This is a genomic window from Mycobacterium parascrofulaceum ATCC BAA-614 (assembly GCF_000164135.1).
Taxonomy (GTDB): domain Bacteria; phylum Actinomycetota; class Actinomycetes; order Mycobacteriales; family Mycobacteriaceae; genus Mycobacterium; species Mycobacterium parascrofulaceum.
The window spans coordinates 246200-303870 of record NZ_GG770555.1 but is presented as its reverse complement, the minus strand read 5'-3'; the positions used below and the strand labels follow the sequence as shown (position 1 = coordinate 303870).

General features: G+C 71.1%; 38 protein-coding genes, 1 tRNA gene and 3 pseudogenes (1 of these 42 cut by a window edge). 15 read left to right on the top strand and 27 right to left on the bottom strand.

From position 1 onward, the window contains the following. The 3 genes and pseudogenes from HMPREF0591_RS16940 to HMPREF0591_RS33955 form a co-directional block, all read right to left on the bottom strand. A protein-coding gene (locus tag HMPREF0591_RS16940; RefSeq protein WP_040622994.1) for an N-acetylglutaminylglutamine amidotransferase crosses the window boundary here: on the bottom strand, positions 1-1210 show its 5' portion. The gene continues 596 nt to the left of window position 1, outside the view; 1210 of the gene's 1806 nt are visible here — the first part of the coding sequence; the start codon lies at positions 1208-1210; the stop codon falls past the left edge of the window. An 86-nt stretch (positions 1211-1296) separates the two neighbouring features. Next, positions 1297-23661, bottom strand: a complete 22365-nt coding sequence (locus tag HMPREF0591_RS16935) for a non-ribosomal peptide synthase/polyketide synthase (RefSeq protein ID WP_007169839.1) — start codon at positions 23659-23661, stop codon at positions 1297-1299. Between the two features lie 101 nt (positions 23662-23762). Then, positions 23763-23861 (bottom strand): annotated as a pseudogene (locus tag HMPREF0591_RS33955) (phosphopantetheine-binding protein); the annotation flags it as partial. A 110-nt stretch (positions 23862-23971) separates the two neighbouring features. Here HMPREF0591_RS33955 and HMPREF0591_RS16930 point away from each other — a divergent pair. The 7 genes and pseudogenes from HMPREF0591_RS16930 to HMPREF0591_RS16900 all read left to right on the top strand — a co-directional run. After that, positions 23972-25162: pseudogene (locus HMPREF0591_RS16930) on the top strand (PucR family transcriptional regulator); the annotation flags it as partial. 129 nt (positions 25163-25291) lie between these two features. Beyond that, positions 25292-25921, top strand: a complete 630-nt coding sequence (locus tag HMPREF0591_RS16925; RefSeq protein ID WP_040623268.1) for an Rv1733c family protein — start codon at positions 25292-25294, stop codon at positions 25919-25921. Positions 25922-26153: 232 nt separating this feature from the next. Then, on the top strand, positions 26154-26687 hold the full coding sequence (locus HMPREF0591_RS16920; protein WP_007169836.1) for a GreA/GreB family elongation factor: 534 nt from the start codon (positions 26154-26156) through the stop codon (positions 26685-26687). A 17-nt stretch (positions 26688-26704) separates the two neighbouring features. Then, positions 26705-27154, top strand: a pseudogene (locus HMPREF0591_RS31040) (GreA/GreB family elongation factor); the annotation flags it as partial. A 31-nt stretch (positions 27155-27185) separates the two neighbouring features. After that, entirely contained in the window at positions 27186-27932 is a 747-nt protein-coding gene (locus HMPREF0591_RS16910) for an ANTAR domain-containing protein (RefSeq protein WP_007169834.1), read from the top strand. 74 nt (positions 27933-28006) lie between these two features. Continuing rightward, positions 28007-29563, top strand: a complete 1557-nt coding sequence (locus HMPREF0591_RS16905; protein WP_007169833.1) for a succinic semialdehyde dehydrogenase — start codon at positions 28007-28009, stop codon at positions 29561-29563. Positions 29564-29661: 98 nt separating this feature from the next. Next, positions 29662-30096, top strand: coding sequence for a DUF4383 domain-containing protein (locus HMPREF0591_RS16900; RefSeq protein WP_007169832.1), 435 nt, complete (start codon positions 29662-29664; stop codon positions 30094-30096). A gap of 32 nt (positions 30097-30128) precedes the next feature. On the opposite strand, the gene HMPREF0591_RS16895 is transcribed toward HMPREF0591_RS16900, so the two are convergent. After that, positions 30129-30428, bottom strand: a complete 300-nt coding sequence (locus tag HMPREF0591_RS16895; RefSeq protein ID WP_007169831.1) for a hypothetical protein — start codon at positions 30426-30428, stop codon at positions 30129-30131. Between the two features lie 234 nt (positions 30429-30662). On the opposite strand from HMPREF0591_RS16895, the gene HMPREF0591_RS16890 reads away from it, so the two are divergent. Both HMPREF0591_RS16890 and HMPREF0591_RS33135 read left to right on the top strand, forming a co-directional pair. Further along, complete coding sequence (locus HMPREF0591_RS16890; protein ID WP_007169830.1) at positions 30663-31343, top strand: DUF2510 domain-containing protein; 681 nt, start codon at positions 30663-30665, stop codon at positions 31341-31343. Between the two features lie 14 nt (positions 31344-31357). After that, the gene (locus HMPREF0591_RS33135; protein ID WP_007169829.1) at positions 31358-31510 is read left to right on the top strand and encodes a hypothetical protein; all 153 of its coding nucleotides are present in this window, start codon (positions 31358-31360) and stop codon (positions 31508-31510) included. 26 nt (positions 31511-31536) lie between these two features. Here the strand turns inward: HMPREF0591_RS33135 and HMPREF0591_RS16885 are convergent, their stop codons facing one another. Continuing rightward, positions 31537-32439 (bottom strand): alpha/beta fold hydrolase, encoded by a 903-nt coding sequence (locus HMPREF0591_RS16885; protein ID WP_040623262.1) that lies wholly within the window; start codon positions 32437-32439, stop codon positions 31537-31539. A 242-nt stretch (positions 32440-32681) separates the two neighbouring features. On the opposite strand from HMPREF0591_RS16885, the gene HMPREF0591_RS16880 reads away from it, so the two are divergent. From HMPREF0591_RS16880 to HMPREF0591_RS16870, 3 genes are all read left to right on the top strand, one after another. Then, the gene (locus HMPREF0591_RS16880) at positions 32682-33104 is read left to right on the top strand and encodes a DUF4189 domain-containing protein (protein WP_007169827.1); all 423 of its coding nucleotides are present in this window, start codon (positions 32682-32684) and stop codon (positions 33102-33104) included. 184 nt (positions 33105-33288) lie between these two features. Continuing rightward, complete coding sequence (locus HMPREF0591_RS16875; protein ID WP_007169826.1) at positions 33289-33558, top strand: type II toxin-antitoxin system TacA family antitoxin; 270 nt, start codon at positions 33289-33291, stop codon at positions 33556-33558. A gap of 3 nt (positions 33559-33561) precedes the next feature. Further along, positions 33562-34074: a GNAT family N-acetyltransferase gene (locus HMPREF0591_RS16870; RefSeq protein ID WP_007169825.1), complete on the top strand. Its 513-nt coding sequence runs from the start codon at positions 33562-33564 to the stop codon at positions 34072-34074. A 210-nt stretch (positions 34075-34284) separates the two neighbouring features. On the opposite strand, the gene HMPREF0591_RS16865 is transcribed toward HMPREF0591_RS16870, so the two are convergent. Continuing rightward, positions 34285-35010 (bottom strand): LmeA family phospholipid-binding protein, encoded by a 726-nt coding sequence (locus HMPREF0591_RS16865; protein WP_007169823.1) that lies wholly within the window; start codon positions 35008-35010, stop codon positions 34285-34287. Between the two features lie 527 nt (positions 35011-35537). Beyond that, a tRNA-Pro gene (locus HMPREF0591_RS16860) sits at positions 35538-35611 on the bottom strand. A 414-nt stretch (positions 35612-36025) separates the two neighbouring features. Here HMPREF0591_RS16860 and HMPREF0591_RS16855 point away from each other — a divergent pair. Both HMPREF0591_RS16855 and HMPREF0591_RS16850 read left to right on the top strand, forming a co-directional pair. Continuing rightward, the gene (locus tag HMPREF0591_RS16855; protein WP_007169821.1) at positions 36026-36733 is read left to right on the top strand and encodes a sensor domain-containing protein; all 708 of its coding nucleotides are present in this window, start codon (positions 36026-36028) and stop codon (positions 36731-36733) included. Between the two features lie 19 nt (positions 36734-36752). Then, the gene (locus HMPREF0591_RS16850) at positions 36753-37652 is read left to right on the top strand and encodes a sensor domain-containing protein (RefSeq protein ID WP_007169820.1); all 900 of its coding nucleotides are present in this window, start codon (positions 36753-36755) and stop codon (positions 37650-37652) included. 60 nt (positions 37653-37712) lie between these two features. Here HMPREF0591_RS16850 and HMPREF0591_RS16845 read toward each other — a convergent pair whose 3' ends face one another. The 9 genes from HMPREF0591_RS16845 to HMPREF0591_RS16805 form a co-directional block, all read right to left on the bottom strand. Further along, positions 37713-38525: an IclR family transcriptional regulator gene (locus HMPREF0591_RS16845; RefSeq protein WP_007169819.1), complete on the bottom strand. Its 813-nt coding sequence runs from the start codon at positions 38523-38525 to the stop codon at positions 37713-37715. Beyond that, the gene (locus tag HMPREF0591_RS16840; protein ID WP_007169818.1) at positions 38522-39346 is read right to left on the bottom strand and encodes a cyclase family protein; all 825 of its coding nucleotides are present in this window, start codon (positions 39344-39346) and stop codon (positions 38522-38524) included. The genes HMPREF0591_RS16845 and HMPREF0591_RS16840 overlap by 4 nt, the downstream gene beginning before the upstream one ends. Positions 39347-39357: 11 nt before the next feature. Beyond that, positions 39358-40155, bottom strand: a complete 798-nt coding sequence (locus HMPREF0591_RS16835; protein ID WP_007169817.1) for an SDR family NAD(P)-dependent oxidoreductase — start codon at positions 40153-40155, stop codon at positions 39358-39360. A gap of 193 nt (positions 40156-40348) precedes the next feature. Beyond that, complete coding sequence (gene der, locus HMPREF0591_RS16830) at positions 40349-41749, bottom strand: ribosome biogenesis GTPase Der (RefSeq protein ID WP_007169816.1); 1401 nt, start codon at positions 41747-41749, stop codon at positions 40349-40351. Further along, positions 41746-42426, bottom strand: coding sequence for a (d)CMP kinase (gene cmk, locus HMPREF0591_RS16825; RefSeq protein ID WP_040622991.1), 681 nt, complete (start codon positions 42424-42426; stop codon positions 41746-41748). Before cmk ends, der begins: the two co-directional genes overlap by 4 nt. Beyond that, positions 42423-43166, bottom strand: a complete 744-nt coding sequence (locus tag HMPREF0591_RS16820; RefSeq protein WP_007169814.1) for a pseudouridine synthase — start codon at positions 43164-43166, stop codon at positions 42423-42425. Before HMPREF0591_RS16820 ends, cmk begins: the two co-directional genes overlap by 4 nt. Continuing rightward, complete coding sequence (gene scpB, locus HMPREF0591_RS16815) at positions 43166-43861, bottom strand: SMC-Scp complex subunit ScpB (RefSeq protein ID WP_007169813.1); 696 nt, start codon at positions 43859-43861, stop codon at positions 43166-43168. The genes HMPREF0591_RS16820 and scpB overlap by 1 nt, the downstream gene beginning before the upstream one ends. Beyond that, positions 43861-44676: a segregation/condensation protein A gene (locus HMPREF0591_RS16810; protein ID WP_007169812.1), complete on the bottom strand. Its 816-nt coding sequence runs from the start codon at positions 44674-44676 to the stop codon at positions 43861-43863. The genes scpB and HMPREF0591_RS16810 overlap by 1 nt, the downstream gene beginning before the upstream one ends. Then, entirely contained in the window at positions 44673-45536 is an 864-nt protein-coding gene (locus tag HMPREF0591_RS16805; protein ID WP_040623252.1) for a ParA family protein, read from the bottom strand. Before HMPREF0591_RS16805 ends, HMPREF0591_RS16810 begins: the two co-directional genes overlap by 4 nt. 324 nt (positions 45537-45860) lie before the next feature. On the opposite strand from HMPREF0591_RS16805, the gene HMPREF0591_RS16800 reads away from it, so the two are divergent. Further along, positions 45861-46613 (top strand): O-methyltransferase, encoded by a 753-nt coding sequence (locus HMPREF0591_RS16800; RefSeq protein ID WP_007169809.1) that lies wholly within the window; start codon positions 45861-45863, stop codon positions 46611-46613. 5 nt (positions 46614-46618) lie between these two features. Here the strand turns inward: HMPREF0591_RS16800 and xerD are convergent, their stop codons facing one another. The 11 genes from xerD to HMPREF0591_RS16745 all read right to left on the bottom strand — a co-directional run. Further along, on the bottom strand, positions 46619-47560 hold the full coding sequence (gene xerD / locus HMPREF0591_RS16795; protein ID WP_007169808.1) for a site-specific tyrosine recombinase XerD: 942 nt from the start codon (positions 47558-47560) through the stop codon (positions 46619-46621). After that, positions 47557-48180, bottom strand: coding sequence for an NUDIX domain-containing protein (locus tag HMPREF0591_RS16790; protein WP_007169807.1), 624 nt, complete (start codon positions 48178-48180; stop codon positions 47557-47559). The genes xerD and HMPREF0591_RS16790 overlap by 4 nt, the downstream gene beginning before the upstream one ends. Continuing rightward, positions 48173-49924, bottom strand: coding sequence for a CTP synthase (locus tag HMPREF0591_RS16785; RefSeq protein WP_007169806.1), 1752 nt, complete (start codon positions 49922-49924; stop codon positions 48173-48175). Before HMPREF0591_RS16785 ends, HMPREF0591_RS16790 begins: the two co-directional genes overlap by 8 nt. Before the next feature lie 121 nt (positions 49925-50045). Continuing rightward, complete coding sequence (locus HMPREF0591_RS16780) at positions 50046-50990, bottom strand: copper transporter (RefSeq protein WP_007169805.1); 945 nt, start codon at positions 50988-50990, stop codon at positions 50046-50048. Positions 50991-50998: 8 nt separating this feature from the next. Next, a complete protein-coding gene (steA, locus tag HMPREF0591_RS16775) occupies positions 50999-52180 on the bottom strand; it encodes a putative cytokinetic ring protein SteA (protein ID WP_040622985.1) in 1182 nt (393 codons plus the stop codon). Between the two features lie 195 nt (positions 52181-52375). Continuing rightward, positions 52376-54130, bottom strand: coding sequence for a DNA repair protein RecN (recN, locus tag HMPREF0591_RS16770; RefSeq protein ID WP_007169803.1), 1755 nt, complete (start codon positions 54128-54130; stop codon positions 52376-52378). Further along, positions 54131-55063, bottom strand: a complete 933-nt coding sequence (locus HMPREF0591_RS16765) for an NAD kinase (RefSeq protein ID WP_007169802.1) — start codon at positions 55061-55063, stop codon at positions 54131-54133. Then, on the bottom strand, positions 55060-55869 hold the full coding sequence (locus tag HMPREF0591_RS16760; protein WP_007169801.1) for a TlyA family RNA methyltransferase: 810 nt from the start codon (positions 55867-55869) through the stop codon (positions 55060-55062). The genes HMPREF0591_RS16765 and HMPREF0591_RS16760 overlap by 4 nt, the downstream gene beginning before the upstream one ends. Before the next feature lie 8 nt (positions 55870-55877). Beyond that, entirely contained in the window at positions 55878-56063 is a 186-nt protein-coding gene (locus tag HMPREF0591_RS16755) for a hypothetical protein (protein WP_007169800.1), read from the bottom strand. Between the two features lie 12 nt (positions 56064-56075). Further along, positions 56076-57077 carry an HAD-IIA family hydrolase gene (locus HMPREF0591_RS16750; protein WP_007169799.1) on the bottom strand — a complete coding sequence of 334 codons (1002 nt, stop codon included), beginning with the start codon at positions 57075-57077 and terminating at the stop codon, positions 56076-56078. 1 nt (position 57078) lies between these two features. Further along, positions 57079-57671 (bottom strand): tetratricopeptide repeat protein (locus HMPREF0591_RS16745; protein ID WP_007169798.1); only part of this gene is annotated, 593 nt, incomplete at its 5' end.

Sequence of the window (57671 nt, the reverse complement as noted above, 5' to 3'; positions counted from 1 at the left end):
CGCCGCGGTACTCGGCGACCGAGCCCTCCAGGGACGCCGCGGCCGGCGAGCCCATCGGCGGGTACCAGTGGTAGCCGGCGAACACCTCGTCGGCGCCCTGACCCGACTGCACCACCTTCACGTGGCGGGCCACCTCCTGGCTGAGCAGGTAGAAGGCGACGCAGTCGTGGCTGACCATCGGCTCGCTCATCGCGCCGATCGCCCCGTCGAGCGCGGGCAGCATCCGGTCGGTGCCGATGCGGATCTGGTGGTGGTCGGTGTCGAAGCGCTGGGCGATGATGTCGGACCACCGGAACTCGTCGCCCTCGACGCCGCCGGCGGATTCGAAACCGATGGAGAAGGTCATCAGCCCGTGCTGGCCCGCCTCGGCGAGCAGGCCGACGATCAGGCTGGAGTCGACGCCGCCCGACAGCAGGCAGCCGACCGGCACGTCGGCGACCAGCCGGCGCTTGACCGCGACGCGAAGCGCGTCGAGCACCGCCTCTTCCCAGTCGGTTTCCGACCAGCCCGCCCGGTCGGCGTGCCGGGTGAAGTCGGGGGTCCAGTACGTGGTGACGGTGCGCCGGCCGTCGGGCTCGATGGCGATCAGCGACGCCGGCGGCACCTTGCGGACGCCGCGCAGGATGGTCAGCGGCGCGGGCACCACCGAGTGGAACGTCATGTAGTGGTGCAGGGCGACCGGGTCGATGCGGGTGTCCACGCCGCCGCCGGCCAGCAGCGCCGGCAGGGCGGAGGCGAACCGGATCCGGTCGCCGTCCTCGGTCACGTACAGCGGCTTGATCCCGAGCCGGTCGCGGCCGAGCAGCACCCTGCCGCTGTCGCGTTCGACGATGGCGAAGGCGAACATGCCGTGCAGGTGGCCGACGAAGGCGTCACCCCAGCGGTGGTAGGCCTTGAGCAGGACCTCGGTGTCGCTGTGCGAGAAGAACCGGTAGCCGTGGCCGGTGAGTTCGCTGCGCAGCTCCTTGTAGTTGTAGATGCAGCCGTTGAAGGCGATGGCCAGGCCCAGCTCCGGGTCGACCATGGGCTGCGCGCCGGCCTCGCTCAGGTCGATGATCTTGAGGCGACGGTGACCGAGCGCGACCCGGCCCTGCGACCAGGCGCCGGACGCGTCGGGACCCCTTCGGGTCATCACGGCGGCCATCGCTGACACCGCTGCTACATCGGGGACCCGCCCGTCGAGCCGTACCTCCCCGGTGACTCCGCACACTCCTTGGACCATACCGAAGGCGGATGCGGCGCGCCCGTACGGCCACCGTGAAATCCATCGGCTCGCCGGGCGGATGAGCGCGGCCGTTATCCGGCGCGCTCCCCGGGCAGCTTCCCGTCCCGCGGCGCGTGCGGGCCACCGTGGGCCAGTTCCAGCCGGCGCTCGGCGAGGACGAGCAGGTGCCTGAGCCGTTGTCCGTACAGGCCCACGGCGTCGTTGGTCAGCATGTCGTCGTGCGCGCAGTCCACCGCATACGCGAGGACGTCGCCGGAGACGTAGGGCCGCCAGGAGCGCACCAAAAATGCCCCGCGCTCGTCTTCGTCGCGGCCGGCCGAGAAGACGGTGATGTCCCCACGGAAGACGCCCGGCTCGTGACTGCGGTACCGCGCGACGTTGTCGCGCGCGTTCCCGGCGACCAGCTCGAGAAGCCGCTCGGATCGCGAGGCCCCGGGTTCGGCGCCCAGGGCGCCGTCCGGCAGGGCGGCTCCGTCGACCTCGCCGTCCATGACGGGTTGGGCGTCGAGCAGGATCAGGCGCGAGACCACGCATCCGCGGCGCTGCAGCTCGACCGCGACATCGTGGGCCACCACCCCGCCGAACGACCAGCCGAGCAGGTTGTAGGGGCCCGAGGGGTAGATCGCCTGGATCCGGTCGGCGTAGTTCTGCGCCATCTCGCGGATCGACCGCGGCTCGGGTTCGCCGTCGGCCAGGGCCTGCTGGATCCCGACGAGCGGGCAGTCCAGGTACGTGCCGAGCACCTGATAGGGCCAGCTCACTCCGCCCGCCGGGTGGAGGCAGAACACCGGGATGCCGGCGCCGCGCTTCAGCGTCTGGATGGGGACGATCTCCTCGGGCGACGTCGTGTCGGTGCCCAGTCGTTGGCTCAGGTCCCGCACCGTGGGCGCGTCGAACAGCGTGCGCACCGCGAGGTCGACGGCCAGGTGGGCGTTGATCGTGGCGATCAGGCGCATCGCGGAGATGCTGTCACCGCCGAGGTCGAAGAACGAGTCGTCGACGCCCACCCGGTCGGCGCCGAGCACCTGGGCGAACAGGCCGGCCAGGATTTCCTCGGTCGCGTTGGACGGGGCCCGGTACCCGCGGCCGGTGTATTCCGGCGCCGGCAGGGCGCGGGTGTCGAGTTTGCCGTTGGGGGTCAGCGGCAGCGCGTCGAGTCCGAGCACGGCCGCCGGAACCATGTAGACGGGTAGCCGTCCGGCCAGCGCGGTGCGCGCCTCGGCGGGGTCGGCCGTGCCGGTGATGTAGCCGACCAGGCGTTTGTCGCCGGGGCGGTCCTCGCGGGCGATCACGACGGCCTGGTCGACGCCGTCCAGCCGGGCCAGCGCGGCCTGGACCTCGCCCAGTTCGATGCGGTAGCCGCGGATCTTGACCTGCTCGTCGGCCCGGCCCACGTACACCAGTTGGCCGTCGGCGCCCCAGAACACCAGGTCGCCGGTGCGGTACATGCGCGCGCCGGGCTCGCCGAACGGGCAGGCCACGAACCGGGACCCGGTCAGGCCGGCGCGTCCCAGGTAGCCCGCGGCCACGCCGCTGCCGGCCACGTACAGCTCGCCGACGACCCCGGGCGCCACCGGCCGCAACCAGCCGTCGAGCACGAACAACGCCGCGCCGGGCACCGGTGAGCCGATCGGCGGGGTGCCCGAGCCGGCCGCGAGCGGCGCGCTGATCGCCACGCACATCGTGGTCTCGGTCGGGCCGTAGGCGTTGACCATCACCCGGCCGGGCGCGAAGCGATCGACGACCTCGGGCGGGCAGGCCTCCCCGGCCATCACCAGCGACACCGAGTCCAGCCCGGCCGGGTCCAGCATCGCCACCGCCGACGGGGTCTGGGTCAACACGCTGACCCCCTCGTCGAGCAGCAGGGCGCGGAAGTCCTGGGGTGAGCGCACCACGGCCTCCGGAACCACCACGACGCGCCCGCCGCGCAGCAGCGGGGCGAAGATCTCCCACACCGACACGTCGAAGGCGTACGAGTGGCACTGGGTCCACACGCCGGGGGCCGGGAGGCCGGCGTCGAGCGAGCCGATCAGCCGGGTCACGTTGCGGTGGGTGACCGCGACGCCCTTGGGCGCGCCGGTCGTCCCCGACGTGTAGATGAGGTACGCGACGCCGTCGGCCTCGGGTGCCGGCAGCGCGGTCGGCGGCTGGCGGTCGATCCGCGGGTCCTCGATGTCGATGACCCGGACGTCGCTCTCGTCCAGCCGCGACCGCAGTCCCGCGGTGGTGACCGCGGCGACCGGCGCGGCGTCGGCGAGCATGAACCGGATCCGGGCGCCCGGGGCGGCGGGGTCGATCGGCAGGTACGCCGCCCCAGTCTTGAGCACGGCGAGGATCGCCACGATCGCCTGCGCCGACCGCGAGAACAGCAGCGCCACGGACGTTCCGGGGCCCGCGCCCTCGGCGGCCAGCAGGTGCGCCAGCCGGTTGGCCGCCTCGTCCAGCTCCCGGTAGGTCATCGACAGGTCGGCCCAGCCGATCGCCGGCGCATCCGGGCGGCGCGCGACCTGGTCGGCGAACATATCCGTGATCGAGACCGGGTCGGGCGCCGGGCGGCTCAGCACCGCCCGGTGGCCGACGTCGTCGAGGCGGGCGTGCTCCGCCCCGTCGAGCAGGTCGACCGACGAGAGCCGCCGGGCCGGGTCGGCGGTCATCGCGACCAGCACCCGCTCCAGCCGCTTGGTGAGCGCCTCGACGGTGTGCTCGTCGAAGAGGCCGGCGTCGTATTCCACCCGCAGGCCGATGCGGTCGCCGGAGAGGGCGGCTTGCATCGTCAGCGGGTAGTGGTTGCGTTCGAACACGTTGAAGTCGGTGATGGACAGCTCGTGGTTGACCGCCATCGCGGACGTTTCCAGCGGATAGTTCTCGTAGGCGAACAGCGTGTCGAACAGCTTCTCGTGGCCGGTGATCCGGTGGATTTCGCTCAGCGACAGGTGCTCGTGCTCGAGCGTGTCGTTGTGGGCGCTCTGCAGCTGGTCCAGCAGATCGGCGGTGCTGGTCGCCGGGGTGATGCGGGCGCGCACCGGGATCGTGTTGATCAGCAGGCCCACCATCGACTCGGCGCCGGCGACCTCGGCCGACCGGCCGGAGACTGTCGTCCCGAACGCGACGTCGTAGTTGCCCGTCAGCCAGGTCAGCAGCTGCGCCCAGGCCGCCTGCAGCACGGTGCTCACGGTGGTCTGGCAGGACCGCGCCAGTTCGCCGAGCGCGCGGGTGGTCTCGGCCGACACCGCGACCGTCGTGAGGCCGCGCGCCGCCGGCTGCATTGCGTGCGGCGGCCCGACCAGCGACGGGGTGTCGAAGCCGGCGAGCACCTCGCCCCACGCCGCCCGCGCGGCATCGAGGTCGCGGTCGGCCAGCCAGGTGACGAAGTTGCGATACGGCGGGGCCGGAGCCAGCCGCTGCCCGGTGAGGCTGGCGAACGTCTCGTTCACCAGGATGGGCACCGACCAGCCGTCCAGCACGACGTGGTGAATGGTGAGCACCAGCCGGTGCCGGTTCTCCGCGGTGCGGACCATCGCCACCCGGAACGCGGGCCGGTCGGCCAGGTCGCACACCGCGGCGCGCTCGGCCGCGCACAGCTCCCGGATCCGCTCGTCGGGGTCGGTGCCGCCGTCGAGCTCGACGTACCGCCACGCCATCACGGGGTCCGCGGGGATGATCTGCACCGGCTCGTCGAACTGGTCGCAGAATTGGGCGACGAGGTGGGGATGCCGGTCGACCACCGCCTGCACCGCATCGCGCAGCCGGTCCCGGTCCAGCGGGCCGCTGACGCTCATGTCGAGCTGCACCACGTACAGGTCGCCGGAATCCTGGCCGCCCCGGGTGGTGGTGGCGTGGAAGAGCAGCCCCTCCTGCAGGGGGGTCAACGGCAGGATGTCGGCGATGCCGGTCCGCCGCTCGAGCTCGTCGATCTGCCGCTGGGTCAGCCGGGCCGGCAGGACGTCCGACGGGGTCAACCCGCCGCCGCCGGAGCGCACGTGGGCGCAGATGCCGGCCAGCGCCTCGAACCACAGCCGGCTCAGCCGGGTGACCTGCTCGCGGTCCAGCGCCGAGGGGGCCCACGTCCAGTTGGCGTGCAGCCGCGGGCCTTCCTCGGTGTCGGCGGTGCCGGCGTTGAGGTCCACGGTGTGCATCAGCGGCATGGGCACCGCGGTGCTGGTGGCGGTGGTCGACGAGCCGTCGCGGGAAATGCGCCACAACTCGTCCGACATCTCGGCCGCCGCGCCGCCCAACCGGCCCAGGTAGTTGAAGCCGATGGTGGGGTCGGCGCCGTCGAGGTCGACGTCGGCGTTGAGGTAGCGCAGCAGCCCGTAGGTCAGCGGATCGGGCAGCGCCCGCAGCTGTTCTTTGGCGGCCTTGAGCGCCGCCCCCAGCGCCGGATCGCCGGAAAGCACCTGCGCCCAAGGCATTTCAGCGACGCTCAGGGCCACCGGGTATTTGGTGGTGAACCAGCCGACGGTGCGCGACAGGTCCACCCCGGCGCCCAGCTCCTCGTGGCGGCCGTGGCCCTCCACGTCGATGCCCACCGGCGCGTCGCCCGTTTCCAGGAACTCGGCCCAGGCCAGGGCGTAACCGATCAGCAGGATGTCGTTGATCCCGGCGTGGAACGCCGCGGGCGCCTCGCCGAGCAGGGTGCGGGTGGTCTCGACGTCGAGCTGCACCGAGAGGTGTTCGGCGGTCTCGTAGGTGTCGATCTCGGGCCGCACGGCCGGCAGTGCGGGCGGGGTCGCGGCGATCCGCTTCCAGGCGCCGGCCTGTCCGGCGACGTCCGGGGCGTGCGCGTGCTCGGCCAGCAGGGCGGCCCAGCGGGCGAACGACGTGCCGCCCGGCGGCAGCGCCACCGGCTGCCCCCCGCGGTGCTGGGCCCAGGCGATGTTCAAGTCCTCCAACAGGATTCGCCAGGACACCCCGTCGACGGCCAGGTGGTGAATGATCAGCACCAGCTGACCGGTCCCGGCCGCCCACAGCGCGCTGAGCATCACCCCGCGGGCCGGGTCCAGCCGGGACCGCGCCGCGAGTACCGCCGCTTCGGACAGGTCGTCCACGGTCCGCAGGCGTTCGGCGGCGTCCACCGAGCCCGCCTCGGGCACCGTCAGCGCCCAGCCGTCGGCGCCGTCGTCCAGGCGCAGCCGGAGCATGGCGTGGCGGTCCAGCAGGGCCTGCAACACGGCCACCACGTCGGCCTCGGTCACCCCGGCGGGCGCCGCCACGACCATCGTCTGGTTGAACTCCTCGACCGGGCCGTCCACGCCTTCCAGCCACCGGATGATCGGCGTCGCGGGCAGCGCGCCGGTGCCCTCGTCGGTCGCGTCGGCGTCGCCGTCGGCCACGCCCACCACCCGGGCCAGCCGGGCCACCGTCTGCTCGACGAAGATGTCACGCGTCCTGCAGGTCAGGCCGGCGGCGCGCGCCCGGGTCACCACCTGCATCGACGAAATGCTGTCCCCGCCAAGGTCGAAGAACGAGTCGTCCACCCCGATCCGCTCCACGCCCAACACCTGGGCGTAGATGCCGGCCAGGATCTCCTCGACCGGGGTGCCCGGCGCCCGGTAGCGGTCGGCGTCGGAGTATTCGGGGGCGGGCAGGGCGCGGGCGTCGAGCTTGCCGTTGGGTGTCAGGGGCAGCGCGTCCAGCGTCACCACGGCCACCGGGACCATGTACGCGGGCAGCCGGTCGGCCAGCCGGGCGCGCAGCTCGGCGGGGTCCGCCTTGCCGGTGATGTAGCCGACCAGCCGCTTATCCCCCGGCCGGTCCTCGCGGGCGACGACGGCCGCCTGCCGCACCCCGCGCAGCTCGGCCAGCGCCGCCTGGATTTCGCCGAGTTCGATGCGGTAGCCGCGGATCTTGACCTGCTCGTCGGCCCGGCCCAGGTACTGCAGCTGCCCGTCGGCGCCCCAGCAGACCAGGTCGCCGGTGCGGTACATGCGGTCGCCGGGCCCGCCGAACGGGCACGCGACGAAGCGCGACGCCGTCAGCGCCGCACGGCGCCAGTAGCCGCGGGCCAGCCCGCCGCCGGCCACGTACAGCTCGCCGACCACGCCGGGCGGCACCGGCCGCAGGTACTCGTCGAGCACGAACAACGCCGCGCCGGCCACCGGGGAGCCGATCGGCACCACGCCCGACCCGGGGGTCAGCGGCGCGCTGATGGCGGCGTACACGGTCGCCTCGGTGGGGCCGTAGGCGTTGATCATCACCCGCCCGGACGTCGCCCATCGGTCCACCAGGTCGGTCGGGCAGGCCTCGCCGGCGACCACCAGTGCGGCCGACTCCAGCCCCGCCGGGTCCAACATCGCTGCGGCGGAAGGGGTTTGGCTGAGCACGCTGACGCCCTCGCCGACGAGCAGCGCGTGCAGGTCCTCCGGGGAGCGGACCACCGCGTCGGGGACCACCACCAGGCGGCCACCGCGCAGCAGCGCACCGAAGATCTCCCACACCGACACGTCGAAGCCGTAGGAATGCCACTGCGACCACACCCCGGCGTCCGGCAGGCGGGCGTCCACGGACGCCATCAGCCCGGTGACGCTGCGGTGGCTGACCGCCACGCCCTTGGGCACACCGGTGGTCCCCGAGGTGTAGATGAGGTAGGCGACGTCCTCGGCGCTCGGGGCCGGCAACGCGGTGGCGGGCTGGGTCTCGACGGCCGGATCGTCGACGTCGATGACCGCGACGTCGTGCTCGTCCAGGCGGTCGGCCAGGTCGGCGGTGGTGAGCGCGGCGACCGGCGCGGCGTCGGCGAGCATGAAGCCGATGCGGGCCGCCGGGTGCGCGGGGTCGACGGGCAGGTAGGCCGCCCCCGTCTTGAGCGCCGCCAGGATCGCCACGATCGCCTCGGCCGACCGGTTGAACAGCAACGCCACGGTGTGCCCGGGCCCGGCGCCGCGGCCGGCCAGCAGGTGCGCCAACCGGTTGGCGGCCTCGTCGAGCTCTCGGTATGTCCAGGTCCGGGCGCCGCAGCCGAGCGCCGGCGCGTCCGGCGTGCGCGCCACCTGGGCGGCGAACGCTGCGGGGATGGACAGGGGCTCGGCGGCCGGCGCGGTGAGCGCGGCGCGGTGGCCGAGCTCCTCCAGCCGGGCGCGTTCCGCCGCGTCGAGCAGGTCGACCGACGACACGGTGCGGGCGGGATCGGTGGTCATCGCCGCCAGCACCCGCTGCAGCCGCTCGACCAGCGTCTCGATGCTCTCGGCGTCGAACACGTCGGTGCGGAATTCCACCCGCCCGCCGATGCCGCCGGGCTCGTTGCCCTCGGTCCAGCGCTCGGCCAGCGAGAACGTCAGGTCCATGCGGGCGACCTGGGTGTCCAGCGGTATGGAGCTGACCCGCACGTCGCCCAGCGCCAGCCCGGTCGCGGCGTCGTTGTCCTGCCCGCCGAAGTTCTGCCACGCCAGCATCACCTGGATCAGCGGGTGGTGGGTGAGGCTGCGGGTCGGGTTGACCCGCTCCACCAGCACCTCGAAGGGCACGTCCTGGTGCTCGAAGGCCTCCAGGCTGCGCGTGCGCACCCGGTCCAGCAGCTCGGCGAAGGTGGGGTCGCCCGCCACGTCCACACGCAGCACCAGGGTGTTGACGAAGAAGCCGACCAGGTCGTCGAGGGCGGGGTCGCGGCGCCCGGCGATCGGGAAGCCCACGGCCACATCGGAAGTCGCGCCGACCTTGGAGAGCAGCACGGCCAGGGCGGCCTGCACCACCATGAAGCTGGTCGCGTTGTGTTCGCGGGCCACCGCGGCGACCTGCTGCTGCAGGTCCGCCGGCCAGTCGATGGGGACCGAGGCCCCGCGCTGGTCGGCGACCTGCGGGTAGGGCCGATCGGTGGGCAGCTGCAACCGCTCGGGCATGCCGGCCAAGGCGTCTTCCCAGTAGGCCAGCTGCGCGGCGATGCGGCTGTCGCTGTCCTTCAGGTCGCCGAACTGGTCGCGTTGCCACAGGGTGTAATCCACGTACTGGACGGGCAATTCGGCCCACTCGGGGCTCTGGCCCGCGCACCGGCTGGCGTAGGCGACGCCGAGGTCGGCGGCCAGCGGCCGCAGCGACCAGCCGTCGGCGGCGATGTGGTGCACCACCGCCACCAGCACGTGCTCGTCGTCGGCGACGCGGAACAGCCAGGCGCGTAACGGGATATCGGTCGACAGGTCGAACGTGTCGCGGGCGGCGGCCTTGACGGCGTCGTCCAGCCGGCTCGCCGGCCAGCCGCCGGCGTCGATCACCCGCCAGCCGAAATCGGCTTGCTCCGCGGGGACGACCACTTGCTGCGGGGTTCCGTCGGGTGCGGCGAAGACAGTGCGCAGGCTTTCGTGGCGGGCGACGACGTCGGCCAGCGCCGCGCCGAGGGCTTGCGCGTCGAGCCGGCCGCGCAGCCGCATCGCGGCGGCCATGTTGTAAACCGGTGAGGGGCCTTGCAATTGGTCGAGGAACCACAGCCGGCTCTGGGCGAACGACAGCGGCACGACCGCGGGGCGAGGCCCGGCCACCAGCGGCTCGAGCCGCCCGGTGCCCTCACCGATTCTCGGTGCCAGCTGGGCGATCGTGGGTGCCTCGAACAGGGCACGCACGGAGAGGTACTCGTCGAGATCGGTGTTGACGGCCGCGATCAGGCGCATCGCGGAAATGCTGTCGCCGCCGAGGTCGAAGAAGGATTGGTCGATGCCGACGCGGTCGACGCCGAGGACTTGGGCGTAGATGCCGGCCAGGATTTCCTCGGTGGGTGTGCTCGGGGCGCGATATCCCGTGCCGTGGTATTCGGGGGCGGGCAGCGCGCGGGTGTCGAGTTTGCCGTTGACCGTCATCGGCAGTTCGGGTAGCGCCACGATCGCGGCGGGGACCATGTAGCCCGGCAGCCGCTCGGCCAGCGCGGCGCGCAGCGCGGCCGGCTCCGCACTGCCGGTCAGGTAGCCGACCAGGCGCTTGTCGCCGGGGCGGTCCTCACGCACCACCACCACCGCCTGCTCGACCCCATCCAGGGCGGCCAGCGTCGATTGGATCTCGCCGATCTCGATGCGATACCCGCGGATCTTGACCTGCGCATCCGCACGCCCCACATAGCGCAGCTGCCCATCAGCCCCCCAGCACACCAAATCCCCGGTGCGATACATCCGGGCCCCCGGCGCCCCGAACGGGCACGCCACAAACCGCGACCCGGTCAACCCCGCGCGGCGCACATAACCCAGGCCGACCCCGCGCCCGGCCACATACAACTCCCCGACCACCCCGACCGGGGTCGGCCGCAGCCAGCCATCGAGCACAAACAGCGCCGTCCCGGGCACCGCCGACCCGGTCGGCGGCGCCCCACCCTTGGCCGCCAACGGTGTGCTGGCCGTGGCGAAAATCGTGGTCTCGGTCGGCCCGTACACGTTGACCATCACCCGCCCCGGCGCCCACCGGTCCACCACCTCGGCCGGCACCGGTTCGGCGCCGATCACCAACGCCGTGCCCTCCAACCCCTGCGGCGAGAGCATCCGCACCGCCGCCGGGGTCTGACTCAACACCGTGACCCGCTCGGTCACCAACAGCGCATGGAAGTCCTTGGGCGAGCGGGCCACCGCCTCGGGCACCACCACCAGCCGCCCCCCATGCAGCAACGCCCCCCAGATCTCCCACACCGAGAAATCAAAGGCATACGAATGGAACTGGGTCCACACCTGACCCGACCCCAACACCACCCCGACCTCAGGGGCGTCGAACAACCGGGTCACATTGGCGTGGCTGACCGCCACCCCCTTGGGCACCCCCGTGGTGCCCGACGTGTAAATGATGTGCGCCACATCCTCGGGCTCGGGCCCCGGCGCCGGCGCCGTGGCCGGCTGCCCGGCCAGCGCCGGACTGTGCACGTCGATGACCGGCAGCACATACCCGGCCAGCTTCTCGGCCAGCGCCGCGGTGGTCAGCGCGGCCACCGGCGCGGTGTCGGAAAGCATGAACTCGATCCGCGCCGCCGGCAACGCCGGGTCGATCGGCAGATACGCCGCCCCGGTCTTGAGGACCGCCAGGATCGCCACGATCGCCTCGGTCGACCGCGACAACACCACCGCCACCGACGCACCGGGGCCCGCACCCCGCTCGATCAGCACATGCGCCAACCGATTCGCCGACTCCTCCAACTCCCCATACGTCAACGACCCACCCGCACACGACACCGCTACCGCATCCGGAGTCCGCACCACCTGCGCGGCGAACAACCCCGGAATCGACACCGGCACCCACGACCGGGCCAGAACCGCGCGATTACCCATCTCCTCCAGCAGACGATGCTCGGCGGCGTCCAGCGCGTCCGTCGCCGAGAGCGGTCGGCCGGGGTCGGTGGTCATGGCGTCCAGCACCCGCCGCAGCCGGTCGATCAGCGTCGCGACCGCGTCGGCGTCGAACACGTCGGTGTCGTGTTCGACGCGGAGACGCATTTCGGGTCCCGGCTGGGCCTGGATGGTCAGCGGGTAGTGGGTGGATTCCCGGCTGGCGATGTCGGTGATGGACAGCTCGTGGTCGCCCGACAGGGCGGCGGCGTCGATCGGGTAGTTCTCGTAGGCGAACAGCGTGTCGAACAGCTTGTCCTGACCGGTGATCCGGTGAATCTCGTTGAGCGCCAGGTGCTGGTGATCGAGCGTGTGGTTGTGGGCGCGCTGCAGCTGCTCGAGCAGCTCGGCGGCCGTGGTCGTCGGGGTGAGGGTGGCCCGCACGGGCACGGTGTTGATCAGCAGGCCGACCATCGTTTCCGCGCCGGGGATCTCGGCCGGCCTGCCCGAGACGGTGGTGCCGAACACGACGTCGTGCTGGCCGGTCAGCCAGCACAGCAGTTGGGCGTAGGCCGCCTGCAGCACCGTGTTGACGGTGGTGTGGCACGAGCGGGCCAGCTCGCCGGCGGCCCGGGTGAGTTCGGCGGGCAGCGTGAAGCTCTGCACGCCCTGCTCCCCCGGCCGCAGTTGGTCCTGGCGGCCGACCAGGGCGGGGGCGTCGAAACCGGCGAACACCTCACCCCAGGCGGCGCGCGCGGCGTCGCGGTCGCGGGCGGCCAGCCAGCTGACGAAGCTGCGGTAGGGCGCCGCGGCGGGCAAACGCTGACCGTAGTAAGCGGCGAAGATGTCGCCGAGCAGGATGGGCATCGACCAGCCGTCGAGCACGACGTGGTGGTTGGTCAGCACCAGCCGGTGGCGGTCGGTTCCGGTGCGGATCAAGGCGACCCGGAAGGGCGGCTGGTTGGCGAGGTCGCAGACGGCGGCGCGCTCGGCGGCGCAGAGCCGCCGGATGCGCTCGTCGGCGCCGGGGCCGTCCTCCAGTTCGAGGTACTGCCAGGCGGGCGCGGGGTCGGCCGTGATCACTTGCACCGGCTCGTCGAACTGGTCGAAGAAGCGGGCCACCAGGTTCGGGTGGCGCTTCACGACCGCGTGCACGGCCTCGCGCAGGCGGTCGGGGTCCAGCGGCCCGGTGACGCCGATGTCGAGTTGTCCCGCGTAGAGGTCGGTGGCGTCCTCGCGGCCGCCGCGCACGGTGTGGGCGTGGAAGAGGAGCCCCTGCTGCACCGGGGTCAGCGGCAGCACGTCGGCGATGCGGTGTTGCCGTTGCAGCCGGTCGATCTGCTGCTGGCTCAGGCGGGCGGGCGCGATGTCCGACGGGGTCAGTCCGCCGCCGCCGGAGCGCACGTGGGCGCAGATGCCGGCCAGCGCCTCGAACCACAACCGGCTCAGCCGGCGGACCAGGTCCTCGTCCAGGGCGGAGGGCGCCCACGTCCAATTGGCGTGCAGGCGCGGGCCGTCCGCGGTGTCGACGGTGGCCGCGTTGAGCTCGAGGGTGTGCATCAGCGGCATGGGGATGGCCGCGGCGGCGGCGGTGACGGCGTCCTGCACCGGTCGCCACATCTCGTCGGTGAGCTCGGCCGAGCCGCCTTGGCGCCCAAGGTAATTGAACCCGATAGGCGGGTCGGCGGCGTCGAGGCCGGTCGCGTGGGCCAGGTGGCGCAGCAGCCCGTAGCCCAGCGGGTCCGGGAGGGCGCGCAGCTGTTCCTTGGCGTCCTTGAGGGCCGCGCCCAGGGACGTGTCGCCGGAAACCACTTGCGCCCAGCGCAGCTCGGCCGGCGTCAACGATGCCGGATATTTGGCGGTGAACCATCCCACGGTGCGCGACAGGTCGAGGTCGCGGCCGAGCTCTTCGTCGCGGCCGTGGGACTCGACGTCGATGCCGATCGGCGCGCCGCCGGTGCCCAAAAATTCCGCCACCGCCAGGGCGAACGCGATGAGCAGGATGTCCTGGACGCCGGCGTGGAAGGCGGCCGGCACCGCGCCGAGCAGCATGCCGGTGGTCTCGGGGTCGAGCTCCGCCGAGAGGTGTCCGGCGGTGGCGAAGGTGTCCGTCTCGGGGCGCACCGCGGGGAGCGCGGCGGGGGTCGCCGCCACCCGCTGCCAGGCGTCCAGCTGGTCGACGACGTCGGGGTGGCTCGCGCGCTCGGCCAGCCGGGACGCCCACCGGGCGAAGGACGTGCCCGCCGCGGGCAACGCCACCGGCTGGCCCGCCCGGTGCTGTGCCCATGCGATGTTCAAGTCTTCCAACAGGATTCGCCAGGACACGCCGTCGACGGCGAGGTGGTGGATGATCACCACCAACTGGCCGGTGGAGCCGGCCCACAGGGCGCTGAGCATGGCTCCGGCCGCCGGGTTCAGCCGCGAGCGGGCCTCGGCGACCGCCGCGTCGGTCAGCTCGCCCACGGTGTGCAGGCAGTCGCGGGCGTCCACGGAGCCCGCCTCGGGCACCGTGAGCGACCAGTCGCCGCCGGCGTCGTCCACGCGCAGGCGCAGCATGCCGTGCCGGTCGAGCAGGGCCTGCAGCACCGCCAGCGCGTCGGCCTCGCCGGCCCCGGCGGGGGCCTGCACCAGCATGGCCTGGTTGAACTGGTCGACCGGCCCGGCCACGTCGCGCAGCCAGCGCATGATCGGGGTGGCCGCGACCGGCCCGACGCCCTCGTCGGCCACGTCGGCCGCCGCGTCGGCCACCTCGGCTACGCGGGCCAGCCGGGCGACGGTCTGCTCGACGAAGATGTCGCGGGTCCGGCAGATCAGCCCGGCGGCGCGGGCCCGCGTGACCACCTGCATCGACGAGATGCTGTCGCCGCCGAGGTCGAAGAAGGAGTCGTCGACCCCGACCCGGTCGAGCCCCAGCACCTGGGCGTAGATGCCGGCGAGGATCTCCTCGACGGCGTTGTCCGGGGCGCGGTACTGGTCGGCGTCGGAGTATTCCGGTGCGGGCAGGGCGCGGGTGTCGAGTTTGCCGTTCGGCGTGAGCGGCAGCGCGTCGAGCGTCACCACGGCGGTGGGGATCATGTACGCGGGCAACCGCTCGGCCAGTGCGGCGCGGGCCCCGGCCGGGTCGGCCGTTCCGGTGATGTAGGCGACCAGGCGCTTGTCACCGGGGCGGTCCTCGCGGGCGACGACCACCGCCTGCTCCACTCCGTCCAGCCAGGCCAGCGCGGCCCGCACCTCGCCGAGCTCGATGCGGTACCCGCGGATCTTGACCTGCTCGTCGGCGCGGCCCAGGTAGTCCAGCTGTCCGTCGGCGCGCCAGCGCACCAGGTCGCCGGTGCGGTACATGCGGGTGCCGGCGCCACCGAAGGGGCACGCCACGAACCGTGCCGCGGTGAGCCCCGCGCGCCGCCAGTATCCGCAGGCCACCCCGGCACCGGCCACGTACAGCTCGCCGACCACGCCGGCCGGCACCGGCCGCAGCCGCCCGTCGAGCACGAACAACGCGTTCCCGGGCACCGGTGATCCGATCGGCACCACACCGGATTCGACGGACTCCGCCGTGAGCGGCTCGCTGACCGCCGCGTAGACGGTGGCCTCGGTCGGGCCGTAGGCGTTGATCATCGCCCGGTCCGGACCCCAGCGGTCGACCAGCTCGGCCGGACACGCTTCGCCCGCCACCACCAGGGCGACGGAGTCCAGCCCCTCGGGCGGCAGCATCGCGGCCGCCGACGGCGTCTGGCTCAGCACGCTGACCCCTTCGGCGACCAGCAGCGCGTGGCAGTCTTCGGGCGAGCGCGCCACGGTTTCGGGCACCACGACCAGCCGCCCGCCGTGCAGGAGCGCGCCGAAGATCTCGTGGACCGAGACGTCGAAGGCCAGGGAATGCCATTGCGACCACACCCCGGCGCGCGGCAGGCCGGCGTCCATGCGCGCCAGCAGCTGGGTCGCGTTCCGGTGGGTGACCGCGACGCCCTTGGGGACACCGGTGGTGCCCGACGTGTAGATGAGGTAGGCGATGTCCTCCGGCCCCGGTGCCGTGAGCGCCGCAGCGCGGGCGGTGTCGATGTCGCCGACGTCGATGACGGGCACGTCGTGGCCGATCAGCCGGTCGGCCAGGTCGGCGGTGGTGACGACGGCCAGCGGCGCGGCGTCGGAGAGCACGAAGCCGATCCGGGACTCCGGCAGCGCCGGGTCGATCGGCAGGTAGGCCGCCCCGGACTTGAGGACCGCCAGGATCGCCACGATGGCCTCGGCCGAACGGGAGAACAGCAGGGCCACGGACTCTCCCGGGCCGGCCCCGCGGCCGGCCAGCACGCCCGCCAACCGGTTCGCGGCCTCGTCCAGCTCGCGGTAGGTCATCGACCGGCCGGCGCACGCGAGGGCCACCGCCTCCGGCGTGCGGGCCACCTGCGCGGCGAACAGCGCCGGGATGGATACCGGCGCGGCCGCCGGCGCCGTGAGCACCGCCCGGTTCCCGATCCGGTCGAGGTGGGCGTGCTCGGCCTCGTCGAGCAGATCCAGCGAGGACAGCGGCCGGGCGGGGTCGACGGTCATTGCCGTCAGGACCCGCTGCAGCCGCGCGACGAGCGCGGCGATGCTGTCCGCGTCGAAGACGTCGGTGCGGAATTCGACGGTCCCGCCGATCCCGGCGGGCTCCCCGGCCTCGCTCCAGCGCTCGGCCAGCGAGAAGGTCAGGTCCATGCGGGCGGTCTGGGTGTCCACGGGTATCGGCGCGATCTCCACGTCGCCCAGGGACAGGCCGGCGACCGGGCCGGCGTCCTGTCCGGCGAAGTTCTGCCACGCCAGCATCACCTGGACGAGGGGGTGGTGGGTCAGGCTTCGGGCCGGGTTGAGCCGCTCGACGAGCACCTCGAACGGCACGTCCTGGTTTTCGTACGCGGCCAGGCTGCGCTGGCGCACCTGGGCCAGCAGGTCGGTGAAGGTCGGGTCGCCGGTCACGTCGACGCGCAACACCAGGGTGTTGACGAAGAACCCGACCAGCTCGTCGAGCGCGGGGTCGCGCCGCCCGGCGATCGGGAAGCCCACCGCCACATCGGAACTGGCGCTGATCTTGGACAGCAGCACCGCCAGCGCGCTCTGCACCACCATGAAGCTGGTGGCGTTGTGCTTGCGGGCGAGCGCGCCGACCCGCTGCTGCAGTTCGGCGGGCCAGGCGATTTCGACGGTGGCGCCGCGCTGGTCGGCCACCAGCGGGTAGGGCCGGTCGGCGGGCAGTTGCACCCGGTCGGGCATCCCGGCCAGGGCTTCTTCCCAGTAGGCCAGCTGGGCGGCGATGGGGCTCTCGCGGTCGTCCAGGTCGCCGAACTGTGCGCGCTGCCACAGCGTGTAATCGACGTATTGCACCTCCAGCGGCGCCCAGCCGGGGGCCTGCCCGGCGCAGCGGCTGGCATAGGCCATGCCGAGATCGCGCACCAGCGGGGTGATCGACATCCCGTCGGCGGCGATGTGGTGGACCACGGCCACCAGCACGTGTTCGTCCTCGTCGACGCGGAAAAGCTCAGCGCGCAGCGGGATTTCGGCCGCGAGGTCGAAGGTGTACCGCGCGGCGTCGCCGATGGCCTCGTCGAGCTGGCCGGCCGACCAGGCGGTGGCGTCGACGATCTCCCAGCCGAAGTCGGCCTGTTCGACGGGGGTGACCAGCTGCTGTGGCGTGCCCTCGGGCGCCGCGATCAGGGTGCGCAAGCTCTCGTGGCGGGCCACCACGTCGGCCAGCGCCGCGCCGAGCGCGTCGGCGTCGAGCCGGCCGCGCAGCCGCAGCGCGGCCGCCATGTTGTAAACCGGTGACGGGCCTTGCAATTGGTCGAGGAACCACAACCGGTTCTGCGCGAACGACAACGGCACCACGGCGGGCCGGTCGGCGGCCACCAACGGCTCCAGGCCGCCGCCGCCCTCCCCGATCCGCAGCGCGAGCTGCGCGACCGTGGGCGCCTCGAACACGACGCGGACTTGGAGGCCGGCGTTCAGGTTGGTGTTGACGGCGGCGATCAGGCCCATCGCCGAGATACTTTCGCCGCCGAGTTCGAAGAAGGAGTCGTCGGTGCTGACGCGGTCGAGGCCCAGGACGTCGGCGAAGATGGCGGCCAGGATTTCTTCGGTGGGGGTTTGGGGGGCGTGGTAGTCGCCGCTGCTGTAGTCCGGGGCCGGCAGCGCGCGAATGTCCAGCTTGCCGTTGGCGGTCAGCGGCACCCGGTCCAGGCCCACGATCGCCGTGGGCACCATGAACCCCGGCAACCGCGCCGACAACTGGGCGCGCAACACCTCGACGTCGGCGCCACCGGTGACATAACCCACCAGCCGCTTATCCCCGGGGCGATCCTCACGCGCGATCACCACCGCCTGCTCCACCCCAGCCAACGCACTCAACGCGGCCTGGATCTCCCCCAACTCGATGCGATACCCACGGATCTTGACCTGCTCATCGGCACGCCCCAGATACCGCAACTGCCCATCAGCACCCCAACACGCCAAATCCCCGGTCCGATACATCCGCAGCCCCGCCGCCCCGAACGGACACGCCACAAACCGCGACCCGGTCAACCCGGCCCGACCCAGATACCCCGCCGCGACCCCGGCCCCGGCCACATACAACTCCCCGACCACCCCGGGCGGCACCGGCCGCAACCAACCATCGAGCACCAACAACCCCGCCCCGGGCACCGGGGACCCGATCGGCGGCACCCCCGAACCCGGCCCCAGCGGGGCGCTGATCGCCACACACATCGTGGTCTCGGTCGGCCCATAAGCATTGACCAGCACCCGCCCCGGCGCCCAGCGATCCACCACCTCAGCCGGACACGCCTCGCCGGCCAACACCACCGCCACCTCATCGAGCCCGCCGGGATCGAGCATCGCAATCGCCGACGGCGTCTGGGTCAACACCGACACCCGCTCGCCGATCAGCACCGCGCGCAACTCCTCGGGCGCTCGCGCGGTGTCCTCATCGACGATCACCAACCGCCCACCCCGCAACAACGGCGCGAAAATCTCCCACACCGACACATCGAAAGCCAGCGAATGCGCATGCGACCACACCCCCGGCACCGGCAAACCCGCACCCAACGCACCCAGCAACGCCGTCACGTTGCGATGCGTCACCCCAACACCTTTGGGCACACCCGTGGTCCCCGAGGTGTAAATCACATACGCCAAACCCTCAGCGTCAGGCTCGGGCAACCCGATATCGGGCTCGGCGTCGATACCCGCATCATCGACATCGATCACCACCACCGCATGCCCGTCGAGCCGCCCGGCCAACGCCGCGGTACTGAGCGCGACCACCGGCTCGGCATCACCGAGCACGAACCCGATCCGCGCATCCGGCGACGAAGGATCGATCGGCAGATACGCCGCCCCCGTCTTGAGCACCGCCATCATCGCCGCGACCGCCTCGGCCGACCGCGAAAACAACAACGCCACAGTCTGACCCGGCCCCACACCCCGAGAAACCAGATGATGCGCCAACCGATTCGACGCCACATCCAACTCGCGATACGTCACCGACAAGCCACCACACGTCAGCGCCACCGCCCCCGGCGCCTCAGCCACCCGCGCGGCAAACAACGACGGCACCGACACGGACGTTGACGGCGGGTCGGTCAGAACCGCTTGATTGCCAAACCCTTCCAGGCGTGCGCGTTCCCCGTCGTCGAGCAGGTCGACCGAGGACAACGCCTGGCCGGGGTCGGCGGTCAGCGCCGCCAGCACCCGCCGCAGCCGGCCGATCAACGCCTCGACGGTGTCCGCGTCGAACACATCGGTGCGGAACTCCACCCGCCCGCCGATGCCGGCGGCCTCGCCGGTTTCGGTCCAGCGCTCGGCCAGCGAGAACACCAAATCCATGCGGGCCGATTGGGTGTCGACGGGCACGGAGCTGACCTCGAGGTCGCCCAGCGCCAAGCCGGCGGCCGGGTCGTCGTGCCCGGCGAAGTTCTGCCAGGCCAACATCACCTGCACCAGCGGGTGGTGGGTCAGGCTCCGGACCGGGTTGAGCCGCTCCACCAGCAGCTCGAACGGCACGTCCTGGTGTTCGAAGGCCTCCAGGCTGCGTGCCTGGACCCGGCCCAGCAGTTCGGCGAGGCTGGGGTTGCCGCCGAGGTCGACCCGCAGGACCAGGGTGTTGACGAAGAAGCCGACCAGCTGGTCGAGAGCGCGGTCGCGCCGGCCGGCGATCGGGAAGCCCACCGAAACATCCGTGCTGGCAATGACTTTCGACAGCAGGACGGCCAGGGCGGCCTGCACCACCATGAAGGTGGTCGCGTTGTGTTCGCGGGCCACGCGCCGGACCTGCTGCTGCAGCTCGGCCGGCCAGTCGACGACCACGCTGGAGCCGCGCTGGTCGGCGACGGGCGGGTAGGGGCGGTCGGTGGGCAGTTCCAGCCGCTCGGGCATCCCGGCCAGGGCCTCTTCCCAGTAGGCCAGCTGGGCGGCGATGGGGCTCTCGCTGTCGTCCAGGTCGCCGAATTGCGCCCGCTGCCACAGCGTGTAGTCGACGTACTGCACCGGCAGGTCGGCCCATCCGGGCGCCCGCCCGGCGGACCGGGCGGCGTACGCCACGCTGAGGTCGGCGGCCAACGGGGTGAGCGACAGGCCGTCCGCCGCGATGTGATGCACCACGATCACCAGCAGGTGTTCCCGCTCGTCGAGCGCGAACAGCTTTGCCCGTAGCGGGATTTCGCTCGCCAGGTCGAAGGTGTGGGCGGTGGTCTCCGCGATGACGCCGTCCAGTTCGCCGGCCGGGAGACCGGTGGCGTCGACCACGTCCCAACCGAAATCGGCCCGCTCGGCGGCGAGCACCACCTGCTCGGGGGTGCCCTCGCGCGCGGGGAACAGCGTGCGCAGGCTCTCGTGGCGGCCGACCACGTCGGCCAGCGCCGCCCGCAGCGCGTCGGCGTCGAGGGGCCCGCCCAACCGCAGCGCGGCCGCCATGTTGTAAACCGGTGACGGGCCCTGCAATTGCTGGATGAACCACAACCGGTTCTGGGCGAACGACAGCGGGATCACCGCCGGGCGCTCGCCGGCCACCAGCGGCGCCAGCCGGCCCGCGCCCTCGTCGATGCGGGGTGCCAGCTGTGCGACCGTCGGCGCCTCGAACACGACCCGCACCGGGAGGTCGGTATCCAGCGCGGCGTTGACCGCCGAGATCAGCCGCATCGTGGACAGTGAGTCGCCGCCGAGGTCGAAGAAGGAGTCGTCGGCGCCGACGCGCTCGACGCCGAGCACGTCGGCGAAGATGCCCGCCAGGATCTCCTCGGTCGCGGTGGCCGGGGCGCGGTAGTTGGCGGTGTCCCGGTAGTCCGGCGCGGGCAGGGCACGGGTGTCGAGCTTTCCGTTGACGGTCATGGGCAGCGCGGGCAACACGACGACCGCGGCCGGGACCATGTAGGCGGGGAGCCGCTCGGCCACCGCGGCGCGGGCCGCGCCCGCGTCGGCCGTGCCGGTGACGTAACCCACCAGGCGCTTGTCGCCGGGGCGGTCCTCACGGGCGACGACCACCGCCTGCTCGACCCCGTCCACTGCGCTGAGGGCGGCCTGGATCTCGCCGAGTTCGATGCGGTAGCCGCGGATCTTGACCTGCTCGTCGGCGCGGCCCAGGTAACGCAGCTGCCCGTCGGTGCCCCAGCACACCAGGTCGCCGGTGCGGTACATGCGGGTCCCGGGTGCGCCGAACGGGCAGGCCATGAAGCGCGACGCGGTCAGGGCGGATCGGCGCCAGTACCCGACGCCGACGCCGTCGCCGGCCAGGTACAGCTCGCCGACCACCCCGGCCGGCACCGGCCGCAGCCATTCGTCCAGCACGAAGAACGCCGCCCGGGTGACCGGGGAGCCGATCGGCGGGAAGCCTGATCCGGCGTCCAGCGGCGCGCTCTTGCACGCCCACATCGTGGTTTCGGTTGGGCCGTAGACGTTTACCATCACGCGGCCGGGGGCCCAGCGGTCCACCAGTTCGGGCGGGCAGGGCTCCGCGCCGATCACCAGCGCGGTCGCGTCCAGGCCGTCGGTGGGCAGCAACCCCACCGCCGACGGCGTCTGGGTCAGCACCGTGGCGCCCTCCCGCACCAGCAGCGCGTGGAACTCTTCGGGCGAGCGCGACACCGACTCGGGCACCACGACCAGGCGCCCACCGTGCAGCAGGGCGCCCCAGATCTCCCACACCGAGAAGTCGAAGGCATACGAGTGGAACTGCGTCCACACCTGTTCCGGCGTCAGCTCGATGCCGATCCGCAGCGAATCGAAGAGCTGCGCGACGTTGTGTTGGGTTACCGCAACGCCTTTGGGCACGCCGGTGGTGCCGGAGGTGTAGATGACGTGCGCCAGGTCGTCGGGGCCCGGCCCCGGTGGCGCCGTGCCGGGCTGGTCGTCGACGGCCGGGTCGTCGGCGTCGATCACGGCCAGGTCGAACCCGTCCAGCCGGCCGGCCAGCGCGGCGGTGGTGACCGCGGCGATCGGCGCGGCGTCGGTGAGCATGAACTCCATCCGGGCCGCCGGCAGCGCCGGATCGATGGGCAGGTAGGCGGCCCCGGATTTGAGCGCGGCGACGATCGCCACGATCGCCTGCGCCGACCGCGGGAACAGCAGCGCCACCCGCTCGCCCGGTCGGGCTCCGTGCCGGATCATCAAGTGCGCCAACCGGTTCGCCGCCTCGTCGAGCTCCCGGTATGTCATCGATCGGCCGTCGCAGACCAGCGCCACCGCGTCGGGCGTGCGGGCGGCCTGCGCGGCGAACAGCGCCGGAACCGACACCGGCGTCGCCGGGCGAGCCAGCACTCCCGTGTTACCCCACCGCTGCAGCCGGGCGTGCTCACCGGCGTCCAGCAGGTCGACCGTCGACAGGCGCCGCGCCGGATCCGAGGTGACCGCCGCCAGCAGCCGCTGCAGCCGCTCGATCAACGACACCACGGTGTCCGCGTCGTACACGTCGGTGCGGTATTCCGCGGTGACGCCGATGCCAGCGTGCCGGCCGGCCTCGGTCCAGCGGTCGGCCAGCGAGAACGTCAAATCCATGCGCGCCGTGTGGGTTTCCACCGGCATCGGCGTGGCCTGGACGTCGCCCAGGGCCAGCGTGGCGGTGGGGTTGGTGTCGTAGCCCGGGAAGTTCTCCCAGCCCAGCAGCACCTGGATCAGCGGGTGATGGGTGAGGCTGCGGGTCGGGTTCAGCCGGTCCACCAGGAACTCGAACGGCACGTCCTGGTGCTCGAAGGCGGCCAGGCTGCGCCGTCGCACCTGGGCCAGCAGTTCGGCGAAGGTCGGATCCCCACCGAGCTCTTTCAGGTCCACCCGCAACACCAGGGTGTTGACGAAGAACCCGACCAGCTCGTCGAGTGCGGGGTCGCGCCGCCCGGCGATCGGGAAGCCCACGGCGACGTCGTCGCTCGCGGTGATCTTGGCGAGCAACGCGGCGAACGCGGCCTGGATGACCATGAAGCTGGTCGCGTTGTGCTCGCGCGCTACCCGGCGGATCTGCTGCTGCAACTCCGTCGGCCAGTCCACGGCCAGCCGGGCGCCGCGGTGGTCGGCGACCGGCGGGTAGGGCCGATCGGTGGGCAGCTGCAGCAGTTCGGGCATCCCGGCCAGGGTTTCTTCCCAGAAGTCCAACTGCGCGGCGATGCGGCTGTCGCTGTCCTCCAGCTCCCCGAACTGCGCGCGCTGCCACAGCGTGAAGTCGACGTACTGCACCGACAGCGGGGCCCAGTCGGGCTCCCGGCCCGCGCAGCGGCTGGCGTACGCCACCCCCAGGTCACGCGCCAGCGGGGCGATCGACCAGCCGTCCGCGGCGATGTGGTGCACCACGGCGACCAGCACGTGCTCGTCGTCGTCGGTGGTGAAAAGCTCTGCGTGGATGGGGATTTCGTTGGCCAGGTCGAAAGTGTGACCGGCCGCCGCGTCCATGGCTTCGCGCAGCCGGCCTTCGGTCCACCCGCGGGCATCGACGGTGCCGAAGCCCAGGCGGGCGCGTTCCGGGGGAAGCACCACCTGCTGCGGTATCCCGTCGGCCGACGCGAACACCGTGCGCAGGCTTTCGTGGCGGCCCACCACGTCGGCGAGCGCCGCGCCGAACGCGCCGGTGTCGACGCGCCCGCGCAGCCGCAAGGCCACCGCGATGTTGTAGACCGGCGACGGGCCCTGGAACTGGTCGATGAACCACAACCGGTTCTGCGCGAACGACAACGGAATGACCGCGGGCCGCTCCGCGGCCACCAGCGGATCCAGCCGGCCCGCGCGTCCCCGCCGACCAACGGCGCGAGCTCGGCGACCGTGGGCGCCTCGAACACGGCGCGCACGCCCAGGTTGGCGTTCAGGCTGGTGTTGACGCCGGCGATCAGGCGCATCGCCGAGAGCGAGTCCCCGCCCAGGTCGAAGAACGAGTCGTCGACGCCGACCCGCTCCAGCCCGAGCACCTGGGCGTAGATGCCGACGAGGATCTCCTGCACGGCGCCGACGGGGGCGCGGTAACGGTCGGCGTCGGAGTAGTCGGGCGCGGGCAGGGACTTGCGGTCGAGCTTGCCCGCTGGAGGGCCGCGAAACCGCCGCCGGCCGCGGCCCGACCGACCTGTTCGCGCTGGCGGACAGCCTGGCCGAGGCGATCGGCAGTTCGGTGGTCATCCATGACCGGCTACTGCGCGTGCTCGCGTACTCGCGGCTGCAGCGGCACGCCGACCCGGCGCGGGTCGAGACCATCCTGGACCGCGAGACACCGGACCGGCTGCGCGCACTGTTCGACGCCCACGGCGTGACCGCACAGCTGACCGGCTCGGAGGAGCCGTTTTTTGTCGCGGGCGACGCGGACCACGGCGTGACCGGGCGCATGGTCGTGGCGGTGCGCTCGGGCCGCGAGCTGATGGGTTCGGTATGGGTCGCCTGTTCGGAGCCGCTGGACGAGCCGGCCCGCAACGCGCTGGCCGAGGGCGCCCATACCGTCGCCCTGCATCTGTTGCGCTCGCAGGCCAGCGCCGATCTCGAACGTCAGGTCGAGTCCGAACTGGTGTTCCGGCTGCTGGAGGGCAGCGCCGATTCCGGCACGGCGGCAAGCAAGCTCGGCCTGCCGCAGGGCGGTTTGCGGGTGATCGCGCTGCAGGCGTCCGTCGGCGCCGAACGCGACGCCGCCCTGCTGCTGGCGTTCGACCGCGCGACCACCGGGTTCGGCTGGTCACGGCCCGGTCGGAGCGCCCTGGCGGGCAACACCATCTACACCGTGCTGCCCGCCGGGCCGGCCTCGACGGCGCGCCGCTGGGTGACCGGCCTGACAGCCGCCCTGCCCGAACACGTGACCGTGTTGGCCGGCATCAGCGGCGCGGCCGAGGTCGCCGACCTCGCCGCGGCGCGCCAGGAGGCCGACGAGTGTCTGGCGCTGCACGAGACGTCGCCGGGATCCGCTCCGCCCGCCTACGACGAATCCTGGGACGACATCCTGCTGCAGCGGCTGCGCACCGCGGCGCGGGCCGGTCGCACCCCGACCCGCGGACCGGTGGCCGAGCTGCGCCGCCACGACCGCGCCCACGGAACGGACTACCTCGCCACGCTGCGGGCGTGGCTCGAGGCCCAGGGCGACCCCGCCGAAGCCGGCGAGCGCCTCGGAGTGCACGAAAACACCGTCCGTTACCGCCTCCGCAAGATGGCCGAGATCACCACCCTGCCGCTCGACGACGCGAGGAAGCGGCTGGCGATGATGATCGAGCTCGCGGCCGCCGATATCCCCTGATCGAACGCTGTCGGAATCCGACAACGCGCCGGGGCGCCCTTGTCGGACTTCGGCAACCTTCGCGGGCGCCACGGGCGGCACGATCGAGGTGACCGACCTTGACCCATGCCGATCCTCGATGGGACACCGATGACCAGCCCGCGTCACGATCATCAATCGCAGACCGCCCGCCGGCGCGGCGATGGCGCCGCGCTGGAGACGTTCACCGTGCCGCTGCCGCGAACGCTGTTGGCGCGGCTGTTCAGCCGTAACCCCCTGGTTCGGGCGAGCGACCGGCTCGAGGCGGTGCTGTTGGTGCTGGCCGTAGCGGTGTCACTGCTCACCGTGCCGATCGCCGCCGCCGTGGGGACCGCGGTCCACGAATCCCGCAGCGGCGCTTACGCCGAGTGGGTCCAGGCCCGCCAGCCGGTGAACGCGACGGTTGTGGGGGCGGCCCACCCCCGCACGACCCTCGGCGGGACGGCGGCCACGGCCCCCGCCCGATGGGAATTCGCCGGGGCCGAACGCACCGGCGACGTCGCCGCACCGCTCACCGCCAAAGTCGGTGACCGGGTGGAGATCTGGGTCGATCGCCGGGGTGCGCCGGTGAGCCGGCCAGTGGTGTCTCCCCGCGACGAGGCGGTCGCGATCGCGGCAGCGATCTGGTGCGCCGTCAGCCTGTCGGTGGCCGCTTCGTTCGCCGGCGTGCGCCATGCCCTCGACAGCGCCCGTGGCGCCAGGTGGCAACACGAGTTCGACCGCCTCGTCGGGCACGGGTGACCCGGTGGGTGCACCCCGCGCGGAGCGCAAACGCGTTGTCCGCCGGGAACAACGGCCCGCCCCGCCCTTGTCCGATCCGGGCAAGCGTGCGGATGCCCGCGCAAGCCATCATGGGAATTGGTAGCCCGGAAGTCAAATATCTTGCCCCGCAAGGGCTCCCCGTCGTCAGGGACGGCAGCCACGCATCGGCCCGCCCCTGACGACACCCAACTCACCGAAAGGACGGCACGCGATGACACGCATCCCCATCACGCCCCGGCATTACCGCCGGCTGCAGGACGAGTTGACCGCCCTGCGCGCCCGGCGCAGCGTCGAAGTCCCCGACGATTACCTGGATTACGGCGCACGCGGCGGCATGCGCCCCTCGGCACGGCAACGGCGCATTCGCGAGATCGAGCGCCTGTTGGGCGCCGCGGCCGTCCGCGACGATCCCGCGGGCGAGCGGATCGCCGGGCCGGGCATGGTGCTGACCATCCGCTACGACGCCACCGGTGAAACCGAAACCCTGCTGCTCGGTCGGCGGGGCGCCGAGGACGCCGACATCAAGGTCTACTCGATGGCGTCGCCGCTGGGCCGCTGCATCGCCGGCGCCCGCCCGGGCGAACAACGCATTTACGCGATCCCCCACGAGACCGGGCGGCTCGTGACCCTGCTCGAGGCGGTGCCCTATCGAGGCCCGTCGCCAACGCCGCTGCGCCGCAACGGTTCCACGTGTCAAACGGCCGGGCGTCCGGATCGGCGACCGTCGGCCGCCACCGCCGCCTGAGGAGAGGACACCGACACATGACCAGCGTGCAGGCCACCTGGCTTTCACCGCAGGCCTACGGGCGACTCCAGCGGGAACTGGCCGCGCTGCGCGAGCCGTGTGACGCCGACGCCGACGAATACTGCGACGCCGTCCGCCGCGCGCGGCGGCTGCGGATTCAACGGATTCATGACCTTTTGGTCAACGCCGTCGTCGGCCAGGATCCGCCCGACGACGGAATCGCCGAACCCGGCATGGTATTGACCGTCCGCTACGACGACACCAATGAGGTCGAGACCTTCCTTTTGGGTGCGCGCGGCGCCGAACACTGCGGCGTGGAGGTGTATTCGGTCCATTCGCCGCTGGGCTCCGCGATCGCCGGCGCGCGTCCCGGCGAGCGGCGCTCCTACGTGCCGCCCAGCGGCGTCCGCCTCACCGTCACCCTCGTGCGGGCGGTGCCCTACGGCGTTCACCGCGCCGCGACGGTTACCCGGCGGCCCGAGCGGGTAGTGAAAACACGTGGAGAGCCAACACCGGTTCGAGGTGATAGCCCACGAGATGGACCGAAACTCGTCGGGCGGCTCGTTCCTGCTCCTGGACCGCGACCTGCGGATCCGGGCGGCCAGCGTCGCGTACGAGCGGGTGACCCTGCGTGAACCCGGCGAGTTGCCCGGCCAGCTCCTCTTCGACGCGTTCCCCGACAATCCGCACGACCCGCAGTCCACCGGCACGGCGAACCTGACCGCGTCCCTGGAGACCGTGTTGCGCACCCGGCACCCGCATGACATGCGGGTACAGCGCTACGACGTCCCGGACCCCGTGACGCCCGACCAGTTCGTGCCGAAGGTGTGGTGCCCCAGCAACGCGCCCCTGGTGGACCACGGCGAGCTGCTGGGCGTGGCGCACCACGTCGAAGAGATCTCGGAAAGCAGGCGAATGCTCGCCGAGCTGGCCCGCGCGGCCGATCAGGGCGGATCCTGGACGCCCGCCGAGGTACTTCATACGCTCGAGGCGATCAGCGCGGTGGAAAGCGCCCGCCACGACGCGTGCCTGCGGGCGTTGGCCGCCGAGAACCGGCAACTGCGGCGCGCCATCGAGACGCGAGACACGATCGGCCAGGCCAAGGGCATGCTGATGGAGCGTTTCGACATCGACGCGATCGCCGCCTTCGGGCTGCTGGCGAAACTCTCGCAGGACACCAACGCCCCCGTCGAGCAGATCGCCCAGAAGCTGCTCGAGGTCGACCATCCCCCGCCGCCGAACTGACGCGCTCCCGCCACCGCCCGCAAACCCAATAGTCTGGTGGCTTGAACGTCCGTGCTCCCGCGGAAGGAATCGCCATGCCCGCACCGTCAGCCGAAATCTTCGACCGCTTGCGTCGACTCGCCGCGATCAAGGACGAGACCGCGCGCCAGACCAAGACGATCGACGAGGTCTTCACGGGCCGGCCGCTCGCCACGATCCCGATCGGCACGGCCGACGACGTCGAAGCGGCGTTCGCCGAGGCGCGCGCGGCCCAGGTCGAGTGGGCGAACCGGCCGGTCGCCGAGCGCATCGAGGTCATCGGCCGCTACCGCGACCTGGTGGTGGAGAACCGCGAGTTCCTGATGGACCTGCTGCAGGCCGAAGCCGGCAAGGCCCGGTGGGCGGCCCAGGAGGAGATCGTCGACCTGATGGCGAACGCGAACTACTACGTGCGCGTCGCGGCGGACCTGCTGAAGCCGCGCACGGTGCAGTCGCTGCTGCCGGGCATCGGCAAGACCACCGTCGGCTACCAGCCCAAGGGCGTGGTGGGGGTGATCTCGCCGTGGAACTACCCCATGACGCTGACGGCGTCCGATTCGGTGCCCGCGCTGCTCGCCGGCAACGCGGTGGTGCTCAAGCCGGACAGCCAGACCCCGTACTGCGCGCTGGCATGCGCCGAACTGTTGTACCGGGCCGGCCTGCCGAGGGCGCTGTACGCGATCGTGCCCGGGCCCGGCTCGGTCGTCGGCACCGCGATCATCGACAACTGCGACTACCTGATGTTCACCGGATCGACCGCCACGGGCCGGCAACTCGCGGAGCATTGCGGCCGGCGGCTCATCGGGTTCTCCGCGGAGCTCGGCGGCAAGAACGCCATGATCGTCACGCGCGGGGCCAACCTGGACAAGGCCGCGCGCGCCGCCACCCGCGCGTGCTTCTCCAACGCGGGCCAGCTGTGCATCTCCATCGAGCGGATCTATGTCGAGAAGGACATCGCCGACGATTTCATCGGCAAGTTCGGCGCCGCGGTGCGGAACATGAAGCTGGGCACCGCGTATGACTTCTCGGTCGACATGGGCAGCCTGATCTCCGCCGGCCAGCTCGACACGGTGACGGACCATGTCGACGATGCGAAAGCCAAAGGCGCCAAGGTGATTGCGGGCGGCAACGCCCGGCCCGACATCGGGCCCCTGTTCTACGAGCCGACGGTGCTGGCCGACGTCACGCCGGAGATGGAGTGCGCGGCCAACGAGACGTTCGGCCCGGTCGTCTCCATCTACCCGGTCGCCGACGTGGACGAGGCCGTCGAGAAGGCCAACGACACCGAGTACGGGCTGAACGCCAGCGTGTGGGCCGGCTCCTCCGCCGACGGCGAGCACATCGCCGCACGGTTGCGTTCGGGAACCGTGAACGTGAACGAGGGTTACGCGTTCGCCTGGGGCAGCCTGGGCGCGCCGATGGGTGGAATGGGCCAGTCCGGCGTCGGCCGCCGGCACGGTCCCGAGGGTCTGCTGAAGTACACCGAATCCCAGACGATCGCCACCGCCCGCGTGTTCAATCTCGATCCGCCCCTTGGCATCCCGGGGACCCTGTGGCAGAAGTCGTTGGTGCCCGTCGTGCGCGCGGTGATGAGGCTGCCCGGCCGGAACTGACGCTTTCGGTCCGGCGGCCGCCCGCCGATGCCGTTGACCCAAATCTACTACCGGGCGTAGTATTCGAAACCATCTTGCCGCGCACAAGGGGGTGCAATGTGAGGTGGAGTTTCGCCCAGATCGGGCTGCTGATCATCTGCGTTTTTCATGTCGTTCAGGCCGTGATCGGCTTCATCGTGAATCCGAGCTTCGCGATCGGTCCCGGGGCTCCGACCGTCCAACTTTTCGGAATGGACTACAACGGCTGGCACGCCGTCGCCGGCCTCGCGCTGTTCGCCCCGGGCCTGGTGTGCGCGACGCGCAAGTCGTGGGCCGTGCTGTACCTGCTGATCGCCGCGGCAGCCGGTGCGCTGCCGGGCATCTGGGCCTTCTTCTCGCACCAGGTCGCCGTCGTCTTCAGCTTCCCCAACAACGTCACCGACGCGGTCGTGCACCTGGTGACCGCCGCGGTGATGGTGGCGGTGGCGGCGGTGCAGATTCGGCTGGACGGCGGGCTGCGAAACTCGCTCGCCGATCTGCGAAAGGCACGGTAGCCCAGCGGGTTTGGTTACGAGCCGGCTACCCGCTACTCGGTGCCGGCGATGGCACCGAGGCGCTCGCTCACCCGGGCCAGCGCCTGGTCGAAGATCTCCACCTTTTCGCCGCGCTTCTCGTTGGCCGGCTGGGCCGAACCGCGGGCACCCTCGGCCTCCACCCGGGCCGCGCCCCGACGCCGCAAGAGGCTGAAGTTCTTCTCGCGCGCTTGCCTGAGGCGGGCCTGCAGTTCCTTCAGCGACTTCTCGTCCATGCGCGTGAGCGCCTCGGGATGGCTCTCGCCGATCAACGAGCTTTCCTGCTGGGTCAGGTTGACATGGTGGTTGCTCATTCTTCAATTCATAGCCCGCACCGGGTCCGCCGGCCCGCCGAACCCCGGCCGTCACGCCGAACCGTCACGCCAGGGCCACCTCGAGTTCACGTCGCCGCGCGACACGTAGCAGTGTCGCCGGGGTCTTCGGATGCGTCGCAGCGGGTAGTCGGTGGTCGACGAAGGAGGGTGCGATGGCAGCGCGACCGATGCGGCGGGTAGCCGAGACGTCTCCGTCACGACGAAAATGGACACATGCCATCTGAACAGGCGCCGCCCCCGCCCAAGTCGGCGCCGGGCTGGTATCCCGACCCCGCGGGGGTGGGCCACGGCCTGCAACGGTATTTCGACGGCACCAACTGGACCACCGAGTGGGCGTTCTCCACCGACCCGCCGAAGGAACGCACCTCAGGTAAGGCCGCCCTCGCCCTGGCCGCGCTGGGCGCCCTCGCCCTCCTCGTCATCCTCGGCAAGAGCTGGGTTTTCGACCAGAGGAAGGACGTCTCGCCGGCGCCGGGCAGTTCGGCCACGGCGGCACCGGCGACGCCGGCCGAGGCGGCGCCCGCGACGCCGGCCGGTCCCAAGAAGCCGGATGGAGTCACCTTCACCACCAGCCCGGGCCCGAACGGCGAGGTGGTCGACGCCCGATTCGCCATTCGCGACAACTACACCGAGCAGCTGATCAAGGACGGCGCCCGGACGGACACCATCGACATCCTCAGGTACGCGCGGGCGACCTATCCCGACGCCGCCGCGGTGAACGTCCAGGGCACCTTCCCGATGACGGACCCGTACGGCAACACCGCGACGCACGTCGCCATCGACCTCACGTATTCACGGGCGACGCTGGACAAGATCAACTTCGACGGCATCACCAAAGCGAGCATCTGGGAGATCCGCGATTCCGGCACCGTGCTTCCGGCCTTTCAGCCGTGAGCCATAATCGCCCGGTGCCCACCGAACCGACACGTCCGCCGCGGGCGGCGCCGCAGCCGCCGCGCATCACGCCCGAGGACGTGGAGCGGTTCGGCGACGAGGAGCAGATGCGCGCGGCCTCGGACGAGGGCCGGCTCCGCGACGAGCGGCCGCCGCACCACGGCTAGCCTTCACCGCGTTCCCGGCGGGGCGTTCAGCGGGCGTCGACGCGGTCGATGTGGGCGAGGAAGTGCGTCAACACCGCCTCGGGCGCCTCGATTTGTGGCCAGTGTCCGATGTCGTCGGCGAGCATCACCACGTCGGGTTCGGGAATGACCTCGGCGTAACGGCGCGCCATGTGGGCCCCGGAGTTGGGGTCGACCGGACCATCGATCAACCGCATCGGAACCGCGGTCTGCCGCATGGCACGCACCCACCGGTTGCGGTTGGTGTAGCGATCGTTGATGAACCGGCCGACCTTGTGCAGCACCCGGCGGCCGTCGTTGTAGTCCAGGATCTGGTTGAACACGTCCATCATGTGGCGGGTCGGCTTGGTGTTCGGGCCGAACATCTCGCGCAGCGTCGGCTCCAGCAGCCGCCGGGACACCGGGCTGCCCTGCACGCGGCTGAGGACGTCGCCCAGCGGGGTGCCGGACATCAGCTTCTGCGCGGCCCTGGGGCGGTACGCCTCGACGAACATTCCGCCGTTGAGCCAGGTGACCGAGTCGATGCGCAGCGCGCCGTAGCTTTGCCGGCCGAACTCGTGACGCGCCAGCATCTCCTGGCCCACGGAATCACCGATGTCGTGGGCGAGGAGGTGCGCGTTGCCGATGTTCAGGTGCGCGAGCAAGGCTTCGTGCATGTCGGCGTGGTCTCCCACCGAATAGTGGTAGGCCACGGGTTTCGCGGAGAAGCCCATGCCGATCATGTCCGGCGCGACGACGGTGAACCGCTGCGTCAGCGTGGGCCAGATCGACGCCCAGTCAAAGGAATTGAACGGGTAACCGTGGATCAGCAACAGCGGGGGCCCGCTGCCCTCGACGCGGTAGAAGATGTCGAAGCCGAGGTAGTCGAAGTACTCCCCGGAGTCCAGCCAGCGTTTGAGTTCAGCGTCCATGACGGTCATCATCCTTGGCGCTGAGCGCGTTCGCCCGGCGGTCCGTCGGTTGCGGCCGGGAACGCGCCGTGGCCAAGCCTCCCGGAGCCGTCGCCGACCGGCGCCGTCAGGCCGCCGGCCGCGACTGTGAAGATTTGCTACGGGCGTGTCAAGGCCTGGTTAATGGCGAGGCACAGCCGCCGGTGAGCGAGCACCTTATTAGTACGCATCCCTGCTGCCCGCGCGCCTGCGAAAGGAAACCTGTGCTCAAGCCCCTTACGTCCGCGGTGATCTTGACCGTCTGTGCCGTCGGACTGGCCGCGCCGGCACAGGCCCAGGGCGGCTACATCGTGATCGCGGGGTCGGACTCCGCGCACGCCGTCGAAGTCACGGTGGGCGGCAGCCACGCCGGTCTGAGTGATGTCGAGGCCCGCGCGATAGGTCATTGCGCCGAGAGGTACGGCGCCACCGACTGCCACGTGCTTGCCGAAGGTCGGGGCGGCTGCGTAGCCCTGTCGGACAACGGTCACGGCCTGGTCGGCGGCTGGGGTCCCACCCGCAACGCCGCCGGTGCCGCGGCGGCGGCCAAGGTGGTGTCAGGGCAGCCCAACGTGGACGGCACGCGCTGCGTCGTCGACCCGGACCTGGTTTCCAGCGGGAGTTTCTCGTTCGTGGCCACGCAGTAGCCGCGCCTGCGATCACTCGACCCCAGTAAGTAGCGGTAGCGCTTTTTCCCAGTCGCTGGCAGCCTTCGCTGCCACGGCATTGGTGTGTGACGCCGTCACTAGCTGTGTACGTACATTCACCGTACAATTGAGTAGTCGGCCCGTTGCGAGCAGAGATTACCGAGGTAAAGAAGGAGGTGTCGCTGTGGCAGCCAAGACGAAGCGCATCGAGCTTCGCGCGGAGCAAGCGACGTTGGACCGCATCCAGCGTGCCGCCAACCTTGTCCACGAACAGACGTCGGAATTCGTGCGGAAAGCTGCGATGCAACGGGCCGAAGACATCCTGCGTCAGGAGTTGGTAACGGCAATGGAGCCCGAACAGTTCGACAAACTGATGTCCTCGCTCGATGCTGCTGACGACGCGCCGCGGTTGGCGGCAGCCGCACGCAAACCAGCGGTATTTACAAGGCGCTGAACGATGTTCGAGTCCGCGCGACTCAATGACGCCCACACATTGGAAGGATTCGACTGCGGTAAGGAATCGCTGAATACCTGGCTCATCGCACATGCTCGTCGCGCGGACATCAGCGGAGTCGCCCATGTCTACGTGTGGACCCCGCTCGGCGAACAGAAAGTCAGCGCCTATTTCGCCATCTGTCCCACCGAGGTAGTACGCAACGACGACGGCATCTCCGGATCCATGGCGGGCGGCTATTCCCGCATACCCGGATACTTGATTGCCCGCCTGGCGATCGACACATCGCTTCGGGGTCAGGGATTTGGCGAGCAGCTACTTCTCGACGCGCTAGGCAAAGCCGTCGCCGCATCGGAAATTGGCGGCGGCCGGCTCATCGTCGTTGATGCCATCGACGACGAGGCGCAATCCTTCTACGAGCACTACCACTTCACTCCCGTCAGGAATCGCGAGCGCCGTCTGGTCATGAAGGTGTCCACGGCGGCGAAAGCGCTCGGCCAGCGCTGGCGGGAGTAAATGCGACAGAAGTACGGCAACGAGTACGTCTTGGCTACGGCAGATGGCTCAGCCAGTAGTCATTACCGCCGCCTTGAAACCGACAAAACGGCGAGGTGATCGAAACGGTGCAACGCATGACGCGGTGGAACGCCGTTGCGATGCTCGACGCGGGCGCTCCGCTGCTCGCGCGATGTTTCACCGACGCCCGCTGCGATGGGCTGAGCCGAATCAGACCCCGCTGAAGCAGTCTTGACCGGTCTGAGACGACGACGATGCGGCCGGGATGGTCGCGTTGGTGGTGGAAAACGTTGCCTCCACGCCGGTGTCCGTGACCTTGACGTTGTCGGCGTGGATGCCCAGCGGATAGTTCTGGGTCGCTTTGGACGTGAGGTTATCGAGGTTCGTCTGCACCTTGTCCGTCGACATCTTGGAGCCCAACGCGGTCAAGTTGACCACCTGAAGTGACAGCCCATTGTTGGCGATCTGCGGCTTGACGGTGGCGCTGTCGAGAAGACCCTTCAATTGGATGGTTCCGTCACCGGGGTTGGTGGTGACTTGGCTGGTCACGAAACTACCCAGCACCGGGATGGCGTCCTGGATCGATTGTTTGATGCCGTCGGATGACCAGGTGATGGTGCCGTTGAGCGCGCCGATGGTGCCCTTGGAGTTATTAGCGTCGCTGAGGTGGAGGTCCTTGATATTGATGTTGACTTTCATGCCTTTGGCGCTGCGCACCTGATTGCCGGCAGTCTGTACAGAGATGTCGGGATAGCGGCCGCTGAAGTACTGCCAGAGCATCGGCGGCGTGGACGCAAACGACACGGTGGCACTGTCCTGCACCTCGCACGCCACTGCGCTTGCCACCTTGCTGCCGGCCAGGTGGCGGAGGAATAGCTCGGCACCGACCGCGGCGGCAAGGATGACCACCAGCACGGTGGCGAGGACGAGAGCCATCGACCGCCGGTTACCCAACAAGCGGCGTCGGCGTCGGGCCGGCGCCTCCTGCGGCTGCGGAGCGGGCAGCCGCGTGGTGGCCTGCTCCGGCTGTTTCGGTGGGGGGCCGGACTGACGCTGCGGTGGGGCCGGTGGGCGGCCCGGCGGATACGGCTGCGGAGTCGGTGGGCGGCCGGGCGGCGGGGGTCGGTTCGGTGACGGCGGTGGCGGTGGGAACGGCCGACCGGCCTGAGGAATCCGCCGGGTCGGAGATCCCGATGGGGGCGCGGGCTGGGGCGACGGTGGCACCGGTCCCCTGCCGCGACCAGGCGGCTCGGGCGGGCGATTCCATTCCGGCGAATCGCCGCGCGAGGGCCCCCGGGGAGTTGTCATTAGCGCCATTGTGCCTTGTCAACCTGAGCGCGTCTGCGACGGACGTGGGGTTCGTCGAATACGGGCACTGGGTTACCCGTCGAAGGCAAACTGGCGCAACGGTTTGGGAGGCATTTCGTCGAGTCGAGCGTCGTGACCGAGTCCTGTTTCGTGCGTCGGGCTGACAGGATTTGAACCTGCGACCACTTGACCCCCAGTCAAGTGCGCTACCAAACTGCGCCACAGCCCGGTGCCGGCTCGATGACCGGCAGCAGGTCGAAAGCCTACCGCAGAGAGCCCCGAACGCAGCGAAGCGGCCTCCGACCGAGCCGGCGACACCTGCGGGCGGGGAAACCGCAAACTCCAATCCCCGTTGCCATCTAGAATCCTGCTCACGTACGCGGGCGGGCCGCTGTGCTCGCCCACAAACTTCGGGGGACGACCGCAATGACGGCGAACGGTCCGGCGCGTGGCAGGTAGCGAACCGCCCGCGAATCAGGGCAACGCCCCGCCGCCGCCCGGCGGCTATCACGTCGGCCCATCGGGCGGTCCATATCCGCCGGGACAGCCATGGAGCGGCTACCAGCCGGGTGCGGCCGGCGCACCACCTCCGTGGCCTCCCCGCCCGGCGCCAGCCCCGTCCCGCGGCGCCAAACGGTGGCTGATGCTCACGACGGCCATTCTCACGGTCGCCTCGGCCGCGTTGGGCGTCGTCCTCATCAGCCGTGTGACGACCTCGGGTGCGTCGGCTTCGGCGTCTTCACACCGAGAGCCGCCGGGGCTGTCGGTGCCCACGACACCGGGGTTGGTTCGCCCGGAAGACCTGCAGAATCTTCTGCTGAGTCCCGCCGAGGTCGGCGACATCCTGCACGAGCCGGGAATGACGCTCTACCAGAGCAAAAACGGCCTGTTCTTGGATACCGCCGACCCGCCCGAATGCGCCGGCATCTGGGCCCCGGGCATGGCGGAGGTCTATCGCGACACCCGCTTCATCGACGCCCAGTCGGCCGAGCTTCACGGACCGGGTGACGGGTACGTCAAGTTGACCCTGCAGGCGCTGGTGGCCTATCCGACCGCGAAAGACGCCGGCGCCGTCTTCGAGGACCTCACGAGGAAGTGGGATCACTGCGCTCGAACCGAGGTTTTGGTGAACCGCCACGAGGGCGGCACCATCGCCGTCGGCGACCCCAGGGTCGTCGACAACACGCTGATGGTCTCCTGGGAGAAGACCGGCGGAACCGGCTGGGGTTGCGAGCGTGCACTGATGCCGCGCAGCAACGTCGTGATCGACATGAGGGTGTGCGACTTCGGCGGCAGCGATCAAGCCGCCGAACTCGTCAACAAGGTCGCCTCCCGGATCCCCACCTCGTGAACAGCCCAGGAGGTAAGGCATGAGCGTTCCGGGCGAGCGGGGCGGCGGCCCGGGAGGCTGGCAAGAAGCCAATTCCGGCGCGCCGGCCTATGCCGGTCACCCACCGTCGCCACCGGCAGGCCCGGGATATGCGCCACCGTTCGGTTATCAGGGCGCGCCCGGGCACCTGCCTCCGCCCCGCCCCGGCGCCTTCTGGCCGCACCAGGCGGCCGCCCCGGGCCGTTTCGGTGAGTCGCTCGCCCGGTGGTGGTGGCTGACGGGCGCCGCGGCGATGCTGACGGTCGGGCTAGTGGTCGCGGTCATCGTGTACCAGCCGGCCGACCCGGGCGGCGGCGCCGTCGCCGCCTCCGCACTCCCGGATGTTCTGTTGACTGGACAGGAAGCCGCCCACGCTCTGGGCGCCGAAACGTTGTCCGGCGAACCGGTTCAAGACAAGCTGGCCGACACACCCATCGTTGACGAGGACTGCGTGGGTGTGTTGAAAGCGGCCGAGCAGAAGGCGTACGGGAAGACCGGTTGGACTGCGGTTCGGACGCAGGAGCTCGGCGACGCTCCCGGCAAGGGATGGCGATTGATTCAAGCGGTCGTGGCCTTCCCGGACGTGGAGTCTGCGAACAACTTCGTCGGCAACGCCGCGGCGGACTGGCAGAGGTGCGCCAATCGCGAGCTCAACACCCGAAACGTCAACAAGGACGATCCCCGCAACGTGTTTTGGACGACGGGATCGGTGTCGCGGGCCGGCGGCATTCTCGCGATGGACATGGTTCAAGAGGCTCAGGGCTGGAACTGCCAGCGCGCCCTCAGCGCCCGAAGCAACGTCGTCATCGACCTTGATCTGTGCGGACGAAACGTGTCAGGGTCGGCGGTGCCACAGTTCGTGAACGCGGTCGACAAGAAGATCGACGGCCGGACCTCGTAGCGGCAGACCGCCGCAATGGACACTCGGGGCGGCCCGGTGGACAACGCGGGGCGCTGAAAATCACTCCGCGACGCCAGGATTGACCGCACCGGCGGTCGCGGGTGTGCCAACACCGAGCGGAGCCCCATCGGCGAGCGGCGCCGCCAAGCAGGCGTTGATCTTCTCCACCCACGCCCTCAGCGCCTGCGTCAGTTCGGCCTCGCGGCCGTAGAACCGCTGCGCGGGCACGGGCACGCTGACCGCGACCGCGTGCCCGGTCACCCCACGCAGCACCGCCCCCACCGCACAGATCCCTTCGGTCTGCTCCTCGCGGTCGTAGGCGACGCCCTCGGCGCGAACCCGCTCGAGCTCCTCGCGCAGCGCCGCGGGGCTGGTGATGGTGTTCGGGGTGAGCCGGGCCAGCCGGCTCGGCAGCCGCTCGGGCGGCAGGCCGGCCAGCAGCGCCTTGCCGTTGGCGCAGCAGTGCAGCGGGAACGACTCCCCGACCGCGCTGATCGCCCGCAACCGGTGCGGCGAGACCACCTGATCCACGAACGTCGCTCGGTCGCCGTCCAGGATCGACAGGTCGACCGTCTCCCCCAGATCCCGCGACAGTTCCTCCATGAACGGGTGCACGTCCATCACGACGCCCAGGCGCACGGTGCTCGCCATGCGCGCGATCTCCGGCCCCAGCCGATAGCCGCCACGGCCCCGGGGCGAGGCGACCAGCCCCTCGTCGTCCAGTGCCCCCAGGATCCGGCTGACCGTGGAACGCGCCAAGCCCAGCCGGTCGCCGATCTCGGCCTGGCTCAGCCCGCCGGGGTGCGCCTGCAGCAGCCGCAAAATCTCGGCCGCGCGGGCGATGACCTGAACGCCGGCGCCGTCGGAGCTCATGCGCCCGTCTCGATGCGGTAGCCCCCGGTGGGGTCGACGATCGCCACCAGCCGCACGATGCAGCCGTCGCCGCCGACCCAGCGCCACGGGAACGCCGCGAAGGTGACGCGCTTGCCGGTGACCTGGTCCAGGTCGCCGCCCACGTTCTCGAAACCGTAGATGCCCTTCGACAGGATCGCCCGGTGGCACGGCTCCCACTCCGGGAAGTCGTCGAGCACCCGGCGGCCGGTCTGCGCCTCGTATTCCCTTACCGCCCAAGGCAAGAGCCCGCCGTTATGCTCCGCTGGGCCGTGTGGCGCGATCGAGGTCGCCAGCGGGTGGTCCAGGGCCTGGGTGTCGGTGCCGACGGCCTTGACGCCCTTGGCCGCGAACCATTCGCCGGCCTCCTTGTAGAAGCCCGGGGAGTAGGCGTAGTACTCGGCGCTGTCGGCGTACTTGTGGTGCCAGCCGGTGTTGACGACGACGATGTCGCCGGGGCGGATTTCGGGCGCCGCCTTTTCCAGGTCCTCGGCGGTGACCACTCCCCACTTGTCCTTGGGGATCGAGACGACGACACCGGTGCCGAAGAAGGCGCTCAGCGGGATCTCGTGCAGGAACGGCGTGCCCTCGACGACGTGCGCCGGCGCGTCGATGTGGGTGCCGGAATGCATGACGGTGGTGACCTTTTGGGTCAGCACCCGGCTCCGCGCCATGTTGTGCAGGCGCTCGATCTTGACGTCCTCGAAGTACGGCCAGGCCGGCGCACCGTGCCCCCACGGGTGCGACAGGTCGTAGAACTCCAACGCCGCTTCGGCCTCGCCGAGCGGCCAGGTGATGCTCATGGTGTTTCCTTTCAGCACGCGGTGTATCCACCGTCCAGGTACATCACCTGGCCGGTGTAGAAGCTCGATGCGTCGCTGAGTAGATAGATCAGCGCGCCGACGAAATCTTCGGGTTCGGCGAAGCGGCGCAACGGGATTCGGGCGAACATCGCTTCGCGGGTGGCGCGGCCCTTCTCGTCGTCGGCGTACATCCACTCCGTGAGTTCGGAGCGGAAGACCGTTGGGGCGACGGCGTTCACACGAATCGCGGCCGGGCCCCATTCGGCCGCCAGGCTTTTGGCCAGCAGGTCGGTCGCGCCCTTCGACGGGCAGTAGGCGCTGTAGCCGGCGGGGTGGCCCAGGGAGCCGCGCACCGACGAGACCAGCACGACGCTGCCGCCGCCGCCCTGGTCGAGCAGGACCCGCCCGGCAGCCTGGCAGACCAGCCAGGCGCCCCGCGCGTTGGCGGCCATCACGTCGTCGAAGTCCTCGACCGCCATCTCGGTGATCGGTGCCACGCGGTTCATCCCCGAGGCGACCAGGACTCCGTCCAGTCGGCCGTGCCGGGCGACCGCGGCCTCCACCATCGCCCGCGCGTCGGCCGGGGTGTCGGGCCGCCGGGCCACCACCGCGGCGCCGTCGATGCCGAGGCCGTCCAGCCCGGCGGCATTGCCCCCGGCCAGGGTCAGCCGCGCCCCCGCGTCGGCCAGTGCCCGTGCCGCCACGCTGCCCAGCGCGCCGGTCGCCCCGGTGATCAAGATCGACTTGCCCTCGACGCTGAAGCGCGCGGCGGCGGGCGCCTCCTGAACGACACTCATCACACTCTCCATATCCCGCGATACGGGTTAAAAACACCGATTTACGAGAACGGTACGAAGCATGCGCCGCCAAAGTCAACGCAATGCACCTGTGATGTAGCTTTCACATCCCGTATGGCGGGACAACCAGACAAGTGATATCGCTGGCGCTATCAAATTCCGGAGTCGTCGATTGGTCCGGAAAAGCCACCCGGGGAACCGGCGCTCAGCGCCGCCTGGCTCCCCGCTTCTCGCGTACCCGCACGTTGATCCGGATCGGCGAGCCCTCGAACCCGAACGCCTCGCGCAGCCGCCGCTCCAGGAACCGCCGGTAACCGGCCTCCAGGAACCCCGTGGTGAACAGCACGAACGTCGGCGGGCGGGCGGTGGCCTGGGTGGCGAACAGGATGCGCGGCTGCTTGCCCCCGCGCACCGGCGGCGGCGTCGCGGCCACCACTTCTTTCAGCCACGAATTCAGCGGCCCCGTCGGGATGCGCATGTCCCACGACGCCAGGGCCGTCTCCATCGCGGGCACCAGCTTTTGCACCGCGCGGCCCGTGTGGGCGGAGATGTTGACCCGCTGCGCCCACCGCAGCTGCACCAGCTCGCGGTCGATCTCGCGCTCCAGCAGCTCGCGCCGGTCCTCGTCGACCAGATCCCACTTGTTGAAGGCCAGCACCAGCGCCCGGCCGGCCTCGATCACCATCGACAGCACCCGCTGATCCTGCTCGGTCAGCGGCTGCGAGGCGTCGATCAGCACGACCACCACCTCGGCCGCGTCGATCGCCGAGTGTGTGCGCACGGACGCGTAGAACTCGTGCCCGCTGGCCTGCCCGACCTTGCGCCGCAGGCCCGCCGTGTCGACGAACCGCCAGACCTTGCCGCCCAGTTCGATCAGCGAGTCCACCGGGTCCACCGTCGTCCCCGCGACGTCGTGCACCACCGAGCGCTGATCGCCGGCCAGCTTGTTCAGCAGCGAGCTCTTGCCCACGTTGGGCTTGCCGACCAGCGCCACGCGCCGCGGGCCGCCCGGCGCGGGCGCCGCCTCGGACACCTCCGGCAACGCGGCCAGCACCTCGTCGAGCAGGTCGGCGACGCCGCGGCCGTGCATCGCGCTGACGGCGTGCGGCTCACCGAGCCCCAGCGACCACAACGCCGCTGCGTCGGCTTCACCCTTTTCGCTATCAACCTTGTTGGCGGCCAGGAAGACCGGCTTGCCCGAGCGCAGCAGGATCCGGGCGGCCGCCTCGTCGGCGGAGGTGGCGCCCACGCTGGCGTCGACCACCAGGATCACCGCGTCGGCGGTGCGCATGGCCACCGACGCCTGTTCGGCGACCAGCTGCTGCAGGCCCTTGGCGTCGGGCTCCCACCCGCCGGTGTCCTGCACCACGAACCGGCGGCCGGTCCACAGCGCGTCGTAGGACACCCGGTCGCGGGTCACGCCGGGAACGTCCTGCACCACCGCCTCGCGCCGGCCCAGGATCCGGTTGACCAGGGTCGACTTGCCGACGTTGGGCCGCCCGACCACCGCCACCACCGGCGCGGGGCCGGCCTCGGCCAGCTCCTCGAGCTCGGATTCGACTGTTTGCCAATCGCTTTCGTCGGACCAGGTGCCGTCGGACGTCACCGCACCGCCCCGCTTCGCTGCTCGACCAGCTCCAGCAGGTGCTCGATCACCTGCGCCTCGGTCATCTCGCTGGTGTCGACGACCACCGCGTCCGGCGCGGCGCGCAGCGGCGACACCGCCCGGGTGGTATCCAGGTGATCGCGCCGACGGACGTCGGTGAGCACGGCGTCGTAGTCGTCGGCCAGCCCGGCCGCGACGTTCTGGTCGTTGCGGCGCCGGGCGCGGGTCTCGGCCGAGGCGGTCAAGAAGATCTTCAACGGGGCGTCGGGCAGGACGACCGTCCCGATGTCGCGGCCCTCGACGACGACGCCGCCCTGCCTGGTCTCCTCACGCTGTCGGGCGACGAGCTTGTTGCGCACTGCGGGAACCGACGACACCGCGGAGACGGCAGCGGTGACCTCATCGCCACGGATCTTGGTCGAGACATCCTCTCCGGCGAGGAAATAAAGATCACCGTCGGGATGGTAGGCAACCGACATCCTCACCGTTTCGGCAACTTCTGCCACCGCGTCGGCGTCGGCCGGATCGACACCCGCCCGCAATACCGCGAGTGTCACCAGCCGATACATGGCGCCGGTATCCAGGTAGCGCAAACCCAGTGCCTGGGCTAATCCCTTTGACACAGAGGACTTTCCAGTCCCTGCTGGACCATCGATCGCGACTAGTATGTTGCTCACAGGCCCACCGCCTTGTACAGCTGCCCGACCTCACCCTGGTTCAGAGCCCGGATGCTGCCCGGCCGCTGCTTGCCCAGGGACACGGGTCCGATGTCGGTGCGCACCAGCGCCTCCACCGGGAAGCCGGCGGCGCCCAGCAGCCGGCGCACGATGCGATTGCGCCCCTCGTGCAACACCACCCGCACCAGCGTCTTGCCCGGAATGGCGTCCACCACCGCGAAATCGTCGACGCGCGCCGGGCCGTCGTCCAATTCGATTCCCGCCTTGAGCTTTTTGCCTATGCCCCGCGGCACCGAGCCCGTGACCGTCGCCAGGTACGTCTTGGGGACCTCGTGCGAGGGATGCATCAGCCGGTGCGCCAGCTCGCCGTCGTTGGTCAGCAGGATCAGCCCCTCGGTGTCGGCGTCCAGCCGCCCGACGTGAAAGAGGTTCTTGTTGCCCCGCACCTTGCGCTCCACCAGGTCGCCGATGCACGGCCGGCCCCGGTCGTCCGACATGGTGGAATGCATGCCCCGCGGCTTGTTCAGCGCCAGGTACACCAGCGACTCGTCGAGGACCACCCGGGCGCCGTCCACGCGGATCACCGACGCGTCGGGGTCCACCCGGGTGCCCAGCTCGGTCACCACCCGCCCGTCGACCTCGACACGGCCGTCGATGATCAACTTCTCGGCGGCCCGCCGCGACGCAATTCCGGCCTGGGACAACACCTTTTGCAGGCGGATCCCCTCGGTGTCGACCATCAATCGTGGTCCACGTCGAACGTCAGCGCCTGTTCGGACGGCTGACCGCCCGCGAGTTTGATGAAACGCGGCTCGCTGTCCAACGATTCGCTCAGGTCCTCGATGGTGTCCACGTCGGGAAGCAGCGGGGCGATGTCGGGGAGGTCGGCCAGCGACGTCAGCCCCAACCGCTCCAAGAACAGCTCCGTGGTCGCGAACGTCACCGCACCGGTGTCGTCGTCGACGCCGGCCTCGGTGATCAGGCCGCGCGCCAGCAGCGTGCGCATGACGGCGTCCACGTTGACGCCGCGCACCGCGCTGACCCGTGCGCGGGTCACCGGCTGGCGGTAGGCCACCACGGCCAGCGTCTCCAGCGCGGCGCGGGTGAGCTTGGATCGCGCGCCGTCCAGCAACAGCTTCTCCACGTACGGCGCGAACCGGGCGCGGGTGTACAGCCGCCAGCCCTCGCCGGTCTGGCGCAGGTCGATGCCGCTGTCGCGCTCGGTGAGCTCGTCGGCCATCTGCTGCAGCCGGGCGGCGACTCGGTACACGGGTTGCTGCGTGGCCGCGCCCAGCGCCTCGGCGGTGACGGGGGTGTCGACGACCAGCAGCAGGGCCTCCAGGACGGAGCCGAGTTCCTCGGCGTCCATCGGCGCCGCCTCGGCGATGTCCGGGATGCCCACATCGAGGTCGACCTCGGGCAGCTCGTCGCTCATTATTCGTCCCGCACTTCTACCAGGGCTTCGTTGGCCGGACGTTCCCCGGTCCATGAAATCTGGAGCACGCCCAGCGGCTCCGACTGGTCGAATGCTACCGCCCGGCTCCGATACAGCTCGAGCAGCGCCAGGAAGCGCCCGACGACCTCCATCGGCGCCCCGCAGTCGGCGACCAGCTCGGAGAACGTGGCCCACTGGCCGCTGCCGCGCGCCTCCAGGATCTCCAGCAGCTTCTTGGCCTGCTCGGGGACCGAGACGCTGACCTGGTGCAGGTGCCCGATGGACACCGTGGGCACGGGCCGGGGACTGAACGCGATCGCGGCGATCTGGGCGAACCGCTCGGCGTCGACGCCGAGCATCACCTCAGGCAGCAGCTCGGTGAACCGGTCCTCCAGCGACACCGCGCGCGGATAGCTGCGCAGCGCCGTGGCCTCCAGCTCGGCGAACATCTCCGCGACGTGCTTGAACGCGCGGTACTGCAGCAGCCGGGCGAACAGCAGGTCGCGCACCTCCAGCAGCGCCAGGTCCTCTTCGTCGTCGACCTGCCCGGCCGGCAACAGCCGCGCGGCCTTGAGGTCGAGCAGCGTCGCGGCGACCACCAGGAACGCCGTCGTCTCCTCCAGGTCCAGCTGCGAGCCGATCTCGCGGGTGTAGGCGATGAAGTCGTCGGTGACCTGGTGCAGCGCCACCTCGGTGACGTCGAGGCGATGGGCGAAGATCAGCTGCAGCAGCAGATCGAACGGCCCCTCGAAGTTGGTCAGGCGGACTTGAAAACCGTTCTTGGCTGGCGCCTCACCGTTCGCGCTGGCCGTCACGCGCCGAATCGGTCGATGAACTCGCGGGCCAGGGCGCGGTAAGCGATGGCGCCCGCCGACTTCGGGGCCCACGTGGTGATCGGTTCGCCGGCCACGCTGGTCTCCGGGAAGCGGACGGTCCGGGTGATCACGGTGTCGAACACCAGGTCGCCGAACCGCTCGACCACGCGGGCCATCACCTCGCGCGCGTTGACGGTGCGCGGGTCGTAGCGGGTGAGCAGGATGCCGCTGATCTCCAGCTTCGGGTTGAGCCGGTCGCGCACCTTGTCGACGGTGTCGGTCAGCAGCGCCAGGCCGCGCAGCGAGAAGAACTCGCATTCGGTGGGGATCACCACGCCGTCGGCGCAGGCCAGGCCGTTGACCGTGAGCAGGCCCAGCGACGGCTGGCAGTCGATCAGCACGTAGTCGTAGCGGTCCAGCACCGGGTGCAGCGCCCGGCCCAGGGTCTGTTCCCGGCCCACCTCGTTGACCAGCTGGATCTCGGCCGCGGACAGGTCGATGTTGCTGGGCACCAGGTCCATGTACTTGATCCGGGTCTGCAGCAGCACGTCGTCGATCGACACCCGCGGCTCGACCAGCACGTTGTGGATGGTCTTCTCCAACTCGTAGTGCGGGACGCCGAGCCCGGCGGACAGCGCGCCCTGTGGGTCCATGTCCACCAGCAGCACCCGCCGGCCGTATTCGGCGAGCGCCGCGCCCAGGTTGATCGTCGACGTGGTCTTCCCGACGCCGCCCTTCTGGTTGCACATCGCGACGACCTTGGCCGGGCCGTGCGAGGTGCGCGGCTGCGGTTCCGGGATCGCCCGCGGCGGCCGCCCGGTCAGACCGAGCTCGACGCCGCTGTCCGGCTGCTCAGTCATCATGGCGGGGGTGTTCGGGAGGTGAACATCGACCGAAAGTCTAACGGGTTCACGCGCGGAAGCCGGGCGACCCGCAGGCAATTCACCAGCGAATTTCGCCGGATTTGCGCTGGTAGCGCGGCTGGCGGCGGTGATCGTTAACAGCTGTCACAGCAGCATCATCGGGGAGGTGGTGGGACGGTTTCAAAGTTGATATCGCGGGCGATATCGCGGCGGCGGTGCCGCGCCGAGATTGCCGCGAGGGTCGCGATCCCGGCGCGGCGACGACCGTGGCCGCCATCTCGGCGCCCGCGGCCCGCCGGCCGCCCGCACTACTGTGTCGTCATGGATCTCAAGCGACGGATTCCCCTGCTGCGGTGGTCGGTCTGGCGGATGGCGACCGGGGCCCGCAACATCACGACGACGGGGCAGATCGGCGACGGCCGCGAAGCCGCCGCCGCGGACTACGTCCTGGGCAACGCCCGGGCCGGCGACATCGACGACGTGCTGGCGACGATCGACAAGTTCGCCTACGAGAAGTCGATCTTGATCAACGTCGGCGACGAGAAGGGCCGATTCCTCGACGCCGCGGTGCGCCGGGCCGACCCGGCGGTGGCGCTCGAGCTGGGCACCTACGTGGGATACGGCGCGCTGCGCATCGCCCGGGCCGCCCCGCAGGCCAAGGTGTACTCGGTGGAGCTGGCCGAGGCCAACGCCGCCAACGCCCGACGGATCTGGGCCCACGCCGGCGTCGCCGACCGGGTGACGTGCGTCGTCGGCACCATCGGCGACGGCGGACGCACGCTGGACGCGCTGGCCGCCGAGCACGGGTTCGCGGCCGGCGCCCTCGACTTCGTGTTCCTCGACCACGACAAGGACGCCTACCTGGACGACCTGCACAGCATCATGGCGCGCGGCTGGTTGCGCCCCGGCGCGATCGTGGTCGCCGACAACGTCCGGGTGCCGGGCGCGCCGAAGTACCGCGCGTACATGCGACAGCAGCAGGGCAAGCGCTGGAACACCGTCGAGCACAAGGCGCACCTGGAATACCAGTCGCTGGTGTCCGACCTCGTGCTGGAGTCCGAGTTCGTCGGCTGACGCAATTACTGCGCGCGCGGGTGGGCGCCGGCCCACACCTCGCGCAGCGCGTGCACGGTGACCATCGTGTAGATCTGCGTCGTCGTCACCGAGGCGTGCCCCAGCAACTCCTGCACCACCCGGACGTCGGCGCCGCCCTCGAGCAGGTGGGTGGCGAACGAGTGCCGCAGCATGTGCGGCGAGACGCCCGAGCTGATCCCGGCGCGCTCGGCGGCGTCCTGCAGCACCTGCCAGGCGCTTTGCCGCGACAGCCGCCCGCCGCGCACGTTGAGGAAGATGGCCGGTGTCCCGCGGCCGCGGCGGGCCAGGTCCGGGCGGCCGCGCACCAGGTAGGCGTCCAGCGCCTGCACGGCGGGCCGCCCGACCGGCACCAGCCGCTGCTTGCCGCCCTTGCCGCGCAGCAGCACCGACCTGGCCCGGCTGTCGACGTCGTCGACGTCGAGGCCGACGGCCTCGGAGATCCGCGCGCCGGTGGAGTACAGCAGCTCCAGCAGCGCCCGGTTGCGCAGCGTGAGCGGGCCGTCGGACGCGCTGTCGCCGCCCGCCCCCTCCAGCAAGGCCAGCACCTGGTCGATGGTCAGGCTCTTGGGCAGCCGGCGACCGGGTGTGGGGGGCCGCACGGCCCGCGCGACGTCCAGCTCGGCGAGCCCCTCGGCGGCGGCGAACCGGTGCAGGCCGCGCACCGCGATCAGGGCCCGGGCCGCCGACACCGCGGACAGCGCGGCGGTTCCCGCGTCCGGGTCGCCGCGGCGCAGCGCCACCAGGAACTCGCTGACGTCGTCCTCGCCGACCTTGGCCAGGTCGTGAATTCCGCGGTCCGACAGGTGCTTTGTGTAGCGGCGCAGGTCGCGTCGATAGGAGCTCAGCGTGTTCGCCGCGACGCCCCGCTCGATGGTGAGGTGGTCCAGGTAGCCCTGCAGTTGGGTATCCAGGGCCGCCGTTGTCATCGCGCGGCCTTCCGGGCGGCGAACGCCGTGGGCTTGTCGGGCCAGGGACTGTCCACCGGCCGCGGTTCCGCCACCCCCTCGGTGACGGCGTGGGCGGCCAGGATCCCGGCGATGGCAATCGAATTCACGATCTCGCCGGTGAACACCCGGCGGACCGCCTCGGCGACGGGAAACCAGCGCATCGTCATGTCGGCTTCCTCGTGATGCGCCTCCGGCCGCGCCACCTCGGTCAGTTCCGTGGCGAGGTACACCCGCACGGACTCGTCGCTGAAGCCCGGGGCGGAATTCAGGTCGACCAGCACCCGCCAGGTGCCGGCCCGCAAGCCGGCCTCCTCCTGCAGCTCGCGGGCCGCCGTCTGCTGCGGCGGCTCGTCCGCCACGTCGAGCAACCCGGCCGGCAGCTCCCACAACCGCCGGCCGAAGGCATGGCGGTATTGGTAGACCATCGCGATGTGGTTGTCGGCGTTCAGCGCCACGATGGCGACGGCGCCGTAGTGCTCGACGACCTCGCGAACCGCTGTGGCCCCGCCCGGCATCCGGACGTGGTCGCTGCGCAGCGCGAAAATCTTGCCGGTGTACAGCGTTTCGGACGACGCCGTCTCGAAGACGTGCTCAGCCACGGGCCGCGGGCTCGGGGAGCGACTGGCCGACGCCGTCCCGCTGCTGGTTGCCGTTGGAGGCGTGCTCGGGGATCTCCACCGGCAGCAGCTCGCCCGACTGGTAGTCCAGCGCCGCCCCGACGAACGCGACGAACAGCGGGTGGGGCCGGGTGGGCCGGCTCTTCAGTTCCGGGTGCGCCTGGGTCCCCACGATGAACGGGTGCACCTCCGGCGGGTATTCGACGAATTCCACCAGGTGCCCGTCGGGCGACGTTCCGGAGAACCGCAGCCCGCTCTCGGCGATCTTGTCGCGGTAGACGTTGTTCACCTCGTAGCGGTGCCGGTGCCGCTCGGACACCTGAGTGGTGTCGTACGCCCGGGCGACGATCGAATCGGGTTGCAGCACGGCGGGATACGCGCCCAGCCGCATGGTGCCGCCCAGATCGGCCTGGCCCGCCACGGCGTCGACCTGGTCGGCCATCGTGGAGATGACGGGATCCGGTGTGTCCGGGTCGAATTCGGCCGAATTCGCCTGGTCGAGCCCCGCCGAGCGGGCGGCCTCGATCACGATGCATTGCAGCCCCAGACACAGGCCCAGCACCGGCAGCCCGCGCGAGCGGGCGTACCGGATGGCGCCGATCTTGCCCTCGATCCCGCGGATGCCGAAGCCGCCAGGGATCAGGATGCCGTGCACGTCGCCCAGCGCGGCCGCCGCCCCCGCCGCGGTCTCGCAGCCGTCGGAGGCGACCCACTGCATCTCCACCTTGGCGTGGTGCTTGAACCCGCCGGCGCGCAGCGCCTCGGTGACCGACAGATAGGCGTCGGAGAGCTCAACGTACTTGCCCACCAACGCGATTCGCACGGTCTCGTGCGGTTCGTGCACCCGGCGCAGCAAATCGTCCCACTCGGTCCAGTCCACGTCGCGGAACGGCAGGTTGAGCCGGCGCACCACGTAGGCGTCGAGTTCCTCGCGGTGCAGCCGCTTCGGGATGTCGTAGATCGACGGCGCGTCCGGGGTGGAGATGACGCCGTCGATGTCGACGTCACACATCAGCGCGATCTTGTTCTTCAGCGCCTCGGGGACGTCGCGGTCGCAACGCAGGATCAGCGCGTCCGGGGTGATACCGATGCTGCGCAGCGCGGCCACCGAGTGCTGGGTGGGCTTGGTCTTGAGTTCGCCCGACGGCGCCAGGTAGGGCACCAGCGAGACGTGCAGGAAGAAGACGTTCTCCCGGCCCAGGTCGTGGCGGACCTGGCGGGCCGCCTCCAGGAACGGCTGCGACTCGATATCGCCGACGGTGCCCCCGATTTCGGTGATGACCACGTCGGGGCGGTTGCCCTGGGCGTCCGGCTCGGCCATCGCCATGATCCGGCTCTTGATCTCGTCGGTGATGTGCGGGATCACCTGAACCGTGTCGCCGAGGTATTCGCCGCGCCGCTCCTTGGCGATGACGGTCGAATACACTTGTCCCGTCGTGACATTCGCCGATCCCGACAGGTCGCGATCCAGGAACCGCTCGTAGTGACCGACGTCGAGGTCGGTCTCGGCGCCGTCCTCGGTGACGAAGACCTCGCCGTGCTGGAACGGGTTCATCGTGCCCGGGTCCACGTTCAGGTACGGGTCGAGCTTTTGCATCGTCACGTACAGGCCGCGGGCCGTCAGCAGCTGACCGAGGCTGCTGGCGGTGAGACCCTTACCCAGGGAGGAGGCGACGCCCCCGCTGACGAAGAGGTGCTTGGTGGCGGTTTGCGGGTGCTTTCGCACAGGCGGCCTCCGTGAAGACGGGCAGGGCGTCAAATGTTGCTAGCGAATAACTAGTTGGGCCTGCCGACCCACGGAAACCCACCCTAACATCCACGACCGCGGCGCCGTGGAAACACGCCCGCTACTGGGGCACCGTGATCGACGTCGCGCCGTGACCGGTGCCGTACTGGCCGGCGTGTCCGCCGTTGACCAGGTCGTGCAGGCCCAGCACGGCGGTGATCCGCCCGGGCGCGGTGTCGACGTCGTCGACGGTGCTGACCGCGGAGTTCATCGCCGCGTCGGCGCGCGTCACGGCGACGGCCGCCGCCCCCGTCGCCGAACCGTCCCGCCCGGCGAGCAGGGTGCCCGAGCCGTGCGGCGCCATGGCGGCGGCGAACCGGGCGACGCTGACGCCGCGGTTGCCGGCGTCCTGGGGCAGCGAGCCGCCGGTGACGATCAGCGCGGCGTTGGCCGCGCCCATGTGTTCGGCGGGCTGATAGGTGATGAATCCCGTGTCGCGCAGCGCCGCCAGCACGGTGTCGCGCTGGGCCTCCTCGGCCGGCGGCACCGCGGGATTGGCGTTGATCAGCAGGGCGATGCCCATCAGGTCGCCGGCCTGCGAGCCCTGGTCGACGAGCTTGGTGCTCAGCTGCTGACCGGCCGGCAGGATCGAGGAGTTCACCACCGTCTGCAGCTTCTCCGCGGAGTTGGCCTCGACGAACTCGTTCGTCAGCGACACGGTCCCGGTCACCGCGCCGCCGGCCTGACCGATGAACTTGGTCACCGCGGCGACGTCGTCGTCGTGGGCGTCGGGGGTGCGGAACACCACCACCGACTTGCCGCCCAGCGCGTCGTGCAGCATCCGGCCGGCCAGTTGGGTGTCGAAACTGTTTGCGGCGGTGAGCTTTTCGTTCAGCACATTCTTCTGGTCGTTGAGCCCGTTGATCTGGGTGTGCAGGTCCCGCTTCTCGTCACGCAGGCTGGACAGCAGGGTGTCGGACAGCAGGCCGGAACCGAGCACGACCCCCACGGCCAACGCCAGGAAGACGGCGGCCAGCGATAACGCGTGTTGACGCAGCGAGATCATCGTCGGCCCTACGTCACCAAGTGCTGAATCCAGAGGGAGAAATGGTTCCAGTAGTCGGTGACCCAGTGCAGGACCACGCCGTCGCTGCGCGACACCCACAGGGCGACGATGACGGCGATCAGCATCGTGAGCGCCAGCAGCGCGATGGCGCCCGCCGAGATGTGGTTGCGGTACAGGGTGGCCACGGCCTTGGCGTCCACCACCTTCTCCCCCACCCGCAGCCGGGTCAGGAAGGTCGACGGGTTGCTGTGCGCGCGGGTGCGGTCGAAGAACGTCTCGATGTTGGCGGTGTGGCCCGCCGTCACCAGCAGCGCGGCGCCGTGGTGGTCGGCCAGCAGCAGGGCCAGGTCGATCGCCGAGCCCGCGGCGGGGAAGGTCATCGCCCCGACGCCGAGGTCCTGGATGCGTTCCAGGCCGGGCGCGTGGCCGTCGGCGTCGGCGGGCAGGACGACCTGGGCGCCGCACTTGAGGGCGTCGGCGCTGATGTGGTCGGGGTCGCCCACGATGACCTGGGGCCGATACCCCGCCTTGCGCAACACATCCGCGCCGCTGCCGACGCCGAAGAGCACCGGCTGGTACTCCTTGATGAACGGCTTGAGGGACTTCAGGTCCTCCTCGGCGCTGGGTTCGTCGGCGACGATCACCACGTGCCGGCGCCGCAGGTCGACGTCGATGTCGGGGATCCCGATGCCGTCGATCAACAGCGGGCTCTCGCTCTTGATGAACTCGATCGTGTTGCCGGCGAACGCCTCCAGGTGCGCGGACAGGCCGCTCTTGGCCTCGCGCATCAGGTCCGCGATGTCGTGGTCGGTGCGCTCGGTGCCGCGGACCAGCCTGCGGTCGCCGGAATACACGCCGCCCTCGTACAGCCGGATCTTGGCGCCGTCCTTGACCTTCTTGAAGATGTCGGGTCCGGTCTCGTCGATCAGGGTGACCCCGTTGTTGACCAGCACCTCCGGGCCCATGTTCGGGTAGCGGCCCGACACCGACGGCGAGGCGTTGACGACCGCGGCGATATCGGCCTCCACCAGGGCGTCCGCCGTGATGCGGTCCAGATCGAGGACGTCGAGCACCACGATGTCGCCGGGGCACACCCTGCGCAGCAATCGGTCGATGTTCCGGTCCACCCTGGCGGTGCCGACGAGACCCGGCCGGGCGGTGTTACGGGTTAGCAGGCCTGACATCTTCATGGGGGCGATTCTGTCGGTGATGCCCAGGGGAGACGTGGAGGCGCGCCGTAACATTAGCCTCAGAAGTTATCTAGTGTCCCATTAGTCACAAGCGCCTAACGGGTTGGCTGCGGCCGCGTCGCGCGAGGGTCCCCATATGTACGGGTTATGCGGCGTGTCGGCGTGCAAACACGGTCGCTCGCGAGGGAAGCCGGGCTAGATCTCGTCGCGCTGCGCCGCGTCGAGCAGCTCGCGGGCGTGCGCGCGGCCGCTGTCGGACTCGCCCAGGCCGGCCATCATCCGCGCCAGCTCGGCGACCCGCTCGTCGCCGGTGACCCGCCGGACCACGCTGGTCCCCTTCGGCCCGGCGCTGTGCACCACCAGGTGCACGTCCGCGTACGCCGCGACCTGCGGCAAATGGGTGACGACGATGACCTGATGCGTGCGCGCCAGCCGCGCCAGCCGGCGCCCGATCTGCACGGCGGCCCGGCCGCCGACGCCGGCGTCGACCTCGTCGAACACCATCGTGGTGCCCGCCGCAGACGCGGACAGCACCACTTCCAGCGCCAGCATCACCCGCGACAGCTCGCCGCCCGAGGCGCTCTTCGCCAGCGGCAGCTGGTCCATGCCGCGATGCGCCGCGAAGCCGAACTCGACCTGGTCGACGCCGTCGGCGCCGGCCCGGGCCCGCTCGCCCGTCGGCAGGGCGAGCGCGGCGGGGTCGTCCTGATCGGCGGCGTCGATGCTCACGTCGATGCCGAACTGCGCGTCGGCCATCGCCAGCCCGGACAGCTCGGCGGTGACCTCCTTGGCGAGCCGCTTGGCGGCCTTGCGCCTAATGCCGCTGAGATCGGCTGCGGCCTGGGCCAATTCACGCGCGAGCTCGTCGACCCGGGCCGCCAGCGCGGTCAGGCCCTCCTCGGAGACGTCGAGTTGGGCCAGGCGGTCCCGCGACTCCCGGGCCCACTGCAGCACCCCGTCGACGTCCGCGGCGTACTTGCGGGTCAGCGTGCGCAGCTCGGCTTGGCGGGCCAGCTTGGCCTCCAAAGCGCTGGCGTCGACTGGCAGCTCGTCCAGGAAGCCGGTGAGTTCGCCGGCCGCGTCGGCGACCACCGTCAGCGCCTCGCCGACCTGTCCGGCCAGCGCCCGCAGCTTGGGGTCGTCGGTCGACTCCAGGGCGGCCCGGGCCCGCCCCAGGCTGTCGGCGGCGCTGTGGGCGGACGCGTCGGCGTCGTCGGGCGCCCCGGACAGCGCGGCGTGCGCGGTGAACGCGGCCTCGCGCAGCGTGTCCAGTTCGGAGAGCCGCACGATGTCGGCGACCAGGGCATCGTCCTCGCCCGGTTGCGGGTCGACGGTGTCGATCTCGTTGAGCGCGAAGGTGAGCCGGTCGGACTCCAGGGCGAGTTCCCGCATCCGGTTGCGGCGGTCGCTGAGGTCGTGCCGCGCGGTGAGCCAGGCGTCGCGCAGTTTGCGGTAGCGCTCGAGGGCGGGGGCCGCCTTGGCGAACCGGTCCAGGGCGCCGCGTTGCTCCTCGGGCCGCATCAGCCGCAGCTGATCGTTCTGCCCGTGCAGGGTGAGCAGCTCGGTGGTGAAGTCGCCCAGCGACTTGGCGGGCACGCTGCGGCCGCCGAGGTAGGCCCGCGAAGGCCCGTCGCGGCTGACCGAGCGCAACGCGATGACGCTGCCGTCCTCGTCGCGCTCGGCTCCCGACGCGTCCAGCATCCCGTCCAGCTGCGCCACCGCGGCGTCGTCGAGATCAGTTGTGGTGAAACGACCTTCGACGACGGCGCGGTCGGCTCCCGACCGCACCCGGGTGGCGTCGGCGCGGGCGCCGCCGAGCAGGTGCAGCCCGGTCACCACCATGGTCTTGCCGGTGCCGGTCTCCCCGGTCAGCACGGTCAGGCCGCGGTCGAACTCACCGACCGCCGCGCTGATCGCGCCCAGCGACTCGATGCGGATTTCGGTGAGCATCTACTTCCCGCGCCACCCGGTGACCGGCAACCGGAATTTGCGCACCAACCGGTCGGTGAACGGCGCGCTGTCCAGCCGCGCCCACTTCACCGGTGTGTCGCACCGCCGCACCTCGATCCGGCTGCCCGCGGGGATCAGCATTTCCCGGCGACCGTCGCAGAACACCAGGGCGTCGTGACCGTCCGCCTCGATCTCGATCGCGATGGTGGCGTTCGGGCTGGTGACCATCGGCCGGCCGAACAGCGCGTGAGCGTTGTTGGGCACCACGAGGATTGCCTCGAGGTCGGGCCACAGCACGGGGCCGCCCGCGGAGAACGCGTAGGCGGTGGACCCGGTGGGCGTCGAGACCAGCACCCCGTCACACCCGAACGACGACACCGGCCGGCCCTCGATCTCGACGACCACGCCGAGCACGCCCAGCCGCGGCCCCTTCTCCAGGCTGACTTCGTTGAGCGCCCACCCGTGTTCGAGTTCCCGGCCGCCCGCGCGCACGACCACGTCCAGCGTCAGGCGGTCCTCGACCCGGTAGTCCCTGGCGACGACGTGGTCGAGCACCCGGTCGATGTGTTCGGCCTCGGCCTCGGCCAGGAAACCGATCCGGCCCAGGTTGACGCCCAGCACCGGGATTCCGGCGTTGCGGGCCAGTTCGGCCGCGCGCAGGAACGTGCCGTCCCCGCCGAGCACCAGCACCAGCTCGCAACCGTGGGCGGCCTGCGGATCCGCGTCGACCACCTCGATCTCGACGCCCATCGCCCGGATGTCGTCGGGGGCCACGTGCAGCGAGCCGCGGTCGACCGCCTCGGCGGACAGGACGCGAAGGGCGATGTCGTTGTCGCCCAGGACTTTCTGCACGCGGGCCGCGGTCTCGGTGGCCTCCTCGCGACCGGTGTGCACCACCATCAGCACGGTGCGGTGCTCGGCTGATGCGGTCATTGCGGGCCCTCTTTCACCGCGCGCTGCACCGCGGCCACCAACTCGTCATCCACCAATCCCCGATCGGTCTGGGCGCGCAGCCACAGGAAGTATTCGACATTGCCCGACGGGCCGGGCAGCGGACTGGCGGTGGCCCCGACGGTGTGCCAGCCCAGCTCGCCGGCGCGCCGCGCCACGGCCAGCACGGCGTCGGCGCGCAGGCCGGGGTCGTGCACGACCCCGCCCGGCCCCACCCGGCCCTTGCCCACCTCGAACTGCGGCTTCACCATGGGAACGATATCCGCAGTGGGCGAAGCACATCCAGCCAGCGCGGGCAACACGCTGGCCAGCGAAATGAACGACAGGTCGGCCACGATCAGGTCGACCGGCCCGCCGATCGCCTCCGGCGACAGGTCGCGGACGTTCGTCCGCTCGACGACCACGACCCGCGGGTCGCAGCGCAGCGACCACGCCAGCTGGCCGTATCCGACGTCCACGGCGACCACCTCGGCGGCCCCGCGGTGCAGCAACACCTCGGTGAACCCACCCGTCGACGCCCCGGCGTCCAGACAGCGCCGGCCCGCCACCGGGATCCCGAAGGCGTCCAGCGCGCCGATGAGCTTGTGCGCGCCGCGGGACACCCAGCCCCGTTCGCCGTCGTCGGCGACGGTCAGGGCCGCGGTGACGGCGACGGCGGTGCCGGGCTTGCGCGCCGGCAGGCCGTCGATGCTGACCCGCCCGGCACCGATCAACTCGGCGGCTTGCTGACGCGACCGCGCGAGGCCGCGGCGGACCAGCTCGGCGTCGACACGGGCGCGGCGCGACACGCGGGCACTCAGCCCTTCTCCGCCGACTCCAGCGCGGCCAGCAGCACGTCGTGCGCCTCGGAAAGGCGGCGCGCTATCTCTTCGAGCTCGGAGAGCGAAGGCTGGTTGTCGGGGGTGTCCCCGGCACCCGGCTCCGGCAGCCGGGCCAGCAGGGCGTCGATTTCCGCGCGAATCTCTTCAGGATCGATAGTCATTGCGCTCTTACGCTAGTCCAGAGACCAGCGCCGCAGCGCCTCGCGGGCGCGCGCGTCGCCAGCCTCGACGCCCACCGGACGCCCGTCCGAGCCGGCGCTCCACACCGCGCCGGCTACCGCCCGGACGATCGCGAGGCCGTCGCCGTCGTCGGGGCCGTCGCCGCTGACCGTCACGGCCCGCTCCCCGACCTCGACGCGCCAGCCCGGCTGGGGCCCGACCGCGAGCCGCTCGGCGTCGGCGTGCAGCGCGCGCAGGTCGTGGCCGATATAGGTGGGCCGGTGCGCCGGGTCGGCGTACACCGCGTCCCGCGCGGAGCTGACCCCGGTGAGCACCATCAGGCTGGGCAGCTTGGCCGCGTTGGCGCCCTCGATGTCGGTGTCCAGCCGGTCGCCGACGACCAGCGGCGCGCGGAAATCGCCCCGGGCCGCGGCGTCGGTGAGCAGCGCGGGCGCGGGTTTGCCCGCGACCTGGGGCTCGGCGCCGGTGGCCGCGCGCAGCGCCGCGACCATCGACCCGTTGCCCGGCAGCAGGCCCCGCTCGGTCGGCAGCGTCGGGTCGACGTTGGCCGCCACCCACAGTGCGCCGGACCGGATGGCCAGCGCGGCCTCGGCGAGGTCCGGCCAGCCGATGGTCGTGGACAGGCCCTGGACGACGGCGACCGGGTCGTCGTCGTAGCGGCGCACCGGGCGCAGGCCGACGGCGGCGACCTCGCCGGCCAGGGCGTCGGTGCCGACGATCAGCACCGGCGACCCCGCCGGCAGCTGCGCGGCCAGCAGCCGGGCCGCGCTCTGGGCGCTGGTGGCCACGTCGTCGGCGGTGGCGGTGAAGCCGAGTTCGTTCAGGTGCGCCGCCACCTCGGCGGCGCTGCGCGACGCGTTGTTGGTGACGAAGAACGCCCGGCTGCGCACCTCGGCCAGCGCCTGCACGGCGCCCTCGGTGGCCCGCCGGCCGCGGAACAACGTCCCGTCGAGGTCGAGCAGCAGGCAATCGTATTGGCACGCAATGCTGGTCATCTCAGCCGAGCTCGCTGACCCGGTCTTCGGCGTCGGTGACGCCTTCGACGTCGGCGGCCGCCGAGCGCAAAAACCATTGCAGCGCTTCGTCGTTGCGGCCCAGCGCCAGCAGCGTGTCGGCGTAGGCGTAGAACAGCCGCGCCGCCGTCGAGCCCTGGCGGCCCGGGTCCAGCTGCGGCGTGGAAAGAACCGTCAGCGCCTGCTCGAGCTGCCCGAGGTCCGCGCGCGCGCCGGCCGCGACGATGCGCAGCTCGTCGGCGTCGTCGCCGGTGAGCTGGGCCGCCTCCGGCCCGCGCGCCAGCTCGATCGCCCGCTCCGGGCGGCCCAGTCCCCGTTCGCAATCCGCGATCAGGGCGAGCAGGTTGGACTTGCTGCCCATCCTGCGGGCGGCGCGCAACTCGGCCAGCGCCTGGGCCCAGTCGCCGCAGTGGTAGGCGGCGATGCCGACCGCCTCCCGGATCGCGGCGATCCGGCTGGACCGGGCGCGCGCCGCGCGGGCATGGCTCAGCGCCGCCTCCGGGTCCTCGTCGAGCAGCTCGCCGGCGGCGACCAGGTGCCGGGCCACCGCGTCGGCCGTGGCGCGGTCCAGCGTGC

Excerpts from the sequence above, each read along its gene's own strand:
- HMPREF0591_RS16800 (WP_007169809.1), top strand. The coding sequence starts at position 45,861 with ATGGATCTCAAGCGACGGATTCCCCTGCTGCGGTGGTCGGTCTGGCGG.
- recN (WP_007169803.1), bottom strand. The coding sequence starts at position 54,130 with ATGCTCACCGAAATCCGCATCGAGTCGCTGGGCGCGATCAGCGCGGCG.
- HMPREF0591_RS16885 (WP_040623262.1), bottom strand. The coding sequence starts at position 32,439 with ATGGACGCTGAACTCAAACGCTGGCTGGACTCCGGGGAGTACTTCGAC.
- steA (WP_040622985.1), bottom strand. The coding sequence starts at position 52,180 with ATGAAGATGTCAGGCCTGCTAACCCGTAACACCGCCCGGCCGGGTCTC.
- HMPREF0591_RS16805 (WP_040623252.1), bottom strand. The coding sequence starts at position 45,536 with ATGACTGAGCAGCCGGACAGCGGCGTCGAGCTCGGTCTGACCGGGCGG.
- HMPREF0591_RS16895 (WP_007169831.1), bottom strand. The coding sequence starts at position 30,428 with ATGAGCAACCACCATGTCAACCTGACCCAGCAGGAAAGCTCGTTGATC.
- xerD (WP_007169808.1), bottom strand. The coding sequence starts at position 47,560 with ATGACAACGGCGGCCCTGGATACCCAACTGCAGGGCTACCTGGACCAC.
- HMPREF0591_RS16925 (WP_040623268.1), top strand. The coding sequence starts at position 25,292 with ATGACCAGCCCGCGTCACGATCATCAATCGCAGACCGCCCGCCGGCGC.
- scpB (WP_007169813.1), bottom strand. The coding sequence starts at position 43,861 with ATGAGCGACGAGCTGCCCGAGGTCGACCTCGATGTGGGCATCCCGGAC.
- HMPREF0591_RS16780 (WP_007169805.1), bottom strand. The coding sequence starts at position 50,990 with ATGATCTCGCTGCGTCAACACGCGTTATCGCTGGCCGCCGTCTTCCTG.
- HMPREF0591_RS16870 (WP_007169825.1), top strand. The coding sequence starts at position 33,562 with ATGTTCGAGTCCGCGCGACTCAATGACGCCCACACATTGGAAGGATTC.
- HMPREF0591_RS16865 (WP_007169823.1), bottom strand. The coding sequence starts at position 35,010 with ATGGCTCTCGTCCTCGCCACCGTGCTGGTGGTCATCCTTGCCGCCGCG.
- HMPREF0591_RS16750 (WP_007169799.1), bottom strand. The coding sequence starts at position 57,077 with ATGACCAGCATTGCGTGCCAATACGATTGCCTGCTGCTCGACCTCGAC.
- HMPREF0591_RS16920 (WP_007169836.1), top strand. The coding sequence starts at position 26,154 with ATGACACGCATCCCCATCACGCCCCGGCATTACCGCCGGCTGCAGGAC.
- HMPREF0591_RS16890 (WP_007169830.1), top strand. The coding sequence starts at position 30,663 with ATGCCATCTGAACAGGCGCCGCCCCCGCCCAAGTCGGCGCCGGGCTGG.
- HMPREF0591_RS16845 (WP_007169819.1), bottom strand. The coding sequence starts at position 38,525 with ATGAGCTCCGACGGCGCCGGCGTTCAGGTCATCGCCCGCGCGGCCGAG.
- HMPREF0591_RS16840 (WP_007169818.1), bottom strand. The coding sequence starts at position 39,346 with ATGAGCATCACCTGGCCGCTCGGCGAGGCCGAAGCGGCGTTGGAGTTC.
- HMPREF0591_RS16765 (WP_007169802.1), bottom strand. The coding sequence starts at position 55,063 with ATGACCGCATCAGCCGAGCACCGCACCGTGCTGATGGTGGTGCACACC.
- HMPREF0591_RS16755 (WP_007169800.1), bottom strand. The coding sequence starts at position 56,063 with ATGACTATCGATCCTGAAGAGATTCGCGCGGAAATCGACGCCCTGCTG.
- HMPREF0591_RS16850 (WP_007169820.1), top strand. The coding sequence starts at position 36,753 with ATGAGCGTTCCGGGCGAGCGGGGCGGCGGCCCGGGAGGCTGGCAAGAA.
- HMPREF0591_RS16905 (WP_007169833.1), top strand. The coding sequence starts at position 28,007 with ATGCCCGCACCGTCAGCCGAAATCTTCGACCGCTTGCGTCGACTCGCC.
- HMPREF0591_RS16835 (WP_007169817.1), bottom strand. The coding sequence starts at position 40,155 with ATGGAGAGTGTGATGAGTGTCGTTCAGGAGGCGCCCGCCGCCGCGCGC.
- HMPREF0591_RS16820 (WP_007169814.1), bottom strand. The coding sequence starts at position 43,166 with ATGGTCGACACCGAGGGGATCCGCCTGCAAAAGGTGTTGTCCCAGGCC.
- HMPREF0591_RS16855 (WP_007169821.1), top strand. The coding sequence starts at position 36,026 with ATGCTCACGACGGCCATTCTCACGGTCGCCTCGGCCGCGTTGGGCGTC.